Annotated in this window: 56 protein-coding genes and 3 pseudogenes (2 of these 59 running past the window's edge); 28 read left to right on the forward strand and 31 right to left on the reverse strand. The window is 38.8% G+C overall.

The features are described from left to right. The 4 genes from MTP24_RS06785 to MTP24_RS06800 form a co-directional block, all read left to right on the forward strand. On the forward strand, positions 1–708 hold the 3' portion of the coding sequence (locus MTP24_RS06785) for an alpha/beta hydrolase (protein WP_243533685.1). Its footprint begins 105 nt before the window's first position; 708 of the gene's 813 nt are visible here — the last part of the coding sequence; the start codon falls outside the window, past its left edge; the stop codon is at positions 706–708. Between the two features lie 183 nt (positions 709–891). Beyond that, the gene (locus tag MTP24_RS06790; protein ID WP_243533347.1) at positions 892–1,296 is read left to right on the forward strand and encodes a hypothetical protein; all 405 of its coding nucleotides are present in this window, start codon (positions 892–894) and stop codon (positions 1,294–1,296) included. Between the two features lie 308 nt (positions 1,297–1,604). Next, the gene (locus MTP24_RS06795) at positions 1,605–2,012 is read left to right on the forward strand and encodes a hypothetical protein (protein WP_006792270.1); all 408 of its coding nucleotides are present in this window, start codon (positions 1,605–1,607) and stop codon (positions 2,010–2,012) included. A gap of 146 nt (positions 2,013–2,158) precedes the next feature. After that, complete coding sequence (locus tag MTP24_RS06800; protein ID WP_243533348.1) at positions 2,159–2,686, forward strand: M23 family metallopeptidase; 528 nt, start codon at positions 2,159–2,161, stop codon at positions 2,684–2,686. Between the two features lie 34 nt (positions 2,687–2,720). Here MTP24_RS06800 and MTP24_RS06805 read toward each other — a convergent pair whose 3' ends face one another. Next, positions 2,721–3,668, reverse strand: a complete 948-nt coding sequence (locus tag MTP24_RS06805) for a sodium-dependent bicarbonate transport family permease (protein ID WP_039037823.1) — start codon at positions 3,666–3,668, stop codon at positions 2,721–2,723. Between the two features lie 113 nt (positions 3,669–3,781). Here MTP24_RS06805 and MTP24_RS06810 point away from each other — a divergent pair, with 113 nt between their 5' ends. From MTP24_RS06810 to MTP24_RS06840, 7 genes and pseudogenes are all read left to right on the forward strand, one after another. Then, a complete protein-coding gene (locus MTP24_RS06810) occupies positions 3,782–4,723 on the forward strand; it encodes a LysR substrate-binding domain-containing protein (protein ID WP_243533350.1) in 942 nt (313 codons plus the stop codon). Between the two features lie 2 nt (positions 4,724–4,725). Then, positions 4,726–5,403, forward strand: a complete 678-nt coding sequence (locus tag MTP24_RS06815; RefSeq protein WP_243533352.1) for a Crp/Fnr family transcriptional regulator — start codon at positions 4,726–4,728, stop codon at positions 5,401–5,403. A 175-nt stretch (positions 5,404–5,578) separates the two neighbouring features. After that, a complete protein-coding gene (locus MTP24_RS06820; protein ID WP_243533354.1) occupies positions 5,579–5,980 on the forward strand; it encodes a hypothetical protein in 402 nt (133 codons plus the stop codon). Positions 5,981–6,068: 88 nt separating this feature from the next. Beyond that, the gene (locus tag MTP24_RS06825; RefSeq protein ID WP_008129882.1) at positions 6,069–6,572 is read left to right on the forward strand and encodes an Mpo1-like protein; all 504 of its coding nucleotides are present in this window, start codon (positions 6,069–6,071) and stop codon (positions 6,570–6,572) included. 45 nt (positions 6,573–6,617) lie between these two features. Continuing rightward, a complete protein-coding gene (locus tag MTP24_RS06830) occupies positions 6,618–7,409 on the forward strand; it encodes an SDR family oxidoreductase (protein ID WP_243533357.1) in 792 nt (263 codons plus the stop codon). A gap of 101 nt (positions 7,410–7,510) precedes the next feature. Continuing rightward, a pseudogene (locus MTP24_RS06835) lies at positions 7,511–8,100 on the forward strand (DUF2238 domain-containing protein). A gap of 22 nt (positions 8,101–8,122) precedes the next feature. After that, positions 8,123–8,578: a GNAT family N-acetyltransferase gene (locus MTP24_RS06840; RefSeq protein WP_243533362.1), complete on the forward strand. Its 456-nt coding sequence runs from the start codon at positions 8,123–8,125 to the stop codon at positions 8,576–8,578. Positions 8,579–8,611: 33 nt separating this feature from the next. On the opposite strand, the gene MTP24_RS06845 is transcribed toward MTP24_RS06840, so the two are convergent. The 7 genes and pseudogenes from MTP24_RS06845 to MTP24_RS06875 all read right to left on the reverse strand — a co-directional run bounded on the left by MTP24_RS06845 (position 8,612) and on the right by MTP24_RS06875 (position 13,083). Next, on the reverse strand, positions 8,612–9,007 hold the full coding sequence (locus MTP24_RS06845; RefSeq protein ID WP_243533364.1) for a zinc ribbon domain-containing protein: 396 nt from the start codon (positions 9,005–9,007) through the stop codon (positions 8,612–8,614). Between the two features lie 279 nt (positions 9,008–9,286). Further along, positions 9,287–9,490 (reverse strand): annotated as a pseudogene (locus tag MTP24_RS06850) (DUF4844 domain-containing protein); the annotation flags it as partial. A gap of 242 nt (positions 9,491–9,732) precedes the next feature. Beyond that, a complete protein-coding gene (locus MTP24_RS06855; protein ID WP_243533366.1) occupies positions 9,733–9,957 on the reverse strand; it encodes a hypothetical protein in 225 nt (74 codons plus the stop codon). A gap of 136 nt (positions 9,958–10,093) precedes the next feature. Next, on the reverse strand, positions 10,094–10,513 hold the full coding sequence (locus tag MTP24_RS06860) for a hypothetical protein (protein ID WP_243533368.1): 420 nt from the start codon (positions 10,511–10,513) through the stop codon (positions 10,094–10,096). Between the two features lie 80 nt (positions 10,514–10,593). Then, on the reverse strand, positions 10,594–11,196 hold the full coding sequence (locus MTP24_RS06865; protein ID WP_243533370.1) for a hypothetical protein: 603 nt from the start codon (positions 11,194–11,196) through the stop codon (positions 10,594–10,596). 402 nt (positions 11,197–11,598) lie between these two features. Further along, positions 11,599–11,778, reverse strand: a complete 180-nt coding sequence (locus MTP24_RS06870) for a DUF6435 family protein (RefSeq protein ID WP_010557371.1) — start codon at positions 11,776–11,778, stop codon at positions 11,599–11,601. A gap of 143 nt (positions 11,779–11,921) precedes the next feature. Further along, positions 11,922–13,083 (reverse strand): annotated as a pseudogene (locus tag MTP24_RS06875) (PQQ-dependent sugar dehydrogenase). A 401-nt stretch (positions 13,084–13,484) separates the two neighbouring features. On the opposite strand from MTP24_RS06875, the gene MTP24_RS06880 reads away from it, so the two are divergent. The 3 genes from MTP24_RS06880 (at position 13,485) to MTP24_RS06890 (ending at position 16,785) form a co-directional block, all read left to right on the forward strand. Beyond that, the gene (locus MTP24_RS06880) at positions 13,485–14,528 is read left to right on the forward strand and encodes a ferredoxin reductase (protein WP_243533372.1); all 1,044 of its coding nucleotides are present in this window, start codon (positions 13,485–13,487) and stop codon (positions 14,526–14,528) included. Continuing rightward, positions 14,525–15,577: an acyl-CoA desaturase gene (locus MTP24_RS06885; protein ID WP_243533374.1), complete on the forward strand. Its 1,053-nt coding sequence runs from the start codon at positions 14,525–14,527 to the stop codon at positions 15,575–15,577. The genes MTP24_RS06880 and MTP24_RS06885 overlap by 4 nt, the downstream gene beginning before the upstream one ends. A 209-nt stretch (positions 15,578–15,786) precedes the next feature. Further along, positions 15,787–16,785 carry a branched-chain amino acid aminotransferase gene (locus tag MTP24_RS06890; RefSeq protein WP_243533375.1) on the forward strand — a complete coding sequence of 333 codons (999 nt, stop codon included), beginning with the start codon at positions 15,787–15,789 and terminating at the stop codon, positions 16,783–16,785. Positions 16,786–16,856: 71 nt separating this feature from the next. Here the strand turns inward: MTP24_RS06890 and MTP24_RS06895 are convergent, their stop codons facing one another. Then, entirely contained in the window at positions 16,857–17,171 is a 315-nt protein-coding gene (locus MTP24_RS06895; RefSeq protein ID WP_243533377.1) for a DUF962 domain-containing protein, read from the reverse strand. Between the two features lie 156 nt (positions 17,172–17,327). Here MTP24_RS06895 and MTP24_RS06900 point away from each other — a divergent pair, with 156 nt between their 5' ends. Next, a complete protein-coding gene (locus tag MTP24_RS06900) occupies positions 17,328–19,487 on the forward strand; it encodes a prolyl oligopeptidase family serine peptidase (RefSeq protein WP_243533380.1) in 2,160 nt (719 codons plus the stop codon). Between the two features lie 97 nt (positions 19,488–19,584). Here the strand turns inward: MTP24_RS06900 and MTP24_RS06905 are convergent, their stop codons facing one another. After that, positions 19,585–20,877, reverse strand: coding sequence for an anti-phage deoxyguanosine triphosphatase (locus MTP24_RS06905; RefSeq protein WP_243533382.1), 1,293 nt, complete (start codon positions 20,875–20,877; stop codon positions 19,585–19,587). A gap of 169 nt (positions 20,878–21,046) precedes the next feature. Between MTP24_RS06905 and MTP24_RS06910 the strand changes: the two genes are divergently transcribed. Together MTP24_RS06910 and MTP24_RS06915 are read left to right on the forward strand one after the other, a co-directional pair. Then, positions 21,047–21,856 carry a glucosaminidase domain-containing protein gene (locus tag MTP24_RS06910; protein ID WP_243533384.1) on the forward strand — a complete coding sequence of 270 codons (810 nt, stop codon included), beginning with the start codon at positions 21,047–21,049 and terminating at the stop codon, positions 21,854–21,856. Next, positions 21,849–22,517: a DUF2987 domain-containing protein gene (locus tag MTP24_RS06915; RefSeq protein WP_243533386.1), complete on the forward strand. Its 669-nt coding sequence runs from the start codon at positions 21,849–21,851 to the stop codon at positions 22,515–22,517. The genes MTP24_RS06910 and MTP24_RS06915 overlap by 8 nt, the downstream gene beginning before the upstream one ends. A gap of 49 nt (positions 22,518–22,566) precedes the next feature. On the opposite strand, the gene MTP24_RS06920 is transcribed toward MTP24_RS06915, so the two are convergent. Genes MTP24_RS06920 through MTP24_RS06930 form a run of 3 tightly spaced genes read right to left on the reverse strand, consistent with a single transcriptional unit; the run spans position 22,567 to position 26,331 of the window. Next, positions 22,567–23,568: a LacI family DNA-binding transcriptional regulator gene (locus tag MTP24_RS06920; RefSeq protein WP_039036827.1), complete on the reverse strand. Its 1,002-nt coding sequence runs from the start codon at positions 23,566–23,568 to the stop codon at positions 22,567–22,569. Between the two features lie 43 nt (positions 23,569–23,611). After that, positions 23,612–24,949, reverse strand: a complete 1,338-nt coding sequence (locus MTP24_RS06925; RefSeq protein WP_243533388.1) for an MFS transporter — start codon at positions 24,947–24,949, stop codon at positions 23,612–23,614. 53 nt (positions 24,950–25,002) lie between these two features. Then, positions 25,003–26,331, reverse strand: a complete 1,329-nt coding sequence (locus MTP24_RS06930; protein ID WP_243533390.1) for a GH1 family beta-glucosidase — start codon at positions 26,329–26,331, stop codon at positions 25,003–25,005. 258 nt (positions 26,332–26,589) lie between these two features. Here MTP24_RS06930 and MTP24_RS06935 point away from each other — a divergent pair, with 258 nt between their 5' ends. Both MTP24_RS06935 and MTP24_RS06940 read left to right on the forward strand, forming a co-directional pair. Next, the gene (locus tag MTP24_RS06935; protein ID WP_006792235.1) at positions 26,590–27,864 is read left to right on the forward strand and encodes a sugar MFS transporter; all 1,275 of its coding nucleotides are present in this window, start codon (positions 26,590–26,592) and stop codon (positions 27,862–27,864) included. Continuing rightward, the gene (locus tag MTP24_RS06940; protein WP_243533392.1) at positions 27,864–30,413 is read left to right on the forward strand and encodes a glycoside hydrolase family 3 N-terminal domain-containing protein; all 2,550 of its coding nucleotides are present in this window, start codon (positions 27,864–27,866) and stop codon (positions 30,411–30,413) included. The genes MTP24_RS06935 and MTP24_RS06940 overlap by 1 nt, the downstream gene beginning before the upstream one ends. 388 nt (positions 30,414–30,801) lie before the next feature. On the opposite strand, the gene MTP24_RS06945 is transcribed toward MTP24_RS06940, so the two are convergent. Together MTP24_RS06945 and MTP24_RS06950 are read right to left on the reverse strand one after the other, a co-directional pair. Then, positions 30,802–32,208: an ATP-binding protein gene (locus MTP24_RS06945; protein ID WP_243533394.1), complete on the reverse strand. Its 1,407-nt coding sequence runs from the start codon at positions 32,206–32,208 to the stop codon at positions 30,802–30,804. Next, complete coding sequence (locus MTP24_RS06950) at positions 32,208–32,882, reverse strand: response regulator transcription factor (RefSeq protein WP_243533396.1); 675 nt, start codon at positions 32,880–32,882, stop codon at positions 32,208–32,210. The genes MTP24_RS06945 and MTP24_RS06950 overlap by 1 nt, the downstream gene beginning before the upstream one ends. 172 nt (positions 32,883–33,054) lie before the next feature. Here MTP24_RS06950 and MTP24_RS06955 point away from each other — a divergent pair, with 172 nt between their 5' ends. The 3 genes from MTP24_RS06955 to MTP24_RS06965 are packed head-to-tail and all read left to right on the forward strand — an operon-like array spanning position 33,055 to position 37,040. Then, a complete protein-coding gene (locus tag MTP24_RS06955) occupies positions 33,055–35,010 on the forward strand; it encodes an LTA synthase family protein (RefSeq protein ID WP_243533398.1) in 1,956 nt (651 codons plus the stop codon). A 2-nt stretch (positions 35,011–35,012) separates the two neighbouring features. Then, a complete protein-coding gene (locus tag MTP24_RS06960) occupies positions 35,013–36,641 on the forward strand; it encodes a phosphoethanolamine--lipid A transferase (RefSeq protein WP_243533400.1) in 1,629 nt (542 codons plus the stop codon). A gap of 12 nt (positions 36,642–36,653) precedes the next feature. Next, a complete protein-coding gene (locus MTP24_RS06965) occupies positions 36,654–37,040 on the forward strand; it encodes a diacylglycerol kinase (protein ID WP_024599461.1) in 387 nt (128 codons plus the stop codon). 203 nt (positions 37,041–37,243) lie between these two features. On the opposite strand, the gene MTP24_RS06970 is transcribed toward MTP24_RS06965, so the two are convergent. Together MTP24_RS06970 and MTP24_RS06975 are read right to left on the reverse strand one after the other, a co-directional pair. Continuing rightward, positions 37,244–38,407, reverse strand: a complete 1,164-nt coding sequence (locus MTP24_RS06970; protein ID WP_243533402.1) for a GGDEF domain-containing protein — start codon at positions 38,405–38,407, stop codon at positions 37,244–37,246. Between the two features lie 140 nt (positions 38,408–38,547). After that, entirely contained in the window at positions 38,548–39,438 is an 891-nt protein-coding gene (locus MTP24_RS06975) for a TIGR01777 family oxidoreductase (protein ID WP_243533404.1), read from the reverse strand. A gap of 170 nt (positions 39,439–39,608) precedes the next feature. Between MTP24_RS06975 and MTP24_RS06980 the strand changes: the two genes are divergently transcribed. Next, the gene (locus MTP24_RS06980) at positions 39,609–40,643 is read left to right on the forward strand and encodes an AI-2E family transporter (RefSeq protein ID WP_008127717.1); all 1,035 of its coding nucleotides are present in this window, start codon (positions 39,609–39,611) and stop codon (positions 40,641–40,643) included. Between the two features lie 38 nt (positions 40,644–40,681). Here MTP24_RS06980 and MTP24_RS06985 read toward each other — a convergent pair whose 3' ends face one another. The 6 genes from MTP24_RS06985 to MTP24_RS07010 form a co-directional block, all read right to left on the reverse strand. Further along, positions 40,682–41,752 carry an NAD(P)/FAD-dependent oxidoreductase gene (locus MTP24_RS06985; RefSeq protein WP_243533406.1) on the reverse strand — a complete coding sequence of 357 codons (1,071 nt, stop codon included), beginning with the start codon at positions 41,750–41,752 and terminating at the stop codon, positions 40,682–40,684. A 103-nt stretch (positions 41,753–41,855) separates the two neighbouring features. After that, complete coding sequence (locus MTP24_RS06990; RefSeq protein ID WP_248519428.1) at positions 41,856–42,266, reverse strand: hypothetical protein; 411 nt, start codon at positions 42,264–42,266, stop codon at positions 41,856–41,858. After that, entirely contained in the window at positions 42,253–43,590 is a 1,338-nt protein-coding gene (locus MTP24_RS06995; RefSeq protein WP_010557521.1) for an ATP-binding protein, read from the reverse strand. The genes MTP24_RS06990 and MTP24_RS06995 overlap by 14 nt, the downstream gene beginning before the upstream one ends. Further along, complete coding sequence (locus MTP24_RS07000; protein WP_008127723.1) at positions 43,584–44,258, reverse strand: response regulator transcription factor; 675 nt, start codon at positions 44,256–44,258, stop codon at positions 43,584–43,586. The genes MTP24_RS06995 and MTP24_RS07000 overlap by 7 nt, the downstream gene beginning before the upstream one ends. A gap of 3 nt (positions 44,259–44,261) precedes the next feature. Then, positions 44,262–44,522: a PepSY domain-containing protein gene (locus MTP24_RS07005; protein WP_010557520.1), complete on the reverse strand. Its 261-nt coding sequence runs from the start codon at positions 44,520–44,522 to the stop codon at positions 44,262–44,264. A 155-nt stretch (positions 44,523–44,677) separates the two neighbouring features. Next, a complete protein-coding gene (locus MTP24_RS07010; RefSeq protein WP_243533408.1) occupies positions 44,678–44,980 on the reverse strand; it encodes a YciI family protein in 303 nt (100 codons plus the stop codon). A gap of 189 nt (positions 44,981–45,169) precedes the next feature. Between MTP24_RS07010 and MTP24_RS07015 the strand changes: the two genes are divergently transcribed. After that, positions 45,170–46,594 carry a sodium-dependent transporter gene (locus MTP24_RS07015; protein WP_006792220.1) on the forward strand — a complete coding sequence of 475 codons (1,425 nt, stop codon included), beginning with the start codon at positions 45,170–45,172 and terminating at the stop codon, positions 46,592–46,594. Between the two features lie 52 nt (positions 46,595–46,646). On the opposite strand, the gene MTP24_RS07020 is transcribed toward MTP24_RS07015, so the two are convergent. After that, the gene (locus MTP24_RS07020; RefSeq protein WP_058429020.1) at positions 46,647–47,288 is read right to left on the reverse strand and encodes a CPBP family intramembrane glutamic endopeptidase; all 642 of its coding nucleotides are present in this window, start codon (positions 47,286–47,288) and stop codon (positions 46,647–46,649) included. Positions 47,289–47,349: 61 nt separating this feature from the next. Continuing rightward, positions 47,350–47,925: a septation protein IspZ gene (gene ispZ, locus MTP24_RS07025; RefSeq protein ID WP_008127733.1), complete on the reverse strand. Its 576-nt coding sequence runs from the start codon at positions 47,923–47,925 to the stop codon at positions 47,350–47,352. A gap of 171 nt (positions 47,926–48,096) precedes the next feature. Between ispZ and MTP24_RS07030 the strand changes: the two genes are divergently transcribed. Together MTP24_RS07030 and MTP24_RS07035 are read left to right on the forward strand one after the other, a co-directional pair. After that, positions 48,097–48,366, forward strand: a complete 270-nt coding sequence (locus MTP24_RS07030; RefSeq protein ID WP_006792217.1) for an HU family DNA-binding protein — start codon at positions 48,097–48,099, stop codon at positions 48,364–48,366. Between the two features lie 208 nt (positions 48,367–48,574). After that, entirely contained in the window at positions 48,575–49,153 is a 579-nt protein-coding gene (locus MTP24_RS07035; RefSeq protein WP_243533410.1) for a type 1 glutamine amidotransferase domain-containing protein, read from the forward strand. Between the two features lie 60 nt (positions 49,154–49,213). Here the strand turns inward: MTP24_RS07035 and trpA are convergent, their stop codons facing one another. The 6 genes from trpA to MTP24_RS07065 are packed head-to-tail and all read right to left on the reverse strand — an operon-like array spanning position 49,214 to position 55,800. Then, positions 49,214–50,035, reverse strand: coding sequence for a tryptophan synthase subunit alpha (gene trpA / locus MTP24_RS07040; RefSeq protein WP_243533412.1), 822 nt, complete (start codon positions 50,033–50,035; stop codon positions 49,214–49,216). Next, positions 50,032–51,216, reverse strand: a complete 1,185-nt coding sequence (gene trpB, locus MTP24_RS07045) for a tryptophan synthase subunit beta (protein WP_006792214.1) — start codon at positions 51,214–51,216, stop codon at positions 50,032–50,034. Before trpB ends, trpA begins: the two co-directional genes overlap by 4 nt. Positions 51,217–51,223: 7 nt before the next feature. Beyond that, on the reverse strand, positions 51,224–52,588 hold the full coding sequence (trpCF, locus tag MTP24_RS07050) for a bifunctional indole-3-glycerol-phosphate synthase TrpC/phosphoribosylanthranilate isomerase TrpF (RefSeq protein WP_243533414.1): 1,365 nt from the start codon (positions 52,586–52,588) through the stop codon (positions 51,224–51,226). Further along, the gene (gene trpD, locus MTP24_RS07055) at positions 52,581–53,618 is read right to left on the reverse strand and encodes an anthranilate phosphoribosyltransferase (RefSeq protein WP_243533416.1); all 1,038 of its coding nucleotides are present in this window, start codon (positions 53,616–53,618) and stop codon (positions 52,581–52,583) included. The genes trpCF and trpD overlap by 8 nt, the downstream gene beginning before the upstream one ends. Positions 53,619–53,627: 9 nt before the next feature. Beyond that, entirely contained in the window at positions 53,628–54,230 is a 603-nt protein-coding gene (locus tag MTP24_RS07060; protein ID WP_010557514.1) for an aminodeoxychorismate/anthranilate synthase component II, read from the reverse strand. A 1-nt stretch (position 54,231) separates the two neighbouring features. Further along, on the reverse strand, positions 54,232–55,800 hold the full coding sequence (locus tag MTP24_RS07065) for an anthranilate synthase component 1 (RefSeq protein WP_243533418.1): 1,569 nt from the start codon (positions 55,798–55,800) through the stop codon (positions 54,232–54,234). 447 nt (positions 55,801–56,247) lie between these two features. Here MTP24_RS07065 and MTP24_RS07070 point away from each other — a divergent pair, with 447 nt between their 5' ends. Then, complete coding sequence (locus MTP24_RS07070; protein WP_138740002.1) at positions 56,248–57,102, forward strand: PHP domain-containing protein; 855 nt, start codon at positions 56,248–56,250, stop codon at positions 57,100–57,102. Continuing rightward, positions 57,099–57,671, forward strand: the 5' portion of a protein-coding gene (locus tag MTP24_RS07075; RefSeq protein ID WP_006792208.1) for an L-threonylcarbamoyladenylate synthase. It continues 48 nt past the right edge of the window; 573 of the gene's 621 nt are visible here — the first part of the coding sequence; it begins with the start codon at positions 57,099–57,101; its stop codon lies off the right edge, out of view. The genes MTP24_RS07070 and MTP24_RS07075 overlap by 4 nt, the downstream gene beginning before the upstream one ends.

The raw sequence follows: 57,671 nt of genomic DNA on the forward strand, positions 1-57,671 counted from the left end.
GAATTAGCAGGTGAAGGTAAACATACCATTTTACTTGAAGCGGGCGGCTCTGCTGGTTTAAGTGATTGGGATCCGATTTTTGAATCACTTACCAAGCACGCGAAAGTTATACGGTATTCTCGTATTGGTAATGGTGGCTCTGCACAAATAAAGAAAAACTATAGCTCAGAAGAATACGCTGCTGAGGTTATATTATTACTCAAAACACTAAAAATAGAAGAGCCTGTTGTATACGTTGCGCATTCTTATGGTGCTTATATTGTGCGTGTATTTGCTGCAACATACCCTAATCAGATTAAAGCGTTAATGTTAATTGAGCCAGCATCAGAGCACGATGTAGATATTATGCGCGCAATTGATTTGCCCCGTGCTGAAAAAGAAATTGCTGCAATAAAGCTCGATGATATGAAAAATGGAATGTCGAATCAGTATTTAGATTTTTGGGCAAAACGCCCGCTACCTGATTACCCTCAAATTGCTGATATACCCGTGACTGTTATCGCCTCCGTTAAAAAGTATAAAAAGCCATCTGTATTATTTTTTACCGACAAAGCTCGTGAAATGTGGGGTGTCTTACATTCAAAGTGGGCTAATGTATTTCCTCAAGGTGAAATAGTAATAACAAATAAAAGCTATCACTATCCGCAAAATGATGAGCCAAAAATGGTTTTAACCCAAATAGTTAAGTTACTTGAACGCACTCAATAAGTTTAAATTTTGGTTGTTTGATAAATATCAATTTTCGAAATTAATGGTCGGCATTAGACTAAAGTCTATAGGTTAGATTTCTTCACTTATTAGGTTTGTTTTTATCGTTTGTCGGTTTGATGGGAATTCTCTAAAGTTCAGTTGTCGGCAACAAGCACGACTTAACCAAACAGGATTATGACCATGAAAACTTTTATCAAAACTATCGCTCTTAGCTCACTACTTACTTGTTCAGCTGCTGCAATGGCTGATCAAAGTGATTACAAATTAATGGTTATCGAAACTGCAACAGCGCCGCAGCCACTTGAGCAATCATTTAATAGCTGTGCACTTAATGTTAAGTCAAAAAACTATGCACAAGCTGAAGAAGTTTGTACTAAAGCAATTACGCTTTTAAAGGATGCTGACGCACCACGTTTTAAAGTACGCCAGCTTACTTCATACGCACTAAGTAACCGTGGTGTTGCGCGTTTGAAATCGAATAACGAAACAGCAGCTTTAGCCGATTTGTACGAAGCTAACCAAATGTCTAACAGCACTATGGTATCGCACAACTTAAATCGCGCTAAAGAAGAGCTTTCTTTATAAGCTGCTTTAGCTAGCACATTTTAAAAAAAAGCCCCAGCTAGGTTTAACCTGCTGGGGCTTTTTTGTATTAGCATTATTGTAGTCTGTACGATTACGTTCTTATTGCTAAGAGTAATCGCATTATCCATAGTTTATTAAATGTAAGTACCTAAAAAGTTGGTATAGTTATAATGGCGTTAGACTAAAGTCTATAGGTTAATTTTATTCACTTATTGAGTTTGTTTTTATCGTTTGTGAGGTTTGAGCTTTTACTCTAAAGTTCACTTGTCGGCAACAAGCACGACTCACTTAATTAGGAAAGGCAAACCATGAAACGTACACTTTTAAAAACCATCGCTCTTGGCTCATTATTAACTTGCTCTGCAGCTGTAATGGCTGATTCAAGTGACTACAAATTAATGGTTATTGAAGCGCAAACTGCGCCGCAGCCACTTGAGCAATCATTTAATAGCTGTGCACTGAATGTTAAGTCAAAAAACTACGCACAGGCTGAAGCTATTTGTACTAAAGCAATTGCACTTTTAAAAGATGCAGACGCACCACGATTTAAAGTACGCCAGCTTACTTCATTCGCGTTAAGCAACCGCGGTGTAGCGCGTTTAAAAGCGAACAACGAAACGGCTGGTCTTGCTGATTTATACGAAGCTAAATCAATGTCTAACAGTACAATGGTGTCGCACAATTTAACACGTGCTAAAGAAGAGCTTTCTTTATAATAAGTATTACCGCAGTGAAAAAGCCGATGTGAGAGTGATCTTGCATCGGCTTTTTTGTGTTTACTGTTTTTTAAAGTGCTCATTATCTATTCATCATTGCGGGTTAATAATACATTTAATTGTTTAACTCAAAGCAGAATCCTATTTTGAAGCCCATAAAAATATTACTACTTAGCTTAGTCGCTATTATATTAACCATAGTACTAGCCCTGTTCGTTTTGCCTGAAAAAATCACTAATCCCGTATTAGGGGCAACACCCAAAGATTGGAATCATGCTACTTTTTGGTATGAGCCATGGGGGAAGTCGGGTGTTCATAAAGGCATTGATATATTTGGTAAAAAAAATACGCATGTTGTTGCACCGGTTAATGGGGTTGTTGTGTTTAGCGGTGAGCTTAAAAGAGGCGGTAAGGTAGTTGCTATACTCGGGCCTAAATGGCGGGTGCACTATGTAGCGCATTTAAATAGTTACAGTGTAAGTGAAGGCGACATTGTGAAGTTAAATGAAAATATTGGCTTATTGGGTAACACAGGAAATGCAGCGGGTAAGCCACCTCATGTTCATTATTCAATTGTGTCTTTATTTCCCCTACCTTGGCTTGCAACAAGTGAAAGCCAAGGTTGGAAAAGAATGTTTTATATCAACCCACATACAAACCTGATTAGCCGGTAATGGTCAGTGGCAAATAAATGATACAAATTTTTAGTTATTGAATAGCTACAGCAAGCTGATGATAAAGGCCAATACCTACGATTACATTGAACGGAAAAGTAACACCCAGCGAGCTAAGCATGGCAAGGCCTATATCGGCTTTAGGAATAGCGGCTTTGATTGCTGCAGGTGCTGCAATGTAAGAGGCACTGGCTACTAAGCTACCGAGTATAACCACTGAACCAAGTTCTAATCCTAATAAAGTACCTACGCCCACGCCTACTGTGCCCAAACATAGTGGGGTAATAATAGCAAAAGTCGCTAATTTCCAATGTTGCCATGGGAAAGGGCGAAGTGTTTGTGCAGCTACTAATCCCATTTCTAGTAAAAATAAAGCGAGGACTACTTTAAAACTGCTTGTTAATAAGCTGGTAACCTGGCTGCCTTGCGATGTGCCGTACATCATGCCAATAATTACACCACCCACTAATAAAATAACACTTTTGTTGGTAAGGGTTTCGTGCCAAAGCGCTTTTAATGAGAGAGTACTTGTTTGGCCTGGGTCTTTATCGAGCTTACGATAAAGTAATAAGCCAACAATAATAGCGGGAAGCTCTAGCATAACTAAATAGAGCGTTACCTCAGCGCCAACGGCTAAATTTGCAGATTCTGCATACGCTAACGCAACCGCGAACGTACCCGCACTCACCGAACCATAATGCGCCGCAATACTGGCGCTGTTAGCCACCGATAATTTAATAACGTATTTTAAAATGGGGTATAGCATTAGCGGAATAAGTGCACCTAGGAGCATCACTGTGCCCATTTCTGGTAGCAGTTGCCAGCTTAAATTGCCGTGAAGTACCATGCCGCCTTTTAAACCAATAGTTAGCATGAGTAATAAGCTTAGTGTTTCGTAGGTTGCTTTAGGAATGGTTAAATCTGAGCGTAATATTCCCGCTACTAATCCTAAAATAAAAAACATAACAACTATATCAGGCACAACATTTCCTTTTAAATATGAAATTAAGTGGCGCTATTGTATTCAAAACTTTGTATAGTAAATAATAAAATAAATACTAGTTAGGTATAAATAATTATCTATAGGTGGTGATTGTGGATTTACGACATATTTCATTTAGGTTACTCGAAGTGTTTATGAGCGTAGTAAAAACAGGCTCAATTAGTGAAACCGCGAGGCGATTGCACTTAACTCAGCCTACTGTATCGCTGCAAATTAAACGCTTACAAGAAGCCGTAGCTGAGCCGTTAATGGTTATGCAGCATCAAAAAATGCATGTGACCGAAGCTGGACTTGAGCTATATAAAACCTGTCAGCAAGTATTTGGACACTTTGAAGATTACCAAGACTTTTTAACAGAGCTAAATGGTGGTGAGCGAGGTAGGTGTAAAATAGCCATGGTGAATACCGCACAGTATATTTTGCCTAAATTATTAGGACCTTATAGTAATTTACACCCGCATGTAGAGCTTCCACTAGAAATTGGTAACCGTGCAGAAGTGCTAAACCGATTTGAGCGTGGTGAAGACGATATTTACGTATTCAGCCATCCTCCATCGCTTGAACATGCGCAAGCTGCACGTTTTTTACATAATCCGCTTGAGTTTATTGTGCCGGTTAATCATCCGCTTGCACAAGTAGAGTCAGTAAAGCTCAGCGACTTAATGCAGTACCGATTTTTATTACGTGAAAATGGCTCGGCAACGCGCATGTTATTTGAAAGCGAGCTACAAAGCCGTGGTTTAGTACTGAGTGATTCAGTACAAATGGCCAGCAACGAAGCAATTAGAGTTGCGGTATCTTCGGGTATGGGAATAGCCGTTTTATCTCGCCATGTACTCGCAAAAGACGATGCAAGCTTTAAGGTATTAACTGTTACCGACACTCATTTAGCTAGCCATTGGTATTTTGTTATGCGAACCGACAGGCATATATCGCATGCGGCTCGAAACTTTTTAAAATTTGCACAGCAGCATTTAGAGCAATACCTCGATTCGCAGTGGGTACGAAACGAGTTAGATAAATTACGGGTTTAAAAATGAGCGCCTTAACAAAAAAACAAATAAACATTATTGAAAAAGGTCCATGGTTTGAAAGCCGGTGTGAGCACTTAAAACAGTTTTTGCTAGCTAATGGCAAATGCGTAAGTCTTAATGCGCATGAGTCATTATTTTTACGTGGCGATGCGCATGATGGAATATACGTTGTTTTAAGTGGCGTTATGCGAATTAGTGGCGTAAATAGTAATGGTAAAGAGGCTGTTTTGAGTTTCATAGATGCGTCGTTATGGTTTGGTGAAGTAACATTATTTGATAAAGGCTTAAGAACCCATGACGTTTATGCACAAACTGACGCTCAGTTATTTTATGTACCACAACGTTCATTAGAGCAACTATTAAGTAAACACCCTGAATATTGGCAGGAATTTGGCTTATTATTGGCACAAAAATTACGGCTTATGTTTTCTTCGATGGAAGATCATGCATTGCACAGCGCAGAGCAAAAGGTATGTAACAGATTATTAATGCTGAGTGAGCAAACTAATTTTTCAGCGCCATTGGCATTGTCTCAGCAACAATTAGCGGATATGACCTATTTAACACGGCAAACCATAAATCAAATACTACAAAAGCTGGTTAAAAAAAACGCCATTAGTTTGGGGTATCAGTGCATTACAGTGTTGGATGTACGTAAACTGCAGGCGCTTGCTAGTTAACTCAAGCGCTGCACAATAAACCTTCAGTTAAAATTTAAATTTTTGGACAAATAAAAACAAACCCTTAATTGTTTAACCAGATTTTTGGTTGCCTAGCTTTAACTTAGTTTATTTTCACCATTTTTTGGAACCAAAATTGCTACAGATAATACTTTGCAGCAATGGATTTAAGCTAATGATGATAACTTCTTATATAAATCAATATAGTCGCTATGTAAGTGACACTAATGCGGCATTAATAAATAAGAGTGCGGCAATAGATGTCCCCATTCAACAAACCACCCAACAACCGAAAGAGTCGAATGAGCCAAAGGTTGCTAATAACTTTTTACAAAATGCCCAAGAGGCATTGGTTTACCAACGTTTAGGTATCGATAAAGACAAAATAGCAGAGATAAAAGCATTAATAGAAGCGTTATCTGAGCAGTTACAAAAGCAAGGCGCTGACAGTGATTCAATTAACAAAAAAATGGACGAACTACAAAAAATGCTCGAACAGGAGCATAAAAATGGACGTGAACGAATGGATACCCAACCAGAACGAGAAAAGGGAAGTATTATTTCGGCGTTAGCTTAAATTTACAAATGTCGGGTAGGTGACATTGTTGTTACGCGTTTATTTGTTATGTTTAGTGTTTAGCTAAATATTTATTGAGGAATACACAATGCAAACACTTCAACAACAACTTGGCAAATATGGTTTATATCACCGCTCTAAGCGCAATGTGCTTACTCATTTTTTTGGTATCCCACTTATTGTATTTGCCGTTTTATGTTTACTTGCCCGCATTGAAATACCCCTTGGTGGCGTTGTTATTAATGGTGCCCAAATATTTGTTTTAGCTTCAGTAATCTATTACTTCATGTTAAGTCTATCGCTGGGTTTAATTATGGCTATATTGTTTACTGCATTGCTGTTTGCTGCTGAGCCTATAGCAGCTATGACATTTTGGCCTTGGTTAAGTATTGGCGTGGGGGTATTTGTGTTTGGTTGGGTGTTGCAATTTATTGGACATTATTATGAAGGCAAAAAGCCCGCGTTTGTTGATGATTTAATTGGCTTAATTATTGGCCCATTGTATGTAACTGTAGAATTACTATTTTTAATGGGTTTTTATAAACAGCTCGAAATAGAAGTGAACAATATTGCAGGGCCAACTAAGGCGTAAATTCACTTACTCAAATCAAAAGCTTCATTGAGCAAAGAGGTGCCTATGAATTTTAATAATAAAACAGTGTGGGTTACAGGTGCATCGTCAGGCATTGGCAAGGAGCTTGCGGTTCAATTTGCAAAGCTAGGCGCACGCGTCATTTTATCTGCCCGCAATGTTGAAAAGCTCACCGAAGTAAAAGCAACGCTTAAAGGTGATGGGCATTTAATTATACCGCTTGATTTGTCAGCGCCTGAGGCTGTTTTGACTCAGGTTACTGATTTACTGCACACTTTACCTTCTATCGATATTTTAATTAATAACGGCGGGGTGTCGCAGCGCAGTTTATTTTTAGAAAACGACTTTAACGTATACCGCCAGCTTATGGAGGTTAACTATTTTGGTTTAATAGCACTGACAAAAGCGATATTACCTTCAATGGTTGCAAGAAAAAACGGTTCAATTGTGGCTATTAGCAGTGTGGCAGGAAAAGTTGGCTCAAAGTTTAGAACGGGTTATTCAGGCTCAAAATATGCGGTAGTGGGCTTTATGGATTGCCTACGAGCAGAAGTAGCAGAGCACAATATTCATTGTTTAACGATTTGCCCAGGTTCGATTAAAACCGCGATTGCACATAATTCGTTAAACGAGCAGGGCGTCGCACAAAACAAACCCGAAGAATCAATTGAAAACGGCATGGCAGTATCCTGTGCAGCTGAAAAAATGATTAAAGCGATTGCTAACAAAAAAGACGAAGTTATTGTTGGGCAAGGATTAAGTGGTTGGGCACCAACGATAAAACGATTTTTTCCTAATTTATTTAATCGATTAACTGCTAAAACTAACTACAGATAATTGCACTTTTACTATTAATTAAGCTAAATAACAGGCGGTGGTTTTATTAATATTGAAAAGGTAGACTGTATTAAAATTAAATAAATAAGGTAAGGATACTCGTGAAATTTGCATGGCTAAGCCTTTTTTTGGTGTGTTAATTTGGTCTGGTATTAACCCTAAAGATCAATTTACTTGGTTACTTGAAGTTATTCCCGCAATGATTGGTTTAGCACTTATAGCAAGCACGTACAAATACTTTAAATTAACCTCTTTATTGTACTTTTTTATTTTAGTGCATTGTATTGTGCTGATGATAGGTGGTCATTATACCTACGCAGAAGTGCCTTTATTTGATAATTTATTTGGCAGCGAACGCAATAACTATGACAAAGTAGGGCACTTTTTTCAGGGATTTGTACCCGCTTTGCTAGCGCGCGAAATACTGCTACGAAAGCAGGTTGTGAATGGCCGAGGTTGGTTAACTTTATTTGTTATATCTGTCAGTTTGGCGTTTAGTGCGTTTTACGAATTAATAGAGTGGTGGGTAGCATTACTGACCGGTGAAAACGCTGAGGCATTTTTAGGGACGCAAGGGTATGTGTGGGATACACAGTCAGATATGGCATTAGCGTTATTTGGTGCTATTTGCTCGTTACTGCTGCTTTCAAAACTACACGATACACAGTTAAAGTATGTAAAAAACTATTAAATACTACACTGGATAGTTAAAAATGACTCAACAACCTCACAACTACTCAATTAATACAGACAAGTCTAAGCTTAACTTTAACGTTATTTATAATTTTATTGCTAATAGTTACTGGGCAAAAGGCATACCTAAAAGTGTGATGCAAAAAGCGATTGATAACTCAATGTGCTTTGGCGTGTATAGCCCTAATAACGAGCAAGTTGGTTTTGCACGGGTAGTTACCGACAACGCTACTTTTGCCTACTTGGCAGATGTATTTATTACCCCGCACCTACAAGGCTGTGGCCTGAGCAAGTTACTTATTAAAACAATAGTAGAACACCCTGAGCTACAAGGGCTCAGGCGCTTTTTATTAGCCACTTCTGATGCGCATGGCCTTTATGCACAATATGGGTTTAAACCGATAGACAACCCAGGGCTACTAATGCAAATAAACCCTGCAAATGTGTATGAGGAAAATACTCAAGAGGACTATTAAGCGGGGGGAAGAGCAATGTTTATTTTAAACTCCTTACAGGCCCCAAACTCTTAAAGATGCTGTATGAATTTCATTTAAAAGTAATAACCCTGCAATACTACCAAATAGCACCCACTTTTTAGATTTTTCAGCTTCCTTGGAGCGCCTGTAAGTAACGTAGCCAATAAAGGTTACTAGTACAATAACGGCTATTAATGATAATTGATTCTCTTGATTCAACTTAAAATTCCCCTCAATTATATGATGAGAGAAAAATGAAATAACCCAAAGCGTGAACAAAACAGTAAGGCCAATTACATAATTAATAATCTTAAATGTATTAATTGAAGTACCACAAACAGGACAAACATAATTTCGTTCCCTAGCGTTGGGTGTTTTAACCTTTGGGGCAATTGTTGAATTACATTTTTTACAAACTAACAGAGACATAAACTCGATTCTATTTAGGGCTTATAACAAGACTGTAGAGTAGCTCCAACAGCCAAATTCAATTAAAAAAGGGTTCCTGTAATTAACTCTAAATGTTTTTAAAGCATTAGGTAATGCTATTTGGAACCCATAAAACAGACTTTTTTTTAAAATGAGTAACTCTGAAGCCTCAATTTTTAAATATGGGGCGAAGGCATGAGTAGCATAATGGGCATGTTTGCGTCCTAGCGAACGAAGTGAGTGACTTAAATTTTTTGTTATGTGCCACCCGATACATCCTTACAAGTAGTAGCTCAATAAGCCATCTGAGCTTTCTATATTTAGGATATCCATAATTACCTCTAAATGGTCGCCAAAGTGTTCTTTCGCCTCAGTGTCTTGCATTTCCATGATTTCTAATTCTGGCAAAAACGTTTCCATGACCCAAAATTTTGATGGGTTCTGCAGAAGACCATTAATAAGAGTGTCTAAAATTGATTCTAGTGTTTTAGTTAATAGCTATTTTTCGTTTGAAACACTTCCTGGCAGTTCAGCAAACAAATCACTACCCTTAAAGCTTTTTAACTCGGACAATGTGGATTGAGTTATGACCAAGGTCTGATCCTGAACTTCTAATAAAGGACTGTATTCCATATTATCCTCTTGGCACATAACACCCCAATAAGCGGTGCGCTTGCAGTGCAAATAAATCCGCAATAACTTCTCGCATTCGCTTGATTGGTTTGTTATGCATCGTTTTTACCTTTATGTGATTCATACATAACTATCAGTAGCCCAGTAATAAGGGATAGAGGAATTGTGATTGCCATTGCATATAAAAAATTACCCATAGTAATGTTGCCTAATCCACCATCTCCCCAAACTTTAATTAACCCAATAAACATAATTGCGAACTGAATGAATACAGAGTTACGAATCACGGCGTCCCAAAATGTAGAGTTAACAAACATTTTTAACCTTTCCTCCGATACTCATAACGCTCGCCTAGGCAGCAAATTAGCAATGGGTTATTGAGCGCAGCGACAATAACCCATTGTTAATTGTCTGATGCGAGTTAACGAGCCTTGAGGCTCTTGTATGGTGTACTTATACGTTTTGTGTATATGGTTTTATACCAATTAAATCAGAAACACCTGAGCCCGATTTTAAAGCTAATTTAATAGAGGATACAAAGGCATCCAATGATAAAGCTTCAAATTGAACGATAAATTTTGCAGTACATGCGCTGTCATTTGACAGAGAGACTAATACAGCCGTATGACCAGCAGAATCGAAGCAATGAAATTTAAGCTCACAGTGCCCATAAGGTGAGTCAATATCACCAACTTTAAAGGTAACTTCATCTGAGTTAGATTCTGGAAAAGCTGATAATTGTTCAGCTAGTTTTTCCAACGATTGAGCATTTATATATTGCTCCGCCTCTCCAGCGAATGATTCACTGCATGCTTTTATCCTTATTTTCGCAGGGTCATCTCGTAGAAATTCGATCTCTAATCTGGGCTGCATCTGCATGTACACCTAACGCCGCATTAAGCGGTGAGTAATAGTTTGCTAAAATGTGAAACGAAGTGGAACCGAGCAAACTGTTACGAATCCGACTTTAATGCCTTGTTAGTTGCGAATTCTTGAGCATGTTTTTTAGCTTTAAACGGTATAGAGATTATAAAGAAAAACAACATCAAGAAAATCATTGAGATAATACCAACTATGTAATACAAGCCTGTTTCGACCATGAACACCATACCTGGAAAATCTACGCTGAGAAACTCATAAATATTTTTATTATTTTCAATAATGAAAATATTTAGCCACTTAGCAAAAAGAAAAAACGAATAACTGATAGATATTGATATTACCGAAAATATACCAGAGCGAAATAAATTAACTTTAGCACCAAGCTCTTTTACGAATATATTTAACCAAATTAAAATAGCTAAACTTGCACTAAAAAATATAGAACCAATCCCGCCAATTGTAACCATAGAAATAAGCCAAACTTGTTTGGTTAATTCCCAAAACTCGAAACTAAGAAATTGCTCTTCATTAGAAAAGTAAAAATAATACCCACCAAAATAGAGAAAATAAAAGAGCAATGCTATGGGATAAAGCTTTAGATTTTCCCTGCGCTCTTTTTTATTTATTTCAGCGTGCTTTCTATTTCGTTCAGCAAGTTTCTGTAATGGATCCATCGCAACTAACAACTTTATCAGAGGACACTTTCCTCTTTTTATGAGCAATGTATGTCCTCTTATTTATTTTTAATATTAATAACAAATCCTGTAACACATTGCGAGTATTAAACTTTAAGTCGGGCTGTTAATTAACAACAGGCAGAAAAGGGGAAAGTGTCCTCACTTTAGTAAATGCAGTAATTAAAAATTTAAAATGAAAACCAAAAGCTTTTTTAAACCATTTTACCACCTCTAAAAAATGGCAACGGTAATATAAGTAACTACTTTAAATACAATTGTTCGTGTAAGACTATTATAAAGGTAGGTTTTTTGCGGGAGGTAGCTGTAAAAAGGAGGTGATGAATAATTGCTAAACGTGCCTACCTGCTTTTGAAACGGGCAAACACGTTTAATACGAATTCACTTGGCTTTTTTAGCCTCAAGCGCTTCTATCTCACTCCAGATTTTTTCGGCTTCTTCGCTTAACATGGCGTAGCTTTTAATGTCGCCTTTACGCTGAGCTTGCATGCCTTGCTCTAATTTGGCGTCGTACTCTTTGCGTAACTTTTTTGTAGGGTCTGATTTGAATATCGAAAACATGGGACTCGCTTAATTTTATAAAAGTGATAGCACTACCATACGCTACAAATAGCTAAAAAGTTCTTTTTGCAGTAAGGCGCTTACCTTGTTAAATTAAAACAAGGTAAGTGAATTATTTACTATGCAGCGGTTACTAAACAGTTTTATAGCTCAGGCTCTAAGCGTTTAATACCTTGGCCATCTAGTCCTAAGTAAATGTAGCCATCACCCCCTTGCGCTAAGCTTCTTACGCGGCCAATGCCCTCTAATATTTTTTCTTGGCTTTTTAGTGTATCGTTTTCAAGCGTAAGTGCGCTTAAAAACGAAAACTTCATAGACGATAACAACACTTTACCTTTTAATTTAGGGTATTTGTCGCTGGTGACGAATAGCATATCTGATGGTGCTATAGATGGCGTCCATTGTGATGTTGGCGATTGCATGCCGTCTTTTGTTTGCAGGTCTGTAAATGACGTGCCGCTATAATTTACGCCATAGCTAACTACTGGCCATCCGTAGTTTAATCCTGATTTTATTAAATTAAGTTCGTCGCCACCTCGGGGGCCATGCTCATGTGCCCAAAGACGATTATTTTCAGCGTCAAACCACACCTTGCGGGTTTCGATGTCCGTATGACCAAACAGCGTGTTTAGCGTCAGTTTGTTTTACAAAGGGATTATCTGTTGGAATACGACCATCTAAATGAAGACGATAAATTTTGCCCCCATCACGGCTAAGATCTTGCGGGTTTAGGTCGCGCGAGCCACGATCCCCGATCGAAAAATAAACATAACCATGTTTATCAAACACAATACGACTGCCGTAGTGCTGACCTTTTGTACTGTTATGCTCACCTTTGTATAAAACTTGCGGCTCTAATAGCTGAGTATGGTCATCACTTAATTTTGCGCGCATTAATGCAGTGTTACTACCACTGCCTTTGCCTTCAGCGCTTGAGTAAGTAAGGTAAAGCCATTGACTATTTTTATTATCGGTATGCAGTGATAAATCAAGTAAACCGCCTTGGCCGTTAGCATCTATATCGGGCAATCCTTTTACTTGAATAAGCGTTGAGGTGTTTTTACGTAATAAAAATAGTTGTCCACTTCGCTCTGTAATTAATAAATCACCATTTGATAGTGCTTCGATTGCCCAAGGAATACTTACACCTTCTGCAACGTCTACTGCTTTTACATTAAGCGGCAAACTCGGCAGCTTTTTAAAATCAACTGCATTTACTGACATTGAAGGCAGCGTTAATAAAGCGGCTGTTAGCACGGCACCCTTAAAAGAATGTGTATATTTTTTTGATTTTATATTGAGCATGTTATTTTCCAAAATTAATCAAATTAGGTTTACGTTAGCACGAGCTGTAAAAATTTGCTAAGCGTTGCGATAAGTGAAAATTCTTTAATTTTAGCTAGTTACATATATCACTCACACAGTATTAGAAATAGTTAGCTCACTCAGTAAAGTATATTTTTTATATTTATTTAGTTTTGAAATACGTTTATAAATTGAGTTTAGTTTGTTTTTTGTTCGTATTTTTAACAAAAATAATGCAATAAACACTCTATTAGGGTTGAAAACTTGAATTTTCAGCGTACACTTGTGCGCTGAAGTTTGAGCGTACACTTGTATGCTCAAATAGTTAAGGTTCTGATTTGTGCTAACACCCAGTTTGTGCAAACCATTGAGCAATAAACCAATATAGAGATTTTATTACAATGTTTACGCAGGCATTAAACCAATTTTCAACGTGGTTTTTACACCATCAAACGTTTGCAGGCTACATAGAGCCAATAATGCAAGTGTTTAAACCTGCTTGGCGTGCAGGGCAATTTAGAGCGCAACTGATGAGTTCAGAATCATTAAATGGTGAATTTTTGAGTTTGCAGCTAAAACCAAGTAAACAATGGCCCGCACATACCGCAGGGCAGCATGTTAGTTTGACCATTGAAATGAATGGACGATTATTAACGCGCGTTTTTACAGTTGCTTCAAGCGTTAAATATTTCAACGAAACGGGATTTATACGTTTGTTAATTAAAACAAGCGAACAAGGACGATTTACCGGTTTATTAAATAACAAAGCAAAAGCGGGAACATGGTGCAACATATCTGCTGCAACGGGTGAGTTTGTATTTAAAAATACACATACTCCCGCCACATTAATAGCTGGTGGGTCTGGTATAACGCCGATGATAGCAATGCTTGACGATTATTTAGCGCAAACAACCAAAGCAATAAATTTAGTGTATTACGCAAAATCGGGCGAACATCAGTGTGTTGATGAGTTGCGTCAATTAGCCACACAATTTAGTCATTTTTCATTTTTATTATTAACTCGTGAGCAGTCGAGCGACATTACTAGCAATATTAAACATTGGGAGAATCCAGATATATATTGCTGTGGGCCGCTAGGGTTTATGCAAACGGTACAAGCGTTTGCTCAAAAACATGATCTTAATTATTACCAAGAAGCATTTGGTTTGGCGTTACCCAAAGTAAACAATGAAGATCGGTTTACTGTAAAGGTGAACAGCCAAGCTCATATAGTTGAAGGAAATGATGTACTTCTTAGCCAGTTTGAAGTTAAAAAATTACCGGTAAAGCGTGGCTGCGGAATTGGTATTTGCCATCAGTGCCAATGTATTAAAAAGTCGGGAATAGTACGTAATTTAAAAACAGGTGAAATGTCAGACAACGGTGAGCAATTAATCCAACTTTGTATAAGCCAACCGGTGAGTGATTTGGAGTTACAATTATGAAAAACATAAACTTTGATCAGCTTGCAAGCGATTTAGATACTATAAAAATGAATACGCTTGCTAAAGTAGGGCAAAAAGATGCTGACTACATTCGCTCTGTCGTTCGAAAGCAAAGGTTATGTGAGTGGAGTGGGCGAATACTATTAATGCTTGGATATATTCAGCCTTTACTTTGGGTTGCCGGTGTTTTGTTACTGGCTTTGGCTAAAATTCTCGATAATATGGAAATTGGCCACAATGTTATGCATGGTCAATACGATTGGATGAACGACAAACAGCTTAATTCTCAGCAATACGAATGGGACATAGCCTGCGATGGCCAAAGCTGGCATCGGGTTCACAATTTTGAGCACCACACATACACTAACATTATTGGAAAAGACCGTGATTTTGGCTACGGGTTGTTACGTTTGAGTGATGATTTTAAGTGGCGTTTTAAAAATGTGTGGCAGTTTTTTACTTACATAAATTTAAGTGTCTTGTTTCAGTGGGGTGTGTCATACCATGAGCTGGCAGCAGAGCGTGTTTTTATAGGTAAAAAGAAAGAAAATCGTGAAGGGGGTGTATCGCATGCTACTTTAAAGCAGCGTTTTTTTAGTAAAGGCGCTCGCCAGTTAATTAAAGATTATGTGATCTTCCCATTACTTGCAGGGCCACTGTTTTTATGGGTGTTAGCGGGTAATTTAGTAGCAAATTTGCTTCGTAACTTATGGACATCGACAATTATATTTTGTGGCCACTTTACCGAAGAAACCGAAACATTTAAAGAACAAGACTGCGTAAACGAAACCCAAGGCCAGTGGTATTATCGTCAAGTATTAGGCTCGTCTAATATTAAAGGGGCAAACTGGTTTCATATTTTAACGGGCCATTTGAGTTGCCAGATTGAGCACCACTTATTTCCTGATATGCCGTCGTCGCGATATCAAGAGGTGGCGCCTCAGGTGCAGGCCGTTATGCAAAAGCACGGTATTGATTACCACACTGGCGGGTTTTTTAAACAATACGGCTCGGTGTTAAAGCGAATTATTAGATACTCATTTAAATAGTGATAGGGTGCATTAAGCGCTTTAAAAGCTAAAACATAAACCGGCATGTGTAAGCGCATATGCCGGTTTTTTGCTGTTGTGTTTAATAAATATACAGTACGTGTGGTTTTTTCTTATTGTTAATTAAAAATCCGTTACTTTAGCTATGGTTAATTGATGCGTGATTGTCATACAATGGAGAAAAATAGACCACACAAGAGAGATAAAAAATGGCCGCATTTGGTACTGTGTTTATGCCACAGATGATTCAAGCTCGTTTTTCAGATAATCAGTGGAGCGAAACCTCAGTTGTTCCATGCGATAAGCTTGAGTTTCATGCTGGTGCACACGTTCTTCATTATTCAAGCACCTGTTTTGAGGGCTTAAAAGCATTTCGTCATGAAGATGGGTCTGTATATATTTTTAGAATGGATGCAAACATAGCACGTATGCAGCAAAGCTCTGCACTTTTAAGCTTGCCAAGTTTTGATGGCGATATGCTCAAAACGATGATTATTGATATTGTTCGCCAATATGCCGATGAAACCCCATTACCGCCTGGCTCTATGTATATTCGCCCAACACATATAGGCACAGAAGCGGCAATTGGTAAGGCGGCAGCTCCTTCAATGAGCTCATTGTTGTACACTTTACTTTCACCCGTAGGTGATTATTTTGCTGGTGATGCTACGGCATTACGTGTGTTACTTGAAGAAGATGGTATGCGCTGTGCACCTCATATGGGCATGGTTAAAAGCGGCGGTAACTACGCCAGTGCTCTTGGCCCAATTAGCGCTGCACGTAAACAGTATCAAGCAGATCAAATATTATTTTGCCCAGGTGGTGATGTACAAGAAACGGGCGCTGCAAACTTTATTTTGATTGATGGCAACGAAATTATAACCAAAGCGCTCGACTCCACCTTTTTACATGGCGTAACGCGTAATAGTATTTTAACGATTGCTAAAGATTTAGGCATGACTGTGAGCGAACGTAATTTTACAGTGACTGAACTTTTAGAGCGTGCTGCAAAACCAGGCACAGAGGCTGCGCTTTCAGGTACTGCTGCGGTATTAACGGCAGTGGGAACGTTTATTCATAACGATAAAGAATATAAAGTAGGCACAGGAGAGCCTGGGCCAACAACTGCACGTTTGCGCCAAGCATTGAACGACATTCAATGGGGCAAAAGCGAAGACAAGCATGGATGGTTAACTAAAGTGGTATAGCGTTAAATACCCACGTTATTTGCACCAAAAAGCCACCTAATTAAGGTGGCTTTTTGGTGCAAATAACTTTATTAAAATTTTATTTTTCCGGTTAATATATCTTTAAACATAACCAAGTCTCCCCACAAACTATAAAATGGGTGTTTAAATGTAGCTGGTCGGTTTTTTTCAAAAAAGAAATGCCCAACCCACGCAAAGCCATAGCCAATAACGGGTAGCAGCCACAATAGCGCATATTTTTGACTTAATAATGCGGTAATAATAACCATAAGTACTAATAAGCTACCTATAAAATGCAAGCGCCTGCAGGTTACGTTGCGATGCTCCTTTAAATAATAAGGATAAAAAGCTTTAAAACTGTTGAAAGTGGGTTCTTGTTTTTCCATAAATCACGCTTTATTTTTATTGTATGTTTTTACTATTAAAGCGTAAGTTTACACTTGTTTACAGCGATAAATGGCACTTAACGCATCTTAATAGACATAAGCTTAAAAAACTCATAAGTTATTCCTACTACTTAATCAATAAAAAGAACACAAATTATGTTACTCAAACGTACTCTTGCATGTGCTGTATTATTGGCACTCAGTGGCTGTTCAGAGCCAACCAATACATCAGATCAAAAAGAAGTAAAATCATCTATGAATCAAGTTAACTCAGTCGTGTATCCCGAAACCAAAAAAGGTGATGTAGTTGATACCTATTTTGGAGAAAACGTTGCCGATCCTTATCGTTGGTTAGAAGACGATATGAGTGCAGAGACTGCTGATTGGGTAAAAGCGCAAAATACGGCTACTTTTTCATACTTAGAACAAATCCCTTACAGAAACAAGCTCAAAGAGCGCCTTGAAAAGCTGATGAATTACGAAAAAATAGGTGCGCCATTTGAAGAGGGCGGTTACACCTACTTTTACAAAAACGATGGCTTACAAAATCAATATGTTTTATACCGCAGCAAAGGCGATGAAGCGCCAGAGGTATTTTTAGATCCTAATAAATTTAGTGACGATGGCACAACGTCTATGTCGGGTTTGTCGTTTTCTGAAGATGGCAGTTTATTAGCGTATCAAGTATCTGAAGGGGGCAGTGATTGGCGTAAAATTATCGTAATTAATACAACGACTAAAGAGCAAGTAGAGCAAGCTTTAGTTGATGTGAAATTTAGTGGTATTGATTGGCTAGGAAATGAAGGATTTTACTACTCTAGCTACGATAAGCCAAAAGGAAGTGAGCTGTCGGCTAAAACAGATCAACATAAAGTGTATTACCATGCTTTAGGTACATCGCAGAATGACGACCGCGTTGTATTTGGTGACAGCGAGGCGCAAAAGCATCGTTACGTTGGCGCCGATGTGACACATGATGGCAAGTACTTGCTAATTTCGGCCAGTGTTTCAACGTCTGGAAACAAGCTGTTTATAAAAGACTTAAGTAAAGAAAACAGTGATTTTGTTACTGTTGTTGGTAACTCAGATTCAGATACTTCTGTAATTGATAACGATGGCGATACGCTCTACTTAGTTACAAATTTAAACGCACCAAACAAAAAAGTGGTTACGGTTAATGCAAATGACCCGGCGCCTGAAAATTGGGTCGATTTTATTCCAGAGACCGATAACGTACTTAACCTAAGCAAAGGCGGGAATACCTTTTTTGCTAATTACATGGTGGATGCAATTTCGCAGGTTAAGCAATACAACAAGCAAGGTGACTTAATCCGTGAAATTAGTTTACCCGGCGTAGGGAGTGCACGTGGTTTTCGCGGTAAAAAAGATCAAACAACGCTTTATTACTCGTTTACTAACTATAAAACTCCGGGGACTACTTTTTCGTTTGATGTAAGCACTGGCGAGTCAAAGGTCTATCGTGAATCGGCAATCGATTTCAATAGTAACGATTACACCTCTGAGCAAGTTTTTTACACCTCAAAAGATGGGTCAAAAGTGCCGATGATCATCACTTACAAAGCGGGTATAAAATTAGATGGTTCAAACCCGACTATTTTATACGGTTACGGTGGTTTTAATGTAAGTTTGACGCCAATTTTTAGCCCCGTTAACGCGCTTTGGCTGGAGCAAGGTGGAGTGTATGCCGTTGCAAATATTCGCGGTGGTGGTGAATATGGAAAAGATTGGCACAATGCTGGTACAAAAATGCAAAAGCAAAATGTGTTTGATGACTTTATTGCAGCAGCAGAGTACTTACAAGATAAAAAGTACACGTCTAAAAAACGTTTAGCACTGCGGGGTGGTTCAAACGGTGGTTTATTAGTCGGTGCGGTTATGACGCAGCGCCCTGATTTATTTCAAGTTGCATTACCGGCCGTAGGCGTACTTGATATGCTTCGTTACCATACATTTACAGCGGGCGCTGGTTGGGCATACGATTACGGTACTAGTGAGCAAAGTAAAGAAATGTTTGAATATATTAAAGCTTACTCGCCATTGCATAACGTTAAAGCGGGCGTTGAATATCCTGCCACTATGGTAACAACCGGTGATCACGATGATCGTGTGGTGCCATCTCATTCATTTAAATTTGCTGCTGAATTACAATCTAAGCAGGCTGGAAATAACCCTACACTTATTCGTATTGAAACAAATGCGGGTCATGGTGCGGGCACACCAACCAGCAAAGTTATAGATTTATACGCAGATATGTTTGGTTTTACGCTATATAACATGGGTGTAAAAGAGCTATAAAACGCGTTAACGTTACCTTGTTTTAAAATACAAAAGCCGAGTAAATTTACTCGGCTTTTTATTATCTGTATTTTGGAGTCAAATACCTGCTTATTAACTACTGCGCTGGCAAAAATAATCGCTGATAGGTTTTATATGCGTATTCATCACTCATGCCACTTAAGTAGTCACAAATAATGCGCATACCTTGGTTATGTTTTTGAGCCTCAATATATTGCGCTTGCGTGGTTTCGGGTAATAAACGAAGCGGATCGCTTGCAAACGCTGTAAACAATTCAATGAGTAAGTTTTGCCCTTTAAACTCAATTTGTTGCATTTCAGGGTCGCGAATTAAGCGTTGAAATACAAAGTGCTTGAGTATTTGTAGCACGTTTTCATACTCTGGGTGCAGTTTGGCAGTGTATTTTAAAATAGGGCATTCAAATGCTTCGTTTTGTATGTCTAGATGAATGTGAATAATGAAGGTGTTTACCAGCTCACCTATGGCGTCTTTTCGTTCAAAATCATTTTTTGAAAAAAGTCGAGATGTTAACGTTTCAAGTAAGCTATTTAGCCAGTCAAAATTAAGCGCTTGCAAGTGAGGAAGTGCGTGCGTTTGCCAGTCATCTAATGTTAAAACATGAGTTGCAATGGCGTCTTCTAAATCGTGTACGGCGTATGCTATATCGTCGGCATGTTCCATTATGGCGCTGTCGAGGGATTTATAAAGTGTTTTAGCGCGGTGTTTATCTATTGTTGCGTGAGTATTTAATAACGTTCTGTCGTTTTGGCTTAATGGTTCTACAATCCAGTCAAATATGTGTGCGTCGTCTTGGTATAACCCTTTTGCTGGGCGCCAATCATCGGCTTTAATAAAAGCACGTGAGTTATGCGTATCGGGTATTGTGTGCCACAACTCGTTTATAAATGCTGGGTATTTAATAAACCCGAGTAATGTACGACGTGTAAGGTTCATACCATAACCATTACTGTAGGGCTCTAGCTTAGCAACTATTCGTAAAGTTTGAGCGTTTCCTTCAAAACCACCATGGTCTCGCATCATATAGTTAAGAGCAATTTCACCTCCGTGGCCAAATGGTGGGTGGCCAATATCGTGAGCCAAACAGAGTGTTTCGAGTAAACCGGTTGATGGAAAATGGCTAAAATCACTATGTTGTGTCTTTAAGTGCCTTAAAATACCAGTGCCAATTTGTGACACCTCTAACGAATGAGTAAGGCGGGTACGATAAAAGTCGTTTAGGCCAATCCCCATAATTTGTGTTTTAGCTTGTAAGCGTCTAAATGCAGCGGCATGAATAATTCTTGAGCGGTCAACCTGCCAGGGAGATCGGTTGTCGTTAGGTCTGTGTTTATATTGCTCTATTATTCTACTTTGCCAAACTTTGTCCATACTGCTCAATCACCATTAAACCTGTTTAGTGTTTAGTATACCCATGCACTTATAAATTGCGAATGAACATATTTTTGCAATTCGCGTTTATATAGTGGCTTAGGTATAATAAGGGTTCGTATGCGTGTGTAGTTACCATGCATAAATAGTTGTTTGAATGAGACGATACATGCTTAAGATTATCTTTCAGTTTTTGTTATCCATCCTTTTTATATGGGCACTTGCGTACCCGTTTATACAAAGTGATGAAACCGATAGCGCAGATCAAACCACCAGTGAACAACCTAAAAAAGTGAAGAAAAAAGAAAAGCCGCTACATAATGTAACGTTGCCTAAATTTTCTGAATTTACGGATGTAAAAGAGAAAAAACGCGCATTTTTTGATTTTATCCGTCCCCATGTTGAGGCTGAAAATAAAAAAATATTACAACAACGTGCCAAGTTAGAAATAGCCCGCATGATGCTTGAAAACAACCTATCGCTTGAAGAAAAACAAAACAAAGATATTGTTAAAATCCTTAAACAATATGGCTTACCTGAAACGGTTAACACACTTGTGCTAACTCAGGCTTTGCGCCGTGTTGATATTATTCCTAAAGAAATGGCATTAATGCAAGCTGCAAATGAGTCAGCTTGGGGGACCTCTCGGTTTGCGCGAATTGGTCTGAATTTTTTTGGTCAGTGGTGTTACTCAAAAGGTTGCGGCATGGTGCCAAAGCGTCGTAACACTGGCGCAGCACACGAAGTCGCTGCATTTCAATCGGTGCGTGCTGCAGTAAGCTCTTATTTCAGAAATATAAATACCCACGGCGCTTACAAAGAGTTACGAGGCATACGTGAAAACCTGCGCCGTGAAAAAAAACCAGTATTAGCAACCAAGTTAACCCATGGTTTAATGTCTTACTCTGAGCGAGGTGAGGCATATATAGAAGAATTAAATACGATGATCAGACAAAACAGAGCTTACTTTGATGAATAAATACATGACAGGTTGTTTTTACGCGAGTTTACTTTTTTTGTTGGGCTTTAGTGCATTTAGCGCCAATGCCAGAGAGTTTGTAATGTCGTACGATGGTTTTTATGACCGTTTAAAAGTAGTTAATAAAGGGGATTTTCAATATGCTCGCGTTAACTTTTATATAAGCGATATTGCAACTAACGAGGCATGTTCAATAAAAAACGGAACCATTTTAACAGAGAATAACGAGTATCCGCTTAACTTCACAGATAGCGCACAGCTGTTGTTGCCTTTTGATAAGCAACTTGATTCAGATAAAGCTGTTATTGTTATAGAGCCACAAAACCCTGAGCATGACTGCCAGTTAAAGCTACAAATAGAAGCTAACGAATTTGACGATTTAGCTTTCTCAAAACATGCGTTATATACCATTAACGAGGAGCTAGACGAATTACTAACTGATTTGTCAGGCTTTTTTGTTAGTAAATTAATGTGGTTTTTATTACCTGAACAAAAGGGCGTGGCTGTTACCTTTAAAAATCCAATAAACATTAATGATGAAAACGTAACCTGCGAGGAATCGATTTGTTACTTTGATGTTGACGATAATTGGGAAGAGGATGAGCAGTCGTTTGGTGATATTAGTAATGTACTAAAAGTAACCCCATGGATTGCAAAGTAACAGTAAACGTTGCAATGAACTATTAAAAAAAGCGGCATTAGCCGCTTTTTTATTTTAGTGGCGCTGAAGAGTCGCGCTGCATTAGCGTAGGCTCAAAAAAACGATTTATTTTAATATTTTTGGTTTGGTATACATCTTTTAGAACAAGCTTTGCAGCCATTTCACCCATTTTAGCAACCGGGTTATCAATTGTTGTTAGTGTAGGGTAGAGGTAGTTTGCAAATATTACATTATCAAAACCAACAATTGATAAATCGTTAGGCAAATGGTAGCCGTGTTCACGGGCATACTTCATCGCACCGGAGGCCATCTCGTCGTTTGCGCACACAAGAGCGGTAAAATTTAGCTTACTATTAATGAGGTGCTCAAGCGCTGAACTTCCCCCGGTTTCGTTAAAATCACCTTCAAAATAAAGCGATGGGTCAAACGTTATATTGGCTTCTTCAAGGGCTTGTTTATGGCCAGCTAAACGGTTTGCAGCATCGGCCTTAAACTGAGGACCTGCAATATAAGCAATTTCGGTATGGCCTTGTTCTAACACCGATTTAGTTGCTAAATAACCTCCTAGTTTATTGTCTAAGCTAATGCAGTGCTCTTTGAGTTCTTCGACGTAGCGGCTCATTAAATAAACAGGCGTTGTGCCTCTACTGAGCGATATCAGGTATTCATCGGTCACTGCTTCAACATGCAAAATTATGGCGTCGCAGCGCCTGCTAATTAAAAAGTCGATGCCTTCTTTTTCTTTATCTTCTTCACTGTGGCCGGTTGTAATAATAACGTGTTTACCGGCAGCCCTAAGCTCAGACTCAATCCCGGCCATCATTTGGGCGAAGAAAGGACCATGTAATTCAGATACTAAAATACCTACACTGTTAGTGCAGTTTGATGCTAAAGATTGGGCTATTGAGTTAGGTTTGTAACCCAATGTTTGCATTGCATCGAGCACTTTTTTAGTTGTTTTATCACTTACTTTTGTGTTTTTGTTCATTACCCGAGAGACGGTAGCTAACGATACACCTGCAAGCTCTGATACTTGATAAATTGTTGCCATGTTACTTATTGACTCGCTTTCACCCTTAACTTAATCAGCTAAATCATACCTTAGTGTTGTTGACTGTGGTTAGCTTTGATTGAATATTTTCAACAACCTGATTAGTTAATGTATATTTTTTCATTGTGTATGCTACAAAAAGGGATCCTAGGGCGGGTAGTACAGTAAACGACAGTAAAATTCCCTGCTGAGTACTCACTGTTTGCGTCACATCAGCCTGATAACTGTAAAATGATAATAACCAACCTGCGATAGCACCTCCAACAGCAACACCCATTTTAATAAAAAATATAACACCGGAGTAAACTAAGCCCGTAATCCGTAACCCCGTTACTTCGTGACCATAATCTATGGTGTCAGCCATTTTTGCCCATAGGAGTGGGGTCGCCATATCTAAAAAGAATTTCCATAGAATAAAAGCAGCAAACGCGAGAACCAGTTGTTCACTGCCAATAAAATAGCTAAATCCACAAATAGTTGCAGCGATAAGTTGTAAGCTGATGTAGGCCTTTATTTTGCAAAAACGCGCAGCTAGCGGCTGTGCAACTGCGCAACCTATCATACTAGCAACTACACCTAGGGTCATAAATAGAGTAATTAAATCTTCCCGACCGAGGTAGTATTTGACGTAATATACCGCCAGAGTTAGCCTAAGCACTTGGCCAGTCAGCAAGAAAAATGCAGCAATACACAAGGTACGCCATTGATCGTTTTTTACTAGGGCTTGAATACTTTTAGCAAAAGGGATGTTTTGTTCTTTGGGTTGTTGAATTCGTTCTTTAGTGCCTAAAAAGCAGAGTAAAAACAGCACAAGGCCTAAAATACTCATGGCGGTCATGGTTAGCTGGTAACCTTTAGCGTTATCGCCCTGGCCAAAGTATTCAACCATTGGCATGGTGCATCCAGCAACAATAACACCACCAAGCATCCCAAATACAAAACGGTACGATTGAATAGTAACGCGCTCTTTTGCGTCTGCGGTTAACACGCCACCGAGTGCGCAATAAGGAATATTAATGGCAGTGTAAGCAACCATCAGTAAGGTATAGGTGCTAAAGGCATAGATTATTTTGTCAGTGCCTTCTAAGTCGGGTGTAGTAAACGCTAAAATACTAATAATGGCAAAAGGGAGCGCAAGCCATAGTAGATAAGGGCGAAAATGCCCCCATCGTGTATGTGTTTTATCAGCTAGGTTGCCCATTAGGGGGTCGGTTACGGCGTCAAAAATGCGAACAGCTAAAAACATAGTACCAACAACGGCGGGGGATAAGCCCACAACGTCGGTATAGTAAAGCATTAGGAACATCATTACCGTTTGGAAAATAATATTACTGGCGGTGTCGCCTAATCCGTAGGCTATTTTTTCTTTTACACTAACCATGGTTGCTTTATCTCGCTTTATGTTTTTTTAATTGCGTTAATAAATACGTTTTATTATCTATTTGAGATTAATGCTTTATAGGCTAGGCCACTATTTTTTATAGTACGTTGCTGTGTGCTGTAATCTACATAAACTATACCAAATCTTTTTAAGTAACCTTCTGCCCATTCAAAGTTATCCATTAGGCTCCAGGCAAAATAGCCGTCTATTCTAACGCCTTGCTCTGTTGCATTGTGAACGGCATTTAGGTGACTGTTGTAGTAGTCTAGTCGATCTACATCATTGATTTCACCATTATTATAGCTGTCGGGCATAGCTGCGCCATTTTCAGTAATAAAAATAGGCGGTAGGGTATAGGTATTGTTAAGTGTGACTAATAACTCTGTAAACGACTTAGGGTAAATTTCCCAGCCCATATCGGTTAGCGGGCCAGTAGGCTCTATTGGCTCATATATTTCAGTAGGGTGCGCTTTATAAAATTGACGGGTGTAAAAGTTAATACCTAAATAATCAATTGATTGCGAAATAATAGCCATGTCACCATCGTGAATATCTGGCAGATGTGCTGAAGGTAATTGTTCAATAATTGCTGGGTATGTACCATCCATGATGGGTTTCATGTACCACTGGTTTAAGTAGTCATCTGCAAACGCTGTTGCAGCAATGTCATCAGCGTCTTCAGAGATGCTATAACAGGGAGTAAAATTAAGCACGATACCGTTTAAAGTCGTCGGTGAGTTTTGCTTTAATACGGTCATGGCAAGCCCATGTGCTAATAACAAATGGTGAGCGGCTTTGCGCCCGTATTGTTTACCCACTTTACCTGGCGCATGAATGCCAATTTCGTAACCTAAAAAAGCACTGCAAAAAGGTTCATTTAAGGTAGCGTATGAATGGACTCGGTCACCGAATGCCAAGGTAATTAAATCAACATAGTGAGCAAACGCATAAGCTGTTTCTCGATTTAACCAACCCCCTTCGTCTTCAAGGTGTTGAGGTAAATCCCAGTGGTATAACGTGACAAACGCTTTGATATTGCGCTTTTTCAGTTCATCTAAGATGTCGGTGTAAAACTTTACGCCTTCAGGGTTAAGCTCACCACTTTTTGTAATAACACGAGGCCAAGAAATAGAAAGTCTGTAAGCATCTACTCCTAATGATTCGATTAAATCTATGTCTTGTTTCCAATTATTGTAATGATCGCACGCAACATGCCCATTTGAGTTATCAGCTATTTTACCTGGAGTATCACAAAAGGTATCCCAGATGCACGGCAGACGGTGAGTTGATCCACCTTCTATTTGGAAAGACGCTGTTGCTACACCATAAATAAACTCTTTTGTTAATAGAGGTGAACAAGTTGGTAAAGATATTTTAGTCATTAGTTACAAACCTTTTAAAACCTAAATTGCACTTTTAGCGCCGATATTTACTGCCTCGTAGCTTACTCTCGACTTGATAAAAAAATAAAAATTGTTGAATTATGTTACGTGTTCGTATTTAATTAGCTGTGAAAGCGCTTACATTTTTAAGATTAATGTTAATTAACCTTCAGGTCAACTATTTAATAGCATGGCTTAGCCGCCAATTTATTAACAATACAGAGAAGGTTAACGATAATAATAAATTGCGGAGAGCACATGGCTAGTTCAGCACCAACAACGACACACACACAATCGCAAAACACAGGCGATAATAATTATGGATTTGCACTTACATCGTTAACAACGCTATTTTTTATGTGGGGTTTTATTACCTGCCTAAATGATATTCTAATCCCGCATTTAAAAGCGGTATTCGATTTAACATACGTGCAGGCTATGCTTGTACAGTTTTGTTTTTTTGGTGCTTACTTTTTAATGTCTATACCTAGCGGGCTTATTGTGAAAAAGCTGGGTTATAAAAACGGCATTGTTGTCGGGTTACTAATTGCTGCAGTTGGGTGTGTATTATTCTATCCGGCGGCACAAATGCATAACTATCCTGTATTTTTGTTTGCGCTATTTGTTTTAGCAAGCGGAATTACTTTATTACAGGTATCTGCAAACCCATACGTAAGCTTATTAGGTCCTGCAAAAACAGCGTCTTCTCGTTTGACATTAACACAGGCATTTAATGCGCTTGGTACCACGGTTGCACCGTCATTTGGTGCATTATTAATACTAGGCTCAGCGTCGGATGCTTTTTTAACACCGGCGCAAAATGCCGAATCAGTTCAACTTCCTTACTTGCTGCTTGCTGCAATGCTAATTGTATTAGCCGGTGTGTTTGCATGGCTTAAGCTTCCAGACATTATGAGCGAGCAAAAAGAAGCTGCCGAGAAATCAGACACTATTGAAGGGAGTGCATGGCAGTATCGCCACCTTGTTTTGGGTGCAGTAGGCATATTTATGTATGTGGGCGCGGAAGTTGCGATTGGTAGTTTTTTAGTTAGCTTTTTAGCGCAAGAAAATATTGCTGGATTAAAAGAACATGTCGCGGCTCATTACATTACCTATTACTTTGGCGGTGCAATGGTTGGGCGTTTTATTGGCGCGGCTGTAATGCAAAAACTTCCTGCCGGTAAAGTGCTTGGTTTTAATGCAACCATGGCTATTATTTTAGTGGTTATTGCCATGAGCACATCTGGTCAGTTAGCAATGTGGTCAATATTATTAGTTGGATTATTTAACTCCATTATGTTTCCTACTATTTTTAGCCTTGCACTAAATGGCTTAGGCAAGCACACAGCGCAAGGTTCGGGCATTTTGTGTTTGGCAATTGTAGGCGGTGCAATTGTGCCGCTTTTACAAGGTGCACTTGCTGATAGTGTTGGGGTTCAACTTTCGTATGCTTTACCAATTTTATGTTATCTATTCATCGTATTTTACGGCTTAAGTGGCAGCAAACCCGTTCAAGCTAAGGAGACTTTATAATGAACACACGTTTTACGCTTAATAAAATTGCATTAGCAACATTGGTTGCTTCAGTGACCACATTAACTGCTTGTTCAAACGACAATACTAATCAAGCTGATAGTGCTAAAGCGCACGCTAGTGCTGAACAAATATGGCCCAAGCTCAATATTGCGGTTAAAAAAGATGCAGAGATAGAAGCACAAATAGTGAGTTATTTAAACTCAATGACGCTTGAGCAAAAAGTAGCGCAAATGATTCAGCCTGAAATACGTGATATTACCGTTGAAGATATGCGTAAATACGGTTTTGGTTCTTACTTAAATGGTGGAGGGGCGTTTCCTAATGGGGATAAACATGCCACTCCACAAGACTGGGTTGCCCTTGCTGAAAAAATGTATCAAGCGTCTGTTGATGACTCAATAGACGGTAGCAAAATCCCTACTATGTGGGGAACAGATGCAGTACATGGTCATAATAATGTGATTGGTGCTACGTTATTTCCACATAATATTGGTTTAGGTGCGGCTAATAATCCTGAACTAATTGAACAAATTGCAGCTGTTACCGCGGTAGAGGTTATGGCTACAGGTATTGATTGGGTGTTTGCGCCAACCGTTGCAGTTGTACGTGACGATCGCTGGGGTAGAACCTATGAGGGTTACTCTGAAGACCCTGCAATAGTGCGTGAGTATTCAGCAGCTATTGTAAATGGCTTACAAGGTAAGGCCGATGAAGACTTTTTAAGTGATAAACGTGTAATTAGTACTGTTAAACACTTTTTAGGTGATGGTGGCACTGTTGATGGTGACGATCAAGGTAACAATATAGACAGTGAGCAATCGTTATTTGATATTCATGCACAAGGTTATGTAGGTGGGTTATCGGCGGGTAGTCAGTCTGTAATGGCGTCGTTTAACAGTTGGAACGGTGTTAAAAATCACGGTAATAAATATTTACTGACCGATGTACTAAAAACACGTATGGGTTTTGACGGGTTTGTTGTTGGTGACTGGAATGGACATGGACAAATAAAGGGCTGTACCAACGAAAGCTGCCCACAAGCTATTAATGCAGGGCTAGATATATTTATGGTGCCAACGGGCGCTTGGAAACCACTGTATGAAAATACCATAGCGCAAGTTAAATCTGGCGAAATTAGCATGGCGCGTATTGACGATGCTGTTGCACGTGTATTGCGTGTAAAACTACGCGCGGGTTTATTCGATAAGCCAAGTCCAGCAAACCGTTTATATTCAGGTAAAACAGAATTAATTGGCGCACAAGATCACCGTGAAGTAGCACGACAAGCAGTACGTGAGTCACTCGTACTTCTTAAGAATAAAAATGGCTTATTGCCGCTTTCGCCAAATCAACATGTACTTATTACCGGTGACGGTGCTGATAATATCGGTAAACAGTCTGGTGGGTGGAGTATTACTTGGCAGGGGACTAACAATAAAAATGCTGACTTCCCAGGAGCCACGTCAATTTATAAAGGCTTAGAAGAGCAAGTTACTGCCGCAGGCGGTAAAGTTACACTCAGTGATGATGGCTCTTTTGAGCAAAAACCCGATGTAGCAGTTGTTGTATTTGGTGAAGAACCTTACGCGGAGGGTCATGGCGACAGAGATAACCTTGAATTTGAGCGCGGCAATAAAAAATCTTTAGCGCTGTTAAAGTCATTAAAAGCGCAAGGAATAAACGTTGTTTCTGTATTTATTTCTGGTCGCCCAATGTGGGTAAACAGTGAACTTAACGCTTCAGATGCATTTGTAGCAGCATGGTTACCTGGTACTGAAGGCGGTGGTGTTGCCGATGTGCTACTAAAAACAGCCGACGGTAGTGTTAAGCACGATTTTAAAGGCAAACTTTCTTTTTCATGGCCTAAAACGGCAGTTCAAACAACGGTTAATAAGGGAGATAAAGATTACTCGCCGTTATTACCGTATGGCTTTGGTTTAACCTATGGTGATAAAAATATACTTGCGGATAATTTAGATGAAAATTCGCAATTAGATAATTCATCACTAACCAGTATGGATATTTTAGTGGGAGCACCGGTTGCGCCATGGCGTCTATTGCTAAAATCGGGTGATGAATTGTTAGATGTGTCGAGCAGTACCCATGAGTTTGGCGCTATAAAATACCGAACTGAAGATAAGGTTGTACAAGAAGATGCTCGTCAATTTAACTTCATCGGGAGTGAAAAAGCGAGCGCAGAAATAGTAACGAGCTTTGCGGAAGATACTATTACTTATGTTGAAGCAAATGGCGTAATTAGTTTTGACATAAAGCTTAACCAAGCGCTTGGTAATGAACTTTCACTTGCAATGTGCTCGGGTGAATGTGGTGAAAGCATTAACCTAGCTAACGTTGTAGATAGTAGTTTACTTAGTAAATGGCAGTCAGTATCGATTGACCTTAAATGTTTTGCTGATAAAGGCGTAAACTTTGCGAGTTTAACAAGTCCATTTAGTTTGCGCAGCTCAGGTAAAGCTTCTGTGTCGGTATCAGATATAAAATTTGTACCAAACAAAGCAGATGAAGCTACGCTTAAGTGTAAGTAAGACTATGCTAAATTAAATAGATAGATTGTTGTGTGTAGTAAAGCCCTTCATTTGAAGGGCTTTTTTTATGAATCAAAATACACAGATAGTTTTATTTAGTAATTAAGTGTAGTAGCTCATATCTGATCTGACAGTATAAGCAAATAGGTTTAGACTTGATCTGACAGGCAGCTATGAGCGAGGAGCAGACGGTCGGGTAAACTCGTTTTTGGACAAAAACGAGTTAGAGCCGAAGGACGGATCTGTAAAATGTATAGTGATAACAACACCCTGCCAAGCCGCAGAAACGGAGTTGATTGTTTGATAGCTACCAGTACAATTAAGTATTTAGGAGCCTCATCACATAATTGCATTCCCCAGCCTTTATTTCTATGTAGGGCTAAATAAACTAATCAGTGTTTAAGGCTAAAGAGAATGTGATTTTTCTGTCACTAACTTCTGCACTTAATTGCGCATCAATTGCTTTACTAAGCGTTTTAGCGATTGATAACCCCAATCCAAAGTTATCATTCGATGTTCTTGAAGTGTCTTTTTGCCATAAAGGGTCAAATAATTGGTCTATATCATTATCACTCAAAGGTTCAATAAGGGAGTTAGTAACTGACAAAAATAAAAGTTTTTCTTTTGAAATCATTGTCGAAACTAAAATTTTTGAATTTAGTGGGCTGTATTGTTTAGCGTTGTTAACTAAATTGCTAATAATTGATTCGAGGGCAAACAAGTTGCTTATAATTGCTGGTGCATTCTCATTCAACTCCAAATTTACACGCGATAAATCAGTGTTTTCTAAGACTCTGGTAATGACTTGATTTAAATCACAAGCATCTTGTTTGATTAGCTTACCATTACTGTATTTATGTAATAGCAATAAGTTCGACACGATATTTTTAAGCCGTAAACTTATTTTCAACGCTTCAGGCTTAAAATCCTCATTGAGCTCAGTCTCATTTGGAAACCTGATAGCAACTTCTGCCATATTTATAAGTTCGGCAATGGGCGTTTTTATTTCATGGGCAATATCGGATGTAAGTCGCTTTTCCCTTAGGTAAAGTTGTCTATTCTCTTTAATAAAAGCATTTAAGCTTTCAACAATAGGCAAGAGCTCTTTAACTGGCTCTTGTATAAATATCTGTGAGCCTTCACTGGTAATACTTAACTGACTGATATCTTGGTTGAGTTTAATTAATGGCGCAAGTGATGTATCTATCGCCTTCCTGACAAATAATCGAATAAATACAATAACTGTAATTGTGGTGACTATAAAAATAACGTCAATCAACCAAAGTACAAAATCAACTTCCTCAGAAGACGCTGCATAAGCTAAAGTCAGTGGCTCATCATTTGTTTTTTTATATGTATCTTCTGATGTATTGTCTTTTCCTTGTGGTATAAAACGACTATAAAACACTCGACCATCTCGGCCATCAGGTAATTGTAAAGGGCGTATTTTTGATTCGCCAATCTCCAAGTCTTCAAATGGTAAGTCTTTAACCTCAAATAAATCTAAACTTTTGGAGCGAGTGAAAGTCCCTTCTTTGCTCCATATTTGAAAGTACTCAGGCTCTATTTCCCCTGCGAACTCGGGCATAAACTCACTAGAAAAATTAAACGAAAAACCTTCATCAGTTTTATGTACTAAGGTCATTAACATACCTGCTTTGGATTGCAGGCTGCGATCAAACTCATTATCTATCCAACTATCAACAGCAATGTCGGTTGCCAACAAAATGCATAAAACAAAGCCTGTTATAGTTACCGAGAGTGTAACAACTAATTTACTGCGAATAGATTTCATTATTGTCCTTGTACAATATAACCAAAACCACGTTTGGTCTGAATTGGCAGCTCCCCTCCTGCAACTCTTACTTTTTTGCGAGCTGATGATAAATGAGCTTCAATCGAGTTTTTTGATATTAAATCATATTGCCCTGCAAGGTAGGTACTTAGCTTTTCTGCACTAAACACTTTATTTTGATTGCTAAATAAACATTCGACAATTTTGTACTCGTTGGGTGTTAAGTCGATAACATTGTCAGCAACTTTTAGCAGTTTTAACTGTAAATTCAGTGCTAAATTATCAATAGTTATGATATCGCTTATCATCTTCAATCCACCACGGCGCATTAAATTTAGCAGTCGAGCGTGGAGCTCATCAAATGAAAAGGGTTTAGTCAGATAATCATCCGCTCCTGTTAAAAGCCCTAAAACACGGTCTTCAGGTTCTTGCTTAGCTGACAAAATTAAGACTTTAGAATCAAGCTGTTTGGTTCTTATGGTTTGCAATAAAGTAATACCATCGATACTCGGTAACATAATATCAAGTATTATAAGCTCATACTCACCTGTCATCGCCATACTCAGCCCTTGTGCACCATCACCGGTGTCATCAACCGCAAAGCCTAGATTTGCTAAGCCAATTCGTAAACTACGCCTTAGTGACGCTGAATCTTCAATTATTAATAACTTCATGTGTTACTCATTCACCTGAAATGCATCTTCATCATTAGGTTACGCCATATAGCTTAAGTTTTACTTAAGACTTGCTTAAGTTTCCATAGTTTAGCCAATATTAAGTTTAGACTCAGGATTTCTTAAGTTTCGGTTTTTAGTATTGCTGCAATTATTAAGATCGAGCACAACTATGACAGCAAATACTTCCGTTTTAAAACCCTTGTTGCGTTTTACTATTATATTGATATCAATCTTTATAACTTCCCGCATTGCTTTATTGTTTTGGCAACATTCAAGATTAAATGATGGTGATATTTGGCCGATCATATCAGGAGCAATCAGAATAGACTTAAGTAGCATTGGATACTTAGCAACTATTGGGGTTTTTATACTGATACTGCATGTAGTTGCACGCCCTAAAACAGAGCTTTTCCAGCGTATTTTTACACTTTACGGTAGCTGCGTTGTAACTGTAGTTGTTATTGTTGAAGCATCAACACCTGCATTCATCAATCAATATGATGTAAGGCCTAACCGATTATATATTGAATACCTTGATTACCCACAAGAAGTCTTCTCAATGTTAGTGCATGGCCATCTTTTAGCCATGCTAAGTACATTGCTTTTGGCCTCGTTAACAAGCGTTTATAGCTATCGCCTTTTATGCAGAGCATTCACACAACCACCGTCACTGAAAAAAGCATCCAATTTACCCATTCTAATGGCTGCTTTAATAATCTGCTTATTTGCTGCTAGAGGTACATTAAATCACCGACCGCTTAACCCTGCATTAGTCTATTTTTCTCAAGATTCACTAATAAACTCACTTGTTCTTAACTCCACTTACAGTGTTGCGTTTGCGCTGAAAAACATGGGTAACGAAAAAAGTGCCAGTAATTTGTATGGCACAATGTCTCGTCAAAAAATTATAGATACGGTCAAAAAGGCTTCTTATCGAAAACAGTTTGTCGCTGGAAATATTCCAACCTTGGCGCACAACACCCCTTTTGTGTCTGGTGTTAAAAAAAACTTAGTTATAATACTTGAGGAAAGTTTAGGTGCCCGATTTGTTGGAGAACTTGGTGGGTTAGATATTACTCCCGAACTTGATAAGCTATATCAACAAGGGTGGGGGTTTGACAACCTTTATGCTACGGGCACGCGCTCCGTAAGAGGTATTGAAGCAATTACCACAGGTTTTACACCATCACCATCTCGCTCAGTAGTTAAACTATCTAAATCGCAGCATAACTTTTTTTCACTAGCGGATGTATTGAGTCAAGAAGGTTACAAAACACAGTTTATCTACGGCGGTGAAAGCCATTTTGACAATATGAAAAGCTTTTTTCTAGGAAACGGGTTTAACGATATTGTTGACATCAACCATATTGAAAATCCCCAGTTTATCTCCTCTTGGGGGGTAAGTGATGAGGACTTATTCAATCAAGCAGATAAAGAACTGACTAAATTAAGTAATTCGACAGAGCCATTTTTTAGTCTTGTATTTACTTCTAGTAATCACGATCCGTTTGATATACCACAAGGGAAAGTATCGCTACCCAAAGGACATAACCCTGAAAACTATAAGCGTGATCTTGCAATTAAGTATGCCGATTACGCACTAGGGAAATTTATTAATAAAGCAAAAACACGGTCGTACTGGGAAAACACCGTATTTTTGGTTGTGGCAGACCATGATGTGCGTGTTTTTGGCTCTGAACCTGTCCCTTTGGAGTCTTTTCATATACCCGCTGTTATTTTAAACAGCGGTATGAAAAGTAAACGCGATCCAAGACTCGTTAGTCAAATTGATCTACCTGTTACTTTAATGTCACTTTTAGGAATTGACCAAGCAACCCCTATGCTGGGCTTTGATCTAACTAAAAGTTATCCAGTTGAACGCGCAATGATGCAGTACTACGACAATTTTGCATACCTAGAAAATGATCGCGCTGTCATCCTAATGCCAAATCAACAAATCAGCTATTGGCGCTATAACAAACGAACCAAAATACAAGAAAAAAATGAACAGCAAAACGTTGATCAAACGTTGGCTGAAAAAGCACTAGCTCATGTGTTATTTAGCAACTTAGCTTACACCGAGCAGCTTTATCGTTTAGCTGATAAAAGTAGTGATAAGGAATAACTATGAAAATTCCTTTTAAAAGATTTTGTATTACGTCTTGGCAAGCAAGTTACAGCCAATTTGTTTGCTTAGTTTCAATATATATCGTTATCACATTTAATGGCTTGTTTTTATACAATACTTTTATGGCTGCAACACAGTCAGGGCATATAAATTGGCTTTTTATCGCGTCTGTCCCTTTATTGCTTTTCTCATTGACTGTTTTAGTTTTAAGTTGGTTGTCCTTAATTACTTTTGTTAAACCTATACTTCTATTTAGTGTTTTAGTTTGCTCATTGTTGTTTTATTCAACACTTAATTATGGCGTTATTTTTGACAAGAGCATGTTACAAAATATTGTTGAAACAAATTCAGGTGAAGCATTTTCATACTTAAACTTTCAGCTTGTGTTATTTACTTTTTTATTGGGGGTTGTACCTACTTACTTATTTTCCAAGTTCACAATTATTGGGAGTTTTAGAGTACGTTTAAAAAGTTTTATGAAGCTAAATCTATCAGCTTTGCTCTGTTGTGCCTTAATCGCTGTACCCTTTTATAAAGAGTACGCTTCTGTTGGCCGCAACAACCGACAGCTAACAAGTTATATCACCCCGTTTGCATTCTATACAGCAAGTTATAAATACCTGAGGGATAATTACTTTTATCCACCATTACCTTTCAAGGTACTCGATAATTTGCCCACTTTAAAAAATAAAACGAGCACCTCGCTAACTGTAATGGTTGTCGGGGAAACAGCTCGGGCGGCTAACTTTTCACTACAAGGCTATAGTCGAACAACGAATGCGTATACTCCCAAGTTAGGCGTAAAGTATTTTAGTGATGTTTCATCGTGTGGAACGGCGACGGCTATTTCAGTCCCCTGTATGTTTTCACGACTGAACCGCAAAGAATATGATTCTCGGCTTGCTAGTAGTCAAGAAAATGCTCTAGACATTATTCAGCGTAGTGGTGTTGAAGTAACATGGATTGATAATAACAGCAGCTGTAAAGGAGTGTGTGCTCGCATTAAATCAGACAACATTGAGCCAAATAAAGAACATCCGTTATGTGATGGTCATTACTGTTTTGATGAAATATTAGTTACGAAACTAGCAGGCAAGATAGCGACTAGTAACGCTAAACATAAATTGGTTGTTCTGCATATGATAGGCTCACATGGACCAACTTATTATCGTCGTTATCCTGAACACGAAAGTTTGTTTAAACCTGATTGCTCTCGAAGCGATATTCAGAACTGTAGTACAACTGAACTAACAAACACATATGATAATACTATCGCATACACAGACAAGGTGTTGAGCCAGTTGATAAAAGTATTACAAACAAGTAACGAAACGAAGAAGTCACTCCTATATGTGTCAGATCATGGTGAGTCACTTGGTGAGAAAGGTTTATACCTTCACGGGTTTCCATATGCATTAGCACCAAGCGAGCAAACCCATATTCCAATGATTTTTTGGAGTAATAAACTCGCTGACTCTAAATTTAATCATTGTATTGAGTTACAACGCTCAAAAGTATTTTCACACGACAATATTTTTGACACTTTACTTGGCTTAACTCAAGTAAGCAGCAGTCAATACCAACCTGAATACGATATTTTTAACGCCTGTAAGGCCCTAAGTCTATAAAGAGAGTTTCCAATGCAATTTGATAGTGCAAATAAGCCGTCAGGTATTAATCGAGTAGTTTTAGCTTTTAAAAATTCACAGCGTGCATTTAAATGGCTTGCTAAAAATGAAGCTGCTTTTAAACAAGAGCTTTTTTTACTCGCTTTATCGCTAATTATTATTTCGATTTGGCAGATAGGTATTTACGAAAAGGTCATGCTACTAATCTCTGTTTTATTTGTGATATTCGCAGAGGTTGTTAATACAGCAATAGAAGCAACAATAGACAGAGTTGGCTTAGAGATTCATCCATTGTCAGGTCTCGCTAAAGATTTAGGCTCCGCAGCAGTATTAATTGCGCTATTGATAAGTTCATTCGTCTGGATTTCTGTATTTATAAGCTATATTGGTTATTTTTAAAATTTATCCAATCTCAATGATCGCTTATCGCTCATTTGCGACCGTCGCCTAAACTCGTTTTGGGACAGAAACGAGTTACGCTTGAAAGTCTGCTCATGGCTGTGAGTTCAACCACTCGATGCAACACAAATCGGCTATTCACTGTCAGATTTAATTCAACTCTACAAATTGAATCTGGCAGATCATGTTAAGACTATTTCAAATTAAGCTTGCAAAAGTAAGCTTTTTTCATCGTAGGTTACCACTTTGTCACGGCCAGTTTCTTTAGCAAGGTAGAGTCGTTTATCGGCGTTCGCTAGTAACTCTTTTATTGTCTGCTCGCCGTTTATTGTGCTACTAACGCCTGCACTCACCGATAAATTTATATCGTGCCCCTCGTAATAAAATGGATAACTGCTTATGCTTTCGCGTAGTTCTTCGGCATTATTTCTGGCATCACTTAATGAGCAATTGGGCAACAAAATGGCAAATTCTTCGCCGCCGATCCTGGCTGATATCTCTTCATTTAAAAATTGTGATTTTACATGCTGAGCGATCCACTTTATGGCTTGATCACCGGCCTCGTGGCCATAGGTATCGTTAACGCGTTTGAAAAAATCAATATCGAGCAAAATAAGTGAAATATTTTTGTTTTGGTAAAGAGGTAAACTTAACGCGTTTTTTCCTTTTATAAAAAAACCACGGCGGTTAAATAGTTGACTCAAAACGTCGGTATTAGCAATGCTGGCAAGCGTATGTTCTGTATTAGATGCTAATAAGTAAGGGAGTAATAATGCACTGCAAGTGGCTAAAATTAAATGACTGCTTAAAATGAGCTCTAATGGTTCTAAATAGGTTGTCTCGCTTAGGCTTAAAATAGGTAAAGCAAGCAGCACTGTTTGAACAAACATAAGCAAACTATGGATTAAAAAGCAGGCAATTAATGCCTTTTTTTGTAAGGTTGCAACAAAGCTCATAGTGCTAATGATGTAAGCAGAAAATAAGTATAACCCCGCAATAATAAAGCTCGTTACCATTTGTGCCGCGGAGTAAGGGTACACTGATAATAAAACTACGGCTGTAAAAAGTAGCAAATAGTAAATAGGGCGTAAGTTTAAAGGTTTGCTGTATTTGTATTTATGTAGTCCCAGAATAATTAAAAATGGGCTGAGTATTATAAAAATATTCGCTAAATAACTCGTAATAAAAGGAAAATTAAGTATTAGTTTTAAACATGCGAGTAGTTCAGCAAATGAAAATGCAATGCACGCTAAACCAAAAATTAAAAAAGCAGATTGTTTTTTGTAATTATGAACAGATAAAAAAAACAACCCTATTAGTAGGTTAAGTATAAAAGAGAGACCAATCACAGTAGGCAGGTGTAGCATTCATTTTCGCTTTTATTAGGAAATTGTGTCTGACTAACTTAAGTATTATGTATTAATCATGAAAGGTCAATATGGGTAAATAGTACTAGTTACCCATATTGTAACTGAATAGAGTATACGCAGAAGATAATTAACACCAGCTAAACCAAGCTGTCCAAGGCCGATTTAAGGTTCTCGTAATGAAAACGATAGTTATGCTTTTGTGCTTTGGTTGGCACTACAAATTGCCCGGTAGTAAGTAAGTCAGACATTTCACCCATTAATACTTTCAATACAAATGCAGGCATGGGCATAAAAGCGGGACGCGATAATGCATTACCCAAGCGTTTACTAAACTCTGAGTTACTAACTGGGTTTGGTGCTACGGCGTTAATTGGCCCCGAAATTTCAGGGTGTTTCATAATATATAAAATAAGCTGTGTCATATCGTCTATATGTATCCACGACATACCTTGCTCGCCGTCACCAATTGGCCCGCCTAAACACAATTTAAATGCGGGAAGCATCTTGCTTAATGCGCCACCTTTTTTAGCTAATACAATACCGGTTCGTAATAGGCAGACTCGTGTTTTTTCAGACTCTGCTTTTAATGCTGCGTCTTCCCAGTCTTTACACAGCTGATGACTAAATTCATTGTGGGGATCTGTAAAGTTTTCATCTATGCGCTTGTTGCTTTGGCGTCCATAGTAGCCAATAGCACTGCCTGATATAAACGTGTGTGGAGGGTTAGTACTTGCTGCAATAGCGTGGCTAATTTGTTTTGTTATATTAATGCGGCTGTCACGTATAATTTGCTTCTGTTTATCGCTCCAACGTTTATTAACGATTGGCTCACCGGCTAAATTAATAACAACGTCAACGGTATTAAAATCAACAGCGCTTATGTCAGTGACTGCTTTAATTTTATGACCCAATAAAACATTTGCTTTTGTGGCATTACGGCTTAGCACGGTAACCGTATTATGGTGCTCTAAAAAAGGACATAAATGTTGGCCAATTAGCCCAGTAGCACCTGTAACAAATATATGCATATTGAATCCTCAAATTATAATTGTAGCAAGTGTTTTTAATTTGTACTCACTAGCATGTAGTTTCTAATCTTAATACGAAATAACAAGGGTTATGATCACTTTGTAATTATTTCATTTCATTAGGTTTTGCCTTACACTGTGGCCTTATTACAAATATAAGGATTAATAAAGTGGCAGGTTTAACGGGTGTAAATAAAAGCTTAATTGTTTTTGCTGCTTTAGTAGTGGTATTGGCAGGGATCAAATCAGCAAGTGTCATTGTTATTCCTTTCATATTAGCGGCATTTATTGCCATTATTTGTAATCCACTAATTAAATTTTTTGCACGTTATAAAATTCCTAAAGGCATTGCAGTGATGCTTGTGGTGCTAATTATTGTTGGGCTTGGAGTCAGCTTAGGTGGCTTAGTTGGCCAGTCCATTAATGATTTTTCACAGCAGCTTCCTGAATATAAAGCCCAACTCAAAGAAGAGTTTATTTGGCTTGTAGACCTCGCCTCCCAGTACAATATTTTAATTAATAAAGAACAACTCATTTCGATGTTTGACCCAGGCAAAATGGTTGATGTAGCAACTAACATGCTGACAGGGCTTGGTGGCGTAATGGCAAACATGTTTTTAATAATCTTAACGGTTATTTTTATGCTGTTTGAAGGTCCACTTCTTAGTAATAAAATACATATGGCTCTTGAAGATCCTGATAGTAAAATGAAGCAAATTGACCGATTTTTAGAATCAATTAATTCTTACTTGGCTATAAAAACACTCGTTAGTTTAGCTACCGGTATTATTGTGTCTGTTTACTTATGGGTTCTAAATGTCGACTACTTTATATTATGGGGTGTTTTAGCATTTATGTTTAATTACATTCCGAATATTGGGTCAATTATTGCGGCTGTGCCTGCCGTGTTACTTGCCTTAATAACTCAAGGTCCTCTAATTGCCGGTATGGTAGCTGCGGGTTACTTAACAATAAACACGGTAATGGGAAACATTGTAGAGCCTAAATTTTTAGGTAAAGGGCTTGGCCTATCAACCCTTGTTGTATTTTTATCTTTAATATTTTGGGGGTGGCTACTTGGTACAGTAGGTATGCTTTTATCTGTTCCATTAACAATGATTGTTAAAATAGGCCTTGAAACAAGCATAGAAGGTAAATGGGTTGCTACATTATTAGGCAGTGGTGAAGATAGCGCGATGCGTTAACCTTCAGCATTTATAGCCAACATAACCCATTTGAATTGCTAAATAGCACTTAATGCGTCATCAACAGCGTTAAGTGCTCCCTCTAAATAACCTGCTTCTTTTTTCGCGAATTCACTTCCGACTAAATGAATATTTAAATCTCTTAGCTCACTTGTTAGTTCACCTAAATGGAAATCAGGGTGTTGTGAGGGTTGTGTTTTATCGTCGTTATTGGCAACAAATTCATCCTCAGCCCAATCTTTTATAAAACAATGTGTAGGGTTTCTAGCGGCTTTGCCGTAAAAATAGGTTAGCTGGTTAATACAAGCTTCTATTAATTGTGCTTCGGTAACTTTACTGCGAGCAGAATATGGCACGCCGATAAAGCCAAATAAGGCAGCATGCTTATTGTGTTCTGCACTTGCATCATGTATTTCAATCATGGGTCCGACTCGGCTAAAGCATTGCCCAGATAGATTGCGTTCTCGCCAAAAGGCGTATTCGAATGTGGCCACAAATTTAGCCTGTCCTGCCATCCAAGTGGGGGTTGAAGTCAAACGATTTATAAGCCTCTCACTTGCCCAAAAATTAGGTGTTAGATGTTGGGTTAACATTCGTGGAGGCAGGGCAGTGAGCACGGTGTTTGTTTCAAACTGCTGTATTTTACCATTGTTATTGACTGTTAATTGCCAGTTATCATTACTTTTTTTGAGTTCTGTTACGCAATGATTTAACAATATATGCTTTGAAGGTAGCTGTTTATAGAGTGCCTTGATTAAGGTACTCATGCCATGTTTTAGCCTAAACAATTGCATTTCGCCAGCGCCTGCAATTTGTTGAACTGCCTGATTAGACGCTTGGTATAACACGTCACCATGATTGTATTGCTCAAATATCGATAAGTTGAGCGATTTGACCAATGATTGAATTTTTGGTTGATGAGGAAAGATCCACGTCGGACCAAGATCAAAGCCAACATTTTCATTTTTTATTGAATTTTCACAATAAACACGCCCACCTAAAAATGGTTTGGCCTCTAATAATAAAAACGCAATATTACGTTCATGCAATTTTGTTGCAGCATAAAGCCCTGCAAGTCCGCCACCAATGATTATTATAGGCTTGGCCATTAGTTACCTTTTTAAGTTTAACAATCTACTAGTAGGTAGTTTGTTTTGTGTGCGCATTATTGTCAAGTGAGTATGCGAGCTAGTCGTGTTATTTACACGTGCTTTAAAAAGGTTGTTTTAAGGATTCTGTAAACTGATTTACTAACTGAATTTCACAGTGCTTGTAGCTGATAGCGGCTGCTTTTGCATTAGGAAGTTTTAATATGTAGCGCCACTGACAGGCGCTTTCAATGTACTTCTCATTATTTTTTATACTGCGCATAAATAACTGCAGCACTTGGGTATTACCCGTTGCTTCTTCAGATTGGACTAGTTCGTACTTACGTTTTTGTATCCAAGTCCCTTGCTCTTGTTTGGCTTTATCGAGCTGGGTGTCAAGGCATTGGATGTAACGCTTAGATTCATTCATAGTTGGCTTATCAACCAATTGACACACAGCATTAGAATAAGCACTGCCACTTATTATAAGGAGAAAAAACGAAAACAAGTTTGCATACGTGTTACTTTTTATCATGGTAATTAAACTCTAATATAAATTGTGCGCCGCCTAGCTTGTCGGCTTCAGTGATTGTCAGTGTGCCGTGGTAAGATGTAACCAAGTCCGAGACAATGGCCATGCCAACACCATGCCCACTTTGGTATGTATCTAAGCGTGTACCGCGTTTAAGTAATGATTCGCGCTTATCTTCTGGCACACCCGGGCCATCATCACTTATACCTATACATAATGTTTTACTTTGCACCACTTGTACCGTTACTTGAGAACGACACGCTTTACAGGCGTTATCAATTAAGTTGCCTAGTAACTCCATTAAATCGGTTTGGTCACCTAAAAAGTAGTCTTTATCAGAAACTATACAATCAAAAATAATATCTTTGTCGCGATAAACTTTAGCCATTGCACTTAGTATTGAGTCGATAACTGGTTTTATAGGCGTTTGTTTTTTCCACGTATCTGATGCGCCAGTAGCTGCACGCTTTAATTGGTGTTCGATCATCACATTTATACGGTCTAACTGTTCTTGTGCGTCAGCATCATTTGCAAGCGGGCTTGATTTAAGAACAGCTAGTGGGGTTTTAAGTGCGTGCGCTAAATCGCTGAGCGATGCTCTGTAGCGTTCTTTTTGTCGTTGCTGAGATTCAAGTAACAAGTTTAAGTCGGCTTTTATGGTTTGTAGTTCAATTGGATAAAGGCCTTTAATTTCTTGTATATCACCAGATTCAATGGCTTTTATTTCTTTATCTAAGCGCTGAAGTGGGCGAGCGCTCCAAATAAAACCGATAGCCATTAAAATTGTTATGGCAATACCCATAACAAACATCCACTCAACAAGTGTTTGTTTAAACCCATCCATTAAGCGAAGTAGAGCGTCGTTACGTTTTACTAAAATGAACCGAGCCTGCTCGGACTGATCAATATTATTTAATATTACGGTTAAACTAAGCTGCCAATAAACCGTATTTTTGTATTCTACGCGCCTAAAATCAGCAGCACCGGCTTTAGTTTCTATTTGTTGAGGTACAAAGTCGACATTCACCGCTGACTCCGAATGCCAAATTGGCTCTTCATCTCGGTAAATCATTGCGTAAGTGTCAGAGTTTAATCTGTTAAGCTCAGGCGCTAATATAGTGCTTGGCATAATTATGCCATGTTCAGTGAAGTCTACCTCAGATATGAGAGAATAGAGTTGAGCTTCTAGCGTTTTTTCTGTGGCATCGACCAAAGAGGCATAATAGGCTTTGCCAATTGAGTAAAACAAAATAGGCAGTGCCACCAATAAAACAAAGACAAGGATAAATCCTTGCCTTATTTTTAGTGATACTTGCGGTCCTACCACTGACTTTTTAGCCTGTAACCACGGCCACGTAACGTTTCAACTGGGTTGAGGGTGCCCTCTGGGTCTAACTTTTTACGTAGGCGTAAGACAAATACTTCAATTACATTCGAATCAAGGTCGAAATCCTGATCGTAAATATGCTCGGTAAGCTCTGACTTAGAAATAACTTTTTGCGGGTTTACCATTAAGTATTCAAGTACTTTATACTCATAAGCCGTTAGGCTTAACTCTTTGTCATCGACCCAAACTTGTTGCGAACGGGTGTGTATTTTTATAGGTCCTGCTGTCATTTCAGGGTTAGCTTTACCTGCACTGCGGCGAATAAGTGCGTTACAACGCGCTGCTAATTCTTCAACATGAAATGGCTTTGTTAAATAGTCGTCTGCACCGGCATCTAGCCCTTCAACTTTATCTTGCCAGCGATCACGGGCTGTTAAAATTAAAATTGGAATTGTCACGCCTTGGGCACGTGCTTTGTTAATTAACTCAATTCCGTCAATTTTAGGTAAACCCAAATCAACCACAGCCATATCCAAAGGGTATTCAGTAATATGGAATAAACCAGCTTCACCATCGTGACATAAATCCACGCTGTAGCGTTCTTTCTCTAATGCATTTCGTAGGTTGTCTGCTAAATGTAGATCGTCTTCAATAACTAAAATTCGCATTTTTTAATCCTTTTTCACTTCGCCGGTTTTTTTATTAATATGTAAATCAACGACGTGGCCGTCAGATTTGAGTATTCGTACGGTATAAAACTCTGGTTTTTCAGTTATCTTTAGCGTTTTACCGCCAATGCTTTGTTTTGCAAGTATTACCGCTTTCTTTTTATCCACCGGTTGATTTACCTTTTTAGTGGGCGTAGCCGAAGCTTGGCTATTGCTAGCAAAGCTAACACAAGCAATAAAAATAAGGCTTAACAATACGCGCATAACAGAAACTCCTAGACCAGATAACCTTAGTTTAATTAACTAAGTTACTAAAATTCAAGTAAAAACGTTAAATCCGTAATTACATTAATAATTTTAATTAAAAACGTGTGAACAAATCCTGAATTACAGGTTGGCTTGTAACAACACGCTGTTATTTATACTGGAAACACTTTTTTGAATGGTTTAACAATTGTATTTACGTATACGCCACCTGAAACGTAAGGATCATTAGTTGCCCATTCACGCGCAGCTTCTAGCGAATCAAACTCTGCAATAATAACTGAGCCAGTAAAACCGGCATTTTGAGGGTCTTCATTATCAACCGCAGGGAAAGGGCCGGCGGTAAGTAGCCTGTTTTGTGCATCAAGCTCTTTTAAGCGTTCTAAGTGCGCTGGACGTGCAGCTTTTCGTAATTCAAGGCTGTTTTCAACGTCTGTTGAGTAAATCATGTACAACATAATAGATTCTCACTTAAGTTGTTAAATTTAATTATGCAAATAGTACCACAGAGCTCAAATTTGGCTAACTAAAAGCGTATACACTTAGGTTTACAGTTGGATTTTATTTTTAACGCTAATTGCTTGAAAACCGCTGTATAACACTGGTAGAGTCGCTCAGATACTCAAAATAATAAAAAGGTTTTATACATGAGCGATAATAGAGAGCGATTTAGCTCCCGTCTCGGATTTATACTGGCTGCAGCTGGTTCTGCCGTTGGTATTGGTAATTTAGTGGGTTTTCCCGTTTCTGCTACTAAAAATGGTGGCGGCGCATTTTTATTAATTTATGCTCTATTTGTCGTGTTTATTTGTTTACCCGTGATGATGGCAGAAATGGCCATGGGCCGAAATGCTCAAAAAGATCCGCTCGGTTCATACAAACTTTTAGCAAATAACGATAAAAAATGGAAATTTGCAGGATTTTTAGCCGTTTTAACTCCATTTATGATTGCCGTTTTTTATATGGTAATTACAGTGTGGATTTTTGGCTACTTGATACAGGCAGGCATGGGTAACTTAGATGCGTTAGCCGATCCAAGCCATTTTGGGACATTTATTAACAGCTACACAGTATTTGCTTATATGGCAGTGGTGGTTGTTATTGTTAACCTTATTTTACTCGGCGGTGTAAAACAGGGCATAGAAAAAGCGGCTAAAGTATTAATGCCAGCATTGTTGGTAATGCTGTTAGCTTTGGTAGCGTATGTTTTAACGCTAGATAACGCATTGGCAGGCGTTGAGTATTACGTTATTCCTGACTTTTCAAAAATGAGTGCTAGCGTACTCAATGGTGCATTGAGTCAAGCGTTCTTCTCTTTATCGCTAGGTATGGGTATTTTAATGACCTATGCGTCGTATATTTCTAAGAAAGACGACATAGTTAGTAGTGCAAAAATGGTGGCTATTACAGACTCACTAGTCGCGTTTGTTGCCGGCCTTATGGTTTTACCCGCTATATTTAGTTTTGACCCAAATACTAACCCGGAGTCGTTATCAGACTCGTCTGTATCAATGATTTTTGTTTATTTACCTAAAATTTTATTAGCATTACAAAACGATATTGGCTATGTAGGGGCTTCAGTTGTCGCCTTTTCATTCTTTTTGCTTGTATTTTTTGCAGCAATAACGTCTTTGGTTTCAATTGTAGAAGTCCCAACGGCAACATTGAGTGATCGTAAAGGTATTAGTCGTAAAAAAGCTTTAGGTATACTAACGCTTAGCACAGGCGTGCTTACAATTATATGTACTATGTCGTTTGGTATGGTTGACAGTTTAACGTCGTTTACCAGCTATGGCGGTGCCAGTAAGAGCTTTTTTGATATTGTAGTTGATGTATTCTATGACACTATTTTACCTCTTAATGGCTTAATGGTGTGTTTGTTTGTAATGTATCGATGGAAAAAAGCGCGTTTAACACAGGAACTAAGCCAAGGTTCACCTAGCTACGAAGGCAGCATGATGGAGAAATACGTTAACTTTTCTCTTTCAACGTTTATCCCATTTATTTTAGCTGTGATATTTATAAACACGGTTGCTACCAAGTTCTTTGGTTTAAAGTTATTTGGCTTTTAAAATGTAAAGTATAAAAAAGCCGCGCTTGCCGCGGTTTTTTTGTGCCTAACATTTAGGTTAAAGCACCTGAGTCTAGATAACTCCCAATACCTAGAGTAAACATCCAAATTCCCCACAAGCTATGCTCAATAACACATACAAAGGTTGAGCGGCTTTGAGCGTAAGTATACGAAAATAACAACCCACCTAAAAAAGCTAAACATACCGCAATCAAATTTGCATAAACTATATGAGCCAGTGCAAACACAGTGGCACTTACAATAATTCGCATACTTTTTTTAGGCATAATGTGTTTATAACGATGAAAAAAATAGGTTCTGAATATTAGCTCTTGAGGGATAACCGACAACACGGGGTATAGCAGTAACAAAAGCAGCCAATCATTAAAAGAATTACGAGGGAGGGCAAACCAGTTTTCTTGATGGATGATCCCGTAAAACATACCAGAGAAAACGGCGCCTAATAAAAAGAAACTAAACAGACGATTTTTTACAGCAGAAAACTGTCCAAGGCTGGTAAGCCTGAAGCGTTTAAAGTGTGGGTCGCTCAACAAAAGCATGCAACATACGCTCATTAATATTATAAGCGCAGGAAAAAGCCAATTTGCTAAATGGCTGCGTAAGCTAAAGCCTACTAGCGGTAAAAAAATAAATATGAGGGTAAATTCAAACCAGCGGTATTGATTAGCGTTCAAGGTCGTCTCAGGCTGTTTTTTTATAAACTAACAAGCTAAGACGACATTTTTATGACGAAAACTAGTTTACAGCTTCGTCATCATCAGGGAGGTATTTATAAAGGGCAATAATTGTGGCAAAAATGCTTACAAATGTAATAGCCATCAAGCCAAAGACTTTAAAGTTTACCCAAAAGTCGAGTGAAAAGTTATACGCTATGTATATGTTAAGTGCTGCAATACCGGCGGTAATAGCTACCCACATTAAGTTTAATTTATCCCATAATGGCTCTGGCACGGTTATTTTTTTATCTGTGTCATTTGCGTTTTCTAAAATAGCGGTTAGTGCCTTTTTTACTAAGTTTTTATTGAGTATGTAACGACTCACAAGCAGCATAATGCTGAAACCCGCGTATATAATAGTGGCTTTCCACTTTACAAATTGCTCATCATGAAACACAAGCGTTAAGGTGCCAAACACGGCGGCAATAGAAAAGAAGATCCACTGGCGGGTCGGTACTTTCCCATGTTTGTAATAGCTAAATATGACTTGAATAAGCGATGTTGCAATTAATAAAGCCGTTGCCCAGTAAATATCTACAAGCTTAAACACTGCAAAAAACAGTATAAGTGGAATGTATTCAATTAATGCGTGCATATACTACCTAAATTATACAAAAATAAATTACAGCGTTTTTACCACATAACACTTGGTAACTACAAGGTTGACTTAAAGCCCTGTAAGCCTTAGCCTGCGTGGCTTTATTTATTCATCATTATATTCCCACGCTAAACGTATTCATTGTTTACGTGTATTTAGGAGCCTTATATGAACAAAACTCAACTTATTGCCGAAATGGCAAAACACAGTGAACTCACTAAAAAAGATTCACAAGCTGCTCTTACAAGTATTCAAAAAGTGATTACTAAATCGTTATCTGAAGGTGATCAGGTGCAAATTAATGGATTTGGTACGTTTGCACTTAGCTATTATCCGGCACGCACTGGGCGCAATCCACAAACGGGTGAGACAATCGAAATAGAGGGGGCTAACAAGGCCGTTTTTAAACCAGCTAAAGCACTTAAAGATCGCCTTTAATATTTCACTTCTACTTACCTTTTTATTTGTACCATTTAGAGAAACGCTGTTTTAAACGCCATGTAGATTATTCATTAATTATAAATAATTTACATGGGGTTATATCATAAATTAAAATTTAATATAATTTTCAATGATTTAAATTTGGCATCCGTTCTGCTTATTGTTTAGTGAGTTAAACACTTAATTAATTTATAAGGAGAGCCAAATGAATACATTACAATCGCGTACACCACTAAAAGGTAAAAAAATTGCCATTTTAGCCACTGACGGTTTTGAACAAAGTGAATTGTTTTCTCCTCGCGATGCATTATTAAATGCGGGTGCAGAAATAGAGATCGTCTCTATCAAAGAAGGTCAAATAACTGGGTGGAATGAAGATAAATGGGGCGAAAAAGTATCAGTAGATAAACTCGTCACCAATACAAGCTCAGCTGATTACGATGCATTAATGTTACCCGGTGGGTTATTTAATCCAGACAGCCTTCGTCAAGACAAACACGCAAAAGCCTTTATAGACAGCTTTTTTGGTGCAGAAAAAAACAAACCAGTTGCTGCAATTTGTCATGCACCATGGTTGTTGGCAGAAATTAACAAGTTACGTGACCGCACAATCACTTCTTTCCCAAGTATTAAAAGCGATTTAATGAATGCAGGCGCAAACTGGGTAAATGAAGAAGTGTGTGTAGACAGAGGTTTAGTGACCAGCCGCAGTCCAGAAGATTTAGATGCTTTTAACGCTAAATTTATTGAAGAAGTGCTAGAAGGCAAGCATAAAGCACACTAAATTTTAATAATGAAAAAGGGCATTTAAATGCCCTTTTTATGTGTTTAAACCTGAGTTTAATTAAAGCTCTGTAGCGGCTTTCATGTTGCTAACAAACGCTTTTAGTTGTGCTGTCATTGCATCTAAATCATCAAGATTGGCTTCAATAATCTTTACCACCGCAGAGCCTGAAATGGCACCGGCTGCTCCTGCATTTAATGCTGATTTCACATCGTCTGGCGTTGAAATACCAAAGCCTAGTAGAGCAGGGGCTGCATGATACTCTTTTAATTTATTTACAATATTACCAGCGGGCATTTGTGCTTTGGTATCAGTACCTGTTACGCCTGCACGTGAAAGCAAATAAGTATAACCGCGTCCATATGAAGCACACTGGCGAAGAGTGTCGTCATCTGCATTAGGTGTTGCAATAAATATTGGGTCAACCCCATTGTCCATTGCAGCCTTTCTAAACATTTTAGACTCATGCAAAGGAACATCCGCTACCAAAATAGAGTCTACCCCTACGGCTTTTGCATCTTTGTAAAACGCTTCTAAGCCACGTTTAAACACTAAGTTTGAATATAATAATAAACCAATTGGAATATCTGCATTGTATTCGCGAATTTCTTTAATGATGTCAAAGCAATCTTGGGTGTTAATATTCACATCAAGCGCACGAATATTAGCGGCTTGGATAACAGGGCCATCGGCTATTGGATCTGAAAAGGGAATACCCAGCTCTAGTCCGTCAGCACCACCATCAATTAAGCTTTTAATGATAGCAATGCTCTGCTCTTTTCCTGGGTCGCCAATAGTCACAAAGGGAACAAACGCACCTTGATTTTTCTCATTAAGTGCAGTAAACATAGCGCCATAACGGTCCGTCTTAACTTGGCTCATAGCTGGCCTCCTTCAGATAATACTTTGTGTACATGTGCTAAATCTTTATCGCCACGGCCACTTAAATTAATTACGATTACACTGTCTTGCGTCTGCTCTTCTGCATATTTTAGCGCGTAGGCTAAAGCATGGCTTGACTCCAGAGCGGGAATAATACCTTCGTTTTTAGCTAATGACTGAAATGCGTCAAGTGCCTCAGTGTCACTGATACCTACATATTGTGCACGGCCAGTTTCATGTAAAAATGCATGCTGTGGGCCTACCGCTGGGTAATCTAGACCCGCTGATACAGAGTATGATTCTTCAATTTGGCCATCATCGTTTTGCATAATGTAAGTGTATGTACCGTGTAGTATACCTTTAGTACCCTTACAAATAGTGGCGCCGTGTTCGTGGGTATCTAAGCCTTTACCTGCTGGCTCAACACCAATTAGCTTTACGCTAGGCTCGTCAATAAAATCGGTAAACATACCAATAGCATTTGACCCACCACCCACGCAAGCTATAACGGCGTCTGGTAAGCGACCTTCAGCTTCAAGCACTTGTTGCTTGGCTTCTTCACCAATTACTTTTTGGTATTCGCGAACAATTGTTGGGAATGGGTGAGGGCCCGCCGCAGTTCCTAGTAAGTAGTGTGCTTCTTGGTAGTTAGCTGACCAGTCACGTAGCGCTTCGTTTACGGCATCTTTTAATGTGCCAGAACCCGCTGTAACAGGAATAACTTCTGCGCCCATTAATTTCATTCTAAATACATTAGGTTGTTGGCGTTCAACGTCTTTCGCGCCCATGTATATACGGCATTTTAAACCTAAAAGTGCGCATGCTAAAGCAGTAGCAACACCATGCTGACCTGCGCCGGTTTCAGCAATTACTTCTTTTTTACCCATACGTTTTGTTAATAACGCTTGGCCAAGCACCTGGTTTGTTTTGTGTGCACCACCATGAAGTAGATCTTCACGCTTTAAGTAAAGTTTAACCTTTGGGTTTTTAACTAAATTACGCGTTAAAGTAAGAGGCGTAGGGCGACCCGCATACTCGTTTAATAATTTGCTGAGTTCTGCCTGAAACTCAGGATCTTTTTGCGCTTTGTTAAATTCGTTTTCTAACTGCTTAAGTGCAGGGACAAGTAACTCGGGTACAAACATACCGCCAAACTCGCCAAAATAAGCTGGATTTTGCATTTTAACCTCAATAATTTCTGATACTTGTAAAAGCATGATGTAATTTGTTTTGGCACTTTTTGCCCGGAGCGTCTTCAACCCCAGAATTTAAGTCAAGGCCTAAGGCACCTTGATAAAGCGCATCTTTAATATTGTCTGGATTTAAGCCACCAGCTAGCATAAACGGTGTTGTTGCATCGCGAAGAAGCGACCAATCAAATACTTTTCCTGTTCCACCAGCTTGTTTATCACTGTGAGTGTCGTACAAGTGCCGGTCAACGCCATTTACAGGAGTAGGTAGCGCATCTTTAATTGCTTGTGCTTTCCAAATTTCGCAATTGCTAGGTAATTGTGTACGCAACGCTTTAATGTAATCGTCACTTTCTTGGCCATGTAATTGAACTGCCGCTAATTTTAACACACTTGCGGCGTGAGCAACTTTCTCTGTTGACTCATTAACAAAAACACCCACAAACTTGAGGGGGGCTGATTGCGTTATGGCTTGGGCGCAATCTAAATCAACACAACGTGGAGATTTAGGATGAAAAATTAAACCGCCATATACAGCACCAGCATTATATGCAGCTTGCGCATCTTGGCTGCGAGTAAGTCCACATACTTTATTTTCACCAAAAATAACCCGGCGACATGCTTGTTCTAAATCAGCTTCGGCCATCAGTGAGCTACCAATTAAAAAGCCATCGCACAGCGGTGCTAAGCGTTTAACGTCTTGATGGGTATAGATACCTGACTCAGAAATAACGATTTTATCTTCAGGTATTAATTTACGTAGTTTTTCAGTGGTAGCTAAATCGGTACTCAAGTCACGTAAATCACGGTTATTAATACCAATAATTTTAGCATTTAGGTCAAGTGCTCGGTGTACTTCTTCTTCGTTACTTACCTCGGTTAGCACCGCCATATTAAGTGAATCAGCGACCTTATGCAGTGTTGTGTATTCTTCATCATTAAGTACCGAAAGCATAAGTAAGATAGCATCGCCACCATAAATACGGGCCATATAAACCTGATACTCATCTATGAAAAAGTCTTTACAAATAAGTGGCTGATCAACTTGGCTACGAACAAACTCTAGGTAGTCAAAGCTACCTTGAAAGTATTTAGTATCGGTGAGTACGCTCATGCAGCTTGCATATTTTTTGTAAGCTGCAGTGATTTCAGTTAAATCAAAAGGTTCTCTTATTAATCCCTTAGAAGGGGACGCTTTTTTACATTCTAAAATAAATTGCGTACCGGGTGCCGCTAATGCTTTATAAAAATCACGGCTGGTTGGCACCGCTTGATCTTTAAAACTTTCAAGCGGACGAGCGGCTTTTCGTTCAATTAATTCTTGCTTTTTATCAGCAACAATTTTGTCTAATACATTAGCCATGACTTACCTCAATAATTGCATTTAATGTGTCCATGGCTTTGCCTGAACTTAAAAGTGAGTGTACTTGTTGTGCGCCATCTTTAAGTGAATCGGCTTTACCTGTTAGGTATAAAAGAGCAGCAACATTTACCACAATAGCGGCGTTGTGCGCATCAGTGCCTTTGCCTTGTAAAATAGCAACGCTTGCATCAGCGTTATATTGTGGGCCTTCACCTGCCAGTTGTTCAAGTGAATAGTTTGCAAGGCCGAAGTCGCTTGGGTTGAGCGTGTACTGGCTTATTTCACCATTGTTTAATTCAACAACATGCGTAGGCCCATGAAGGGCAATTTCGTCAGTGCCAGAACCGTGTACGATCATTGCGCGTTGTGTGCCTAATGTTTTAAGCGTTTGCGCCATAGGCATACATAGGGACTCGTCGTAAACGCCTAATAATTGCACATCAGGTGCCGCAGGGTTAGCAAGGGGGCCTAGAATATTAAAAATAGTTCGTGTTTTAAGTGCAGTACGCACACCCATCGCATGGCGCACACCGCTGTGATAATGAGGTGCAAACAAAAATGTAAAGTGTGTTTGCTCAAGGCATTTTGCTGCTTGATCTGGGCTCATATCTATATTAATACCAAGCGCTTTGAGTAAGTCGGCAGAGCCTGAGTTACTCGACACACTGCGGTTGCCATGTTTTACCATGTTAATACCCGCTGCAGCTGCGACAATAGCGGCAGTGGTGCTGATATTAATAGTATTTGACCCATCGCCACCGGTGCCACAACTATCTGCAAGTTGTGAGCACGTAGTATTAAAAGCCACTGCGTTTTCACGCATAGATGCCGCAGCTCCCGCTATTTCATCACTCACTTCCCCTTTCATTTTAAGACTAATAAGCAAAGCTGTTAGCTCAATATCGCTCATGTTACCTTGCATAATTTCATTAAATAGCGCTTTTGATTGGCTATAACTGAGTGATTGCTTAATCGTAAGTTGCTCAATTGCGTGTTGAACATTAAGTACGTTGGTTAAATGTGTACTCATAACGTCCTCTTAATTATTATTTGTTAGGTAAGCAACACTTTGTTGCAGCAACATAGCCCCGTTGGGCGTTAGTATTGATTCAGGGTGAAACTGATAACCCAGAGCACCGTCATCATGGTGATAAATAGCCATAGGAATATCTTGGTATTGTGCTATTACCTCTATGCTATCAGGTACTTGCGTAGCCATTAATGAGTGGTAACGTGCCACCGGCATTGTCTCGCCCATATTTTCAAACACAGGGTGTGTGCTTAGATCAATAATTGATGACTTACCATGTACGGTTTCACCCGCATGTCCGATTACTCCGCCATAACTTTGTGTTAACGCTTGTTGACCTAAACAAATACCCAGCATAGGAAAGTGGCCCTTACATAGCGCAATAAGATCCATGAGGCAACCAGCATCGCTTGGTGTGCCTGGGCCTGGAGAAAGTACAAGTAATACTTGGCCTTGCTCTTGGCGCATTTTATTAAAAATAGTATCGGCGCTTATGTTATTTCTATACACAACAAGCTCACCACCGAGCATAGTTAGTTCGTCTACCAAGTTGTAACTAAACGAGTCAAAGTTATCTAAAAAGTAAATTTTGATTGGCTGTGATGCACCCATGTTATACCGCCTCGAAAGTTGATTTTATGGCGGTTATAACCGCTTGAGCTTTAGCACGTGTCTCGTTAGCTTCAGATTGTGGGTCTGAGTCAAATACAACCCCGGCACCGGCTTGCACATAAGCCATGTTGTTTTTAACAAAGGCAGAGCGAATAACAATACAACTGTCCATTGCGCCGTCACCGGTTAAATAACCTACTGCGCCACCGTAACTGCCACGTCGTTTTCCTTCTGTTTGGCGAACTAATTCTGCAGCGCGAACTTTAGGTGCGCCTACTAAGGTACCCATGTTCATGCATGCTTGGTAAGCGTGAAGTGCATCAAGTTCTGGTTTTAACGTACCAACAACACGTGAAACTAAATGCATAACTTGCGAATAACGGTCTACTTTTAATAGCTCTTTGGCATGACGTGTACCTGAAACACTAATTCGTGCTACATCGTTACGGGCTAAGTCAACAAGCATTAGGTGTTCTGCACGTTCTTTTTGATCGTTTCTAAGTTCAAGCTCAATACGGCTATCTAAATCGGGGTTTATTTGCCCATTAGCAAATTTACCACGAGGGCGCGTTCCTGCAATTGGGTATACTTCTACCTGTTGATTATTGATATCGTATTTAAGGGCTGATTCGGGTGATGCGCCAAATAAAGCAAAGTCCTCATCGCGCATGTAAAACATATAAGGGCTTGGGTTTTGTTGTTTTAATTGGCTATACGCATGTAAAGCATTAGGGCAAGGCAGTGAGAAAGTACGAGAAGGAACAACCTGAAAAATATCACCGTCTACAATGTTCTTTTTAAGTTTTACAACCTGTTCGCAATAGGTGCTGTCGCTTATGTCTACGCTCACCTCACATTCGCCTTTGTTTAATGGGGCGCTGTATTGGGCTGCGTTATCGCAAAGGCTATTTAACTGCTCTAGCTGTTTGCCTACTTCAAAGCAGTTTGCGTGTACGTCTGGGCCGTTAAATACGTTACCGATAAGTTCGGTGGTCTGTTTTTGGTGGTCTATTACAACTAATGTTTCAGCTAAATAAAATACATAATCAGGACAGCTGTTCTCGCCATCGGGAACGTCACTTAACTGTTCAAAGTTTGCAACCATGTCGTAGGCAAATACACCACCTAAAAATAGAGAAAATGGATTGTCGGTGGTGCTTTTGATTGAGTTAATACAAGTTCGTAGGGCACTAAATGCATTATCGGCTACTAGTTTACTGGCTTCATCAATTTCGTTACTTGTACTCAAGTAATTTAGGGTTAGGGTTGTATCGTTTAATTCTACATTGCAGTTTTTAACATGAGCTTGTAAGTAACTTAACAGCTGGTGGCCATTATTTGACTGGGCTGTAATCGTGACTGTTTTGCCTTGGCAAACAATGCGCAATGCGCAATCGACTAAAATTAAACTTTTTACACTGTCTTTAGAATCAATTTCAGCCGATTCAAGTAGCAGTGAGTTAGGTTTATCAAGTGCCGCGTACAGCGCAAGTGGACTACTGATGTAGTCGCGGGTTTGCGTAATACTCGTTACTTCACCCGGCGTAGTTGTTATATGACTAAAAATCAAACCTCATTCCCTCAAAAAAATTAAACCCCGCAATGCTGTGCAATGCGGGGTTTGAATAACGATATCTAAATTACAAACAGATCATTACCGTCCCGCTATACCAGGCGCCACCACCAATGATGTGTAAGAGTAATACCGTTATTCATGTTTTCTGCCTCAAATTTATTATGTATTTATTAAAATTTAGTTATAAAAAAACCCGCATGTTTGCGGGTTTTGAAATTTTGTCAGACACGACAATTCATCACCCGATAATTACGAGTGCCACCACCAAATTGTGTTTAGGTTTGAATTGTTCATTGTTTTTAATTCTTTATGTGTCTTAAAGTGGCTACAGTAAAACGTATCTAGTGCTTTTGTGTCAAGTGTTTATTTAAAACAATTTAATGAAAAAACTTGTTATACTTGCATAAATACCTTCAAACCTTAATTTTAAGCAGTTTTCTTTTGATAAAATATGATTTACATAGCCACACAACACATTCAGACGGACATTTAACGGTTGAAGAATTATTAAACCGTGCAGTAGATAAAAATATTGATGTGTTTGCTATTACCGATCATGACACTGTGGCAGCTATTAAACCGGCTCAATCATTTATTCAGTCAGAGAATCTTCCGCTGTCATTAATTACAGGCACAGAAATATCGACAAAGTGGGAAAGCTTTGAGATCCACATTGTCGGGTTAAACATAAATATTGATAACGAAGAGCTCGATGCCTTATTAACTGCACAGCAGCAAAAGCGAGAGGAACGGGCAACACAAATAGGCTTTCGCCTTGAAAAAAATGGCTTTGAAGGCATTTACGACCAAGCTAAAGAACTTGCTGTAAATGGACAAATTACACGTGCCCATTTTGCACGTGCATTAATGCAGCGTGGAGTCGCTAAAAATTTCCCTGGAATATTTAAAAAGTATTTAGGGCGAGGTAAAACGGGGTACGTACCAAGCTGTTGGTGTGATATGCAAACCGCTATTAAAGCAATACATGCAGCAGGAGGGGTTGCAGTGCTTGCCCATCCAAGTAGTTACAGAATGTCTAATAAGTGGTTGCGTAGACTGTTAGTTGAATTTAAAAATGCAGGGGGAGATGCAATGGAAGTAGCGCAACCTCAGCAAGCACCTAGTGAACGTCAATTTTTAGGTGAACTCAGCCGAGAGTACGAATTATTATGTTCACAAGGCTCAGATTTTCATTTTCCGACAAGCTATTTAGAGCTTGGTAAAAATTTATACTTACCTAAAGATTGCCAAGGTGTTTGGCAAGTTTGGGAAGGACAAGAAGGGGCATTAACATGAGTCAATTATTTCATATTCATCCAGATAACCCACAAGCAAGGTTAATAACTCAAGCTGTTGATATAATAAAACAAGGTGGTGTTGTTGTTTACCCTACCGACTCTGGCTATGCAATTGGCTGTAATATTGGTAATAAGCAAGCCAAAGAACGTATAGAGCGTATTCGTGGCATTGATAAAAACGACAATTTTACACTTGTATGTCGTGATTTATCAGAGTTATCTACTTATGCACGCGTTGATAATCAATTATTCCGACTGATTAAAAATAATACGCCGGGACCTTATACCTTTATTTTTAAAGGCACAAAGGAAGTACCTAAGCGTTTATTAAACGATAAGAAAAAAACGATTGGCATACGTGTTATTGAGCACCCAATAGCATGTGCACTGTTAGCCGAGTTGGGCGAGCCGCTAATGTCATGTTCGCTTATCTTACCCGGACAAGAATTTACAGAGTCGGACCCAGACGAGATTTTAGATAGGCTTGATAAGCATGTAGATCTAATTATTCACGGTGGATACTTACCAGAGCAGGCAACAACCGTTATTGATTTGTCCGAGGACGAT

The sequence above is a fragment of the Pseudoalteromonas sp. APM04 genome (genome assembly GCF_022809815.1).
Taxonomy (GTDB): Bacteria; Pseudomonadota; Gammaproteobacteria; order Enterobacterales; family Alteromonadaceae; genus Pseudoalteromonas; species Pseudoalteromonas marina.

What these genes read in the sequence shown, in the direction of transcription:
- MTP24_RS06855 (WP_243533366.1), bottom strand. Translation starts at nt 9,957, where the DNA reads ATGTTTGTTAACTCTACATTTTGGGACGCCGTGATTCGTAACTCTGTA.
- MTP24_RS06795 (WP_006792270.1), top strand. Translation starts at nt 1,605, where the DNA reads ATGAAACGTACACTTTTAAAAACCATCGCTCTTGGCTCATTATTAACT.
- MTP24_RS06920 (WP_039036827.1), bottom strand. Translation starts at nt 23,568, where the DNA reads ATGGCAACAATTTATCAAGTATCAGAGCTTGCAGGTGTATCGTTAGCT.
- MTP24_RS06925 (WP_243533388.1), bottom strand. Translation starts at nt 24,949, where the DNA reads ATGGTTAGTGTAAAAGAAAAAATAGCCTACGGATTAGGCGACACCGCC.
- MTP24_RS06845 (WP_243533364.1), bottom strand. Translation starts at nt 9,007, where the DNA reads ATGTCTCTGTTAGTTTGTAAAAAATGTAATTCAACAATTGCCCCAAAG.
- MTP24_RS06930 (WP_243533390.1), bottom strand. Translation starts at nt 26,331, where the DNA reads ATGACTAAAATATCTTTACCAACTTGTTCACCTCTATTAACAAAAGAG.
- MTP24_RS06820 (WP_243533354.1), top strand. Translation starts at nt 5,579, where the DNA reads ATGATGATAACTTCTTATATAAATCAATATAGTCGCTATGTAAGTGAC.
- MTP24_RS06895 (WP_243533377.1), bottom strand. Translation starts at nt 17,171, where the DNA reads ATGGAAAAACAAGAACCCACTTTCAACAGTTTTAAAGCTTTTTATCCT.
- trpB (WP_006792214.1), bottom strand. Translation starts at nt 51,216, where the DNA reads ATGCAAAATCCAGCTTATTTTGGCGAGTTTGGCGGTATGTTTGTACCC.
- MTP24_RS06865 (WP_243533370.1), bottom strand. Translation starts at nt 11,196, where the DNA reads ATGGATCCATTACAGAAACTTGCTGAACGAAATAGAAAGCACGCTGAA.
- MTP24_RS06870 (WP_010557371.1), bottom strand. Translation starts at nt 11,778, where the DNA reads ATGTTTTCGATATTCAAATCAGACCCTACAAAAAAGTTACGCAAAGAG.
- MTP24_RS06830 (WP_243533357.1), top strand. Translation starts at nt 6,618, where the DNA reads ATGAATTTTAATAATAAAACAGTGTGGGTTACAGGTGCATCGTCAGGC.
- MTP24_RS07035 (WP_243533410.1), top strand. Translation starts at nt 48,575, where the DNA reads ATGAATACATTACAATCGCGTACACCACTAAAAGGTAAAAAAATTGCC.
- MTP24_RS07015 (WP_006792220.1), top strand. Translation starts at nt 45,170, where the DNA reads ATGAGCGATAATAGAGAGCGATTTAGCTCCCGTCTCGGATTTATACTG.
- MTP24_RS06815 (WP_243533352.1), top strand. Translation starts at nt 4,726, where the DNA reads ATGAGCGCCTTAACAAAAAAACAAATAAACATTATTGAAAAAGGTCCA.
- MTP24_RS06910 (WP_243533384.1), top strand. Translation starts at nt 21,047, where the DNA reads ATGCTTAAGATTATCTTTCAGTTTTTGTTATCCATCCTTTTTATATGG.
- MTP24_RS06825 (WP_008129882.1), top strand. Translation starts at nt 6,069, where the DNA reads ATGCAAACACTTCAACAACAACTTGGCAAATATGGTTTATATCACCGC.
- MTP24_RS06950 (WP_243533396.1), bottom strand. Translation starts at nt 32,882, where the DNA reads ATGAAGTTATTAATAATTGAAGATTCAGCGTCACTAAGGCGTAGTTTA.
- MTP24_RS06965 (WP_024599461.1), top strand. Translation starts at nt 36,654, where the DNA reads ATGCAATTTGATAGTGCAAATAAGCCGTCAGGTATTAATCGAGTAGTT.
- MTP24_RS06935 (WP_006792235.1), top strand. Translation starts at nt 26,590, where the DNA reads ATGGCTAGTTCAGCACCAACAACGACACACACACAATCGCAAAACACA.
- MTP24_RS06915 (WP_243533386.1), top strand. Translation starts at nt 21,849, where the DNA reads ATGAATAAATACATGACAGGTTGTTTTTACGCGAGTTTACTTTTTTTG.
- trpA (WP_243533412.1), bottom strand. Translation starts at nt 50,035, where the DNA reads ATGAGCCAAGTTAAGACGGACCGTTATGGCGCTATGTTTACTGCACTT.
- MTP24_RS06880 (WP_243533372.1), top strand. Translation starts at nt 13,485, where the DNA reads ATGTTTACGCAGGCATTAAACCAATTTTCAACGTGGTTTTTACACCAT.
- MTP24_RS06890 (WP_243533375.1), top strand. Translation starts at nt 15,787, where the DNA reads ATGGCCGCATTTGGTACTGTGTTTATGCCACAGATGATTCAAGCTCGT.
- MTP24_RS07010 (WP_243533408.1), bottom strand. Translation starts at nt 44,980, where the DNA reads ATGTTGTACATGATTTACTCAACAGACGTTGAAAACAGCCTTGAATTA.
- MTP24_RS06905 (WP_243533382.1), bottom strand. Translation starts at nt 20,877, where the DNA reads ATGGACAAAGTTTGGCAAAGTAGAATAATAGAGCAATATAAACACAGA.
- MTP24_RS06970 (WP_243533402.1), bottom strand. Translation starts at nt 38,407, where the DNA reads ATGCTACACCTGCCTACTGTGATTGGTCTCTCTTTTATACTTAACCTA.
- MTP24_RS06960 (WP_243533400.1), top strand. Translation starts at nt 35,013, where the DNA reads ATGAAAATTCCTTTTAAAAGATTTTGTATTACGTCTTGGCAAGCAAGT.
- MTP24_RS06985 (WP_243533406.1), bottom strand. Translation starts at nt 41,752, where the DNA reads ATGGCCAAGCCTATAATAATCATTGGTGGCGGACTTGCAGGGCTTTAT.
- MTP24_RS06900 (WP_243533380.1), top strand. Translation starts at nt 17,328, where the DNA reads ATGTTACTCAAACGTACTCTTGCATGTGCTGTATTATTGGCACTCAGT.
- MTP24_RS06790 (WP_243533347.1), top strand. Translation starts at nt 892, where the DNA reads ATGAAAACTTTTATCAAAACTATCGCTCTTAGCTCACTACTTACTTGT.
- MTP24_RS07060 (WP_010557514.1), bottom strand. Translation starts at nt 54,230, where the DNA reads ATGGGTGCATCACAGCCAATCAAAATTTACTTTTTAGATAACTTTGAC.
- MTP24_RS06885 (WP_243533374.1), top strand. Translation starts at nt 14,525, where the DNA reads ATGAAAAACATAAACTTTGATCAGCTTGCAAGCGATTTAGATACTATA.
- ispZ (WP_008127733.1), bottom strand. Translation starts at nt 47,925, where the DNA reads ATGCACGCATTAATTGAATACATTCCACTTATACTGTTTTTTGCAGTG.
- MTP24_RS06955 (WP_243533398.1), top strand. Translation starts at nt 33,055, where the DNA reads ATGACAGCAAATACTTCCGTTTTAAAACCCTTGTTGCGTTTTACTATT.
- MTP24_RS07005 (WP_010557520.1), bottom strand. Translation starts at nt 44,522, where the DNA reads ATGCGCGTATTGTTAAGCCTTATTTTTATTGCTTGTGTTAGCTTTGCT.
- MTP24_RS06940 (WP_243533392.1), top strand. Translation starts at nt 27,864, where the DNA reads ATGAACACACGTTTTACGCTTAATAAAATTGCATTAGCAACATTGGTT.
- MTP24_RS06975 (WP_243533404.1), bottom strand. Translation starts at nt 39,438, where the DNA reads ATGCATATATTTGTTACAGGTGCTACTGGGCTAATTGGCCAACATTTA.
- MTP24_RS07000 (WP_008127723.1), bottom strand. Translation starts at nt 44,258, where the DNA reads ATGCGAATTTTAGTTATTGAAGACGATCTACATTTAGCAGACAACCTA.
- trpCF (WP_243533414.1), bottom strand. Translation starts at nt 52,588, where the DNA reads ATGGCTAATGTATTAGACAAAATTGTTGCTGATAAAAAGCAAGAATTA.
- trpD (WP_243533416.1), bottom strand. Translation starts at nt 53,618, where the DNA reads ATGAGTACACATTTAACCAACGTACTTAATGTTCAACACGCAATTGAG.
- MTP24_RS06860 (WP_243533368.1), bottom strand. Translation starts at nt 10,513, where the DNA reads ATGCAGCCCAGATTAGAGATCGAATTTCTACGAGATGACCCTGCGAAA.
- MTP24_RS07030 (WP_006792217.1), top strand. Translation starts at nt 48,097, where the DNA reads ATGAACAAAACTCAACTTATTGCCGAAATGGCAAAACACAGTGAACTC.
- MTP24_RS06840 (WP_243533362.1), top strand. Translation starts at nt 8,123, where the DNA reads ATGACTCAACAACCTCACAACTACTCAATTAATACAGACAAGTCTAAG.
- MTP24_RS06990 (WP_248519428.1), bottom strand. Translation starts at nt 42,266, where the DNA reads ATGATAAAAAGTAACACGTATGCAAACTTGTTTTCGTTTTTTCTCCTT.
- MTP24_RS06945 (WP_243533394.1), bottom strand. Translation starts at nt 32,208, where the DNA reads ATGAAATCTATTCGCAGTAAATTAGTTGTTACACTCTCGGTAACTATA.